Source organism: Pseudomonas sp. K2I15 (genome assembly GCF_002204795.1).
Taxonomy (GTDB): Bacteria; Pseudomonadota; Gammaproteobacteria; order Pseudomonadales; family Pseudomonadaceae; genus Aquipseudomonas.
On record NZ_NIXO01000003.1, the window covers coordinates 1 to 56,637 of the forward strand.

At 58.6% G+C, this 56,637-nt stretch carries 51 protein-coding genes and 4 tRNA genes (1 of these 55 only partly in view); 37 read left to right on the forward strand and 18 right to left on the reverse strand.

The window, feature by feature from the left end:
• The first annotated feature begins 364 nt into the window (after nucleotides 1-364).
• The 7 genes from CEC48_RS03435 (at nucleotide 365) to msrA (ending at nucleotide 5,330) form a co-directional block, all read left to right on the forward strand.
• Complete coding sequence (locus CEC48_RS03435; RefSeq protein ID WP_256579659.1) at nucleotides 365-1,036, forward strand: hypothetical protein; 672 nt, start codon at nucleotides 365-367, stop codon at nucleotides 1,034-1,036.
• Nucleotides 1,033-2,439, forward strand: coding sequence for a PAAR domain-containing protein (locus CEC48_RS03440; protein WP_088422476.1), 1,407 nt, complete (start codon nucleotides 1,033-1,035; stop codon nucleotides 2,437-2,439). The genes CEC48_RS03435 and CEC48_RS03440 overlap by 4 nt, the downstream gene beginning before the upstream one ends.
• Nucleotides 2,440-2,875: 436 nt before the next feature.
• A complete protein-coding gene (locus tag CEC48_RS30850) occupies nucleotides 2,876-3,322 on the forward strand; it encodes a hypothetical protein (protein ID WP_141099644.1) in 447 nt (148 codons plus the stop codon).
• A 109-nt stretch (nucleotides 3,323-3,431) separates the two neighbouring features.
• Complete coding sequence (locus CEC48_RS03450; RefSeq protein ID WP_088422478.1) at nucleotides 3,432-3,932, forward strand: GNAT family N-acetyltransferase; 501 nt, start codon at nucleotides 3,432-3,434, stop codon at nucleotides 3,930-3,932.
• 55 nt (nucleotides 3,933-3,987) lie between these two features.
• Nucleotides 3,988-4,467 (forward strand): hypothetical protein, encoded by a 480-nt coding sequence (locus CEC48_RS03455; protein WP_088422479.1) that lies wholly within the window; start codon nucleotides 3,988-3,990, stop codon nucleotides 4,465-4,467.
• Between the two features lie 12 nt (nucleotides 4,468-4,479).
• Nucleotides 4,480-4,722: a hypothetical protein gene (locus tag CEC48_RS03460; protein WP_088422480.1), complete on the forward strand. Its 243-nt coding sequence runs from the start codon at nucleotides 4,480-4,482 to the stop codon at nucleotides 4,720-4,722.
• Between the two features lie 101 nt (nucleotides 4,723-4,823).
• Nucleotides 4,824-5,330 carry a peptide-methionine (S)-S-oxide reductase MsrA gene (gene msrA / locus CEC48_RS03465; RefSeq protein WP_088422481.1) on the forward strand — a complete coding sequence of 169 codons (507 nt, stop codon included), beginning with the start codon at nucleotides 4,824-4,826 and terminating at the stop codon, nucleotides 5,328-5,330.
• 100 nt (nucleotides 5,331-5,430) lie between these two features.
• Here the strand turns inward: msrA and CEC48_RS03470 are convergent, their stop codons facing one another.
• The 4 genes from CEC48_RS03470 to CEC48_RS03485 form a co-directional block, all read right to left on the reverse strand.
• Nucleotides 5,431-6,774, reverse strand: coding sequence for a cytochrome c (locus CEC48_RS03470; protein WP_088422482.1), 1,344 nt, complete (start codon nucleotides 6,772-6,774; stop codon nucleotides 5,431-5,433).
• Between the two features lie 17 nt (nucleotides 6,775-6,791).
• Nucleotides 6,792-9,044, reverse strand: coding sequence for a molybdopterin cofactor-binding domain-containing protein (locus CEC48_RS03475; RefSeq protein ID WP_088422483.1), 2,253 nt, complete (start codon nucleotides 9,042-9,044; stop codon nucleotides 6,792-6,794).
• On the reverse strand, nucleotides 9,044-9,496 hold the full coding sequence (locus CEC48_RS03480; protein ID WP_088422484.1) for a (2Fe-2S)-binding protein: 453 nt from the start codon (nucleotides 9,494-9,496) through the stop codon (nucleotides 9,044-9,046). Before CEC48_RS03480 ends, CEC48_RS03475 begins: the two co-directional genes overlap by 1 nt.
• 464 nt (nucleotides 9,497-9,960) lie before the next feature.
• A complete protein-coding gene (locus CEC48_RS03485; RefSeq protein ID WP_256579660.1) occupies nucleotides 9,961-12,417 on the reverse strand; it encodes a P-loop NTPase fold protein in 2,457 nt (818 codons plus the stop codon).
• 422 nt (nucleotides 12,418-12,839) lie between these two features.
• Between CEC48_RS03485 and CEC48_RS03490 the strand changes: the two genes are divergently transcribed.
• Nucleotides 12,840-13,634, forward strand: a complete 795-nt coding sequence (locus tag CEC48_RS03490) for a hypothetical protein (RefSeq protein WP_088422485.1) — start codon at nucleotides 12,840-12,842, stop codon at nucleotides 13,632-13,634.
• A gap of 75 nt (nucleotides 13,635-13,709) precedes the next feature.
• On the opposite strand, the gene CEC48_RS03495 is transcribed toward CEC48_RS03490, so the two are convergent.
• Nucleotides 13,710-14,495: an HNH endonuclease gene (locus tag CEC48_RS03495; protein ID WP_088422486.1), complete on the reverse strand. Its 786-nt coding sequence runs from the start codon at nucleotides 14,493-14,495 to the stop codon at nucleotides 13,710-13,712.
• A 267-nt stretch (nucleotides 14,496-14,762) separates the two neighbouring features.
• On the opposite strand from CEC48_RS03495, the gene CEC48_RS03500 reads away from it, so the two are divergent.
• The gene (locus tag CEC48_RS03500; RefSeq protein WP_088422487.1) at nucleotides 14,763-14,996 is read left to right on the forward strand and encodes a hypothetical protein; all 234 of its coding nucleotides are present in this window, start codon (nucleotides 14,763-14,765) and stop codon (nucleotides 14,994-14,996) included.
• 22 nt (nucleotides 14,997-15,018) lie between these two features.
• On the opposite strand, the gene CEC48_RS03505 is transcribed toward CEC48_RS03500, so the two are convergent.
• Together CEC48_RS03505 and CEC48_RS03510 are read right to left on the reverse strand one after the other, a co-directional pair.
• A complete protein-coding gene (locus CEC48_RS03505; protein ID WP_088422488.1) occupies nucleotides 15,019-15,351 on the reverse strand; it encodes a DUF6124 family protein in 333 nt (110 codons plus the stop codon).
• A 327-nt stretch (nucleotides 15,352-15,678) separates the two neighbouring features.
• On the reverse strand, nucleotides 15,679-15,951 hold the full coding sequence (locus CEC48_RS03510; protein WP_088422489.1) for a DUF3630 family protein: 273 nt from the start codon (nucleotides 15,949-15,951) through the stop codon (nucleotides 15,679-15,681).
• A 131-nt stretch (nucleotides 15,952-16,082) separates the two neighbouring features.
• Here CEC48_RS03510 and CEC48_RS03515 point away from each other — a divergent pair, with 131 nt between their 5' ends.
• The 4 genes from CEC48_RS03515 (at nucleotide 16,083) to CEC48_RS03530 (ending at nucleotide 18,846) form a co-directional block, all read left to right on the forward strand.
• Nucleotides 16,083-16,784: a hypothetical protein gene (locus CEC48_RS03515; protein ID WP_088422490.1), complete on the forward strand. Its 702-nt coding sequence runs from the start codon at nucleotides 16,083-16,085 to the stop codon at nucleotides 16,782-16,784.
• Between the two features lie 35 nt (nucleotides 16,785-16,819).
• A complete protein-coding gene (locus tag CEC48_RS03520) occupies nucleotides 16,820-17,212 on the forward strand; it encodes a hypothetical protein (protein ID WP_088422491.1) in 393 nt (130 codons plus the stop codon).
• 124 nt (nucleotides 17,213-17,336) lie between these two features.
• Complete coding sequence (locus CEC48_RS03525; RefSeq protein ID WP_088422633.1) at nucleotides 17,337-17,777, forward strand: TspO/MBR family protein; 441 nt, start codon at nucleotides 17,337-17,339, stop codon at nucleotides 17,775-17,777.
• 175 nt (nucleotides 17,778-17,952) lie between these two features.
• A complete protein-coding gene (locus CEC48_RS03530) occupies nucleotides 17,953-18,846 on the forward strand; it encodes an alpha/beta hydrolase (protein ID WP_088422492.1) in 894 nt (297 codons plus the stop codon).
• Here the strand turns inward: CEC48_RS03530 and CEC48_RS03535 are convergent.
• Nucleotides 18,843-19,319, reverse strand: coding sequence for a hypothetical protein (locus tag CEC48_RS03535; protein WP_141099645.1), 477 nt, complete (start codon nucleotides 19,317-19,319; stop codon nucleotides 18,843-18,845). The genes CEC48_RS03530 and CEC48_RS03535 overlap by 4 nt on opposite strands.
• Nucleotides 19,320-19,491: 172 nt before the next feature.
• Here CEC48_RS03535 and CEC48_RS03540 point away from each other — a divergent pair, with 172 nt between their 5' ends.
• Nucleotides 19,492-19,869 carry a c-type cytochrome gene (locus CEC48_RS03540; RefSeq protein WP_088422634.1) on the forward strand — a complete coding sequence of 126 codons (378 nt, stop codon included), beginning with the start codon at nucleotides 19,492-19,494 and terminating at the stop codon, nucleotides 19,867-19,869.
• A 34-nt stretch (nucleotides 19,870-19,903) separates the two neighbouring features.
• Here CEC48_RS03540 and CEC48_RS03545 read toward each other — a convergent pair whose 3' ends face one another.
• Both CEC48_RS03545 and CEC48_RS03550 read right to left on the reverse strand, forming a co-directional pair.
• On the reverse strand, nucleotides 19,904-20,242 hold the full coding sequence (locus CEC48_RS03545; RefSeq protein ID WP_088422494.1) for a hypothetical protein: 339 nt from the start codon (nucleotides 20,240-20,242) through the stop codon (nucleotides 19,904-19,906).
• A 113-nt stretch (nucleotides 20,243-20,355) separates the two neighbouring features.
• Nucleotides 20,356-21,567, reverse strand: coding sequence for a YeeE/YedE family protein (locus CEC48_RS03550; protein WP_088422495.1), 1,212 nt, complete (start codon nucleotides 21,565-21,567; stop codon nucleotides 20,356-20,358).
• 229 nt (nucleotides 21,568-21,796) lie between these two features.
• Here CEC48_RS03550 and CEC48_RS03555 point away from each other — a divergent pair, with 229 nt between their 5' ends.
• Nucleotides 21,797-22,264, forward strand: coding sequence for a DUF1203 domain-containing protein (locus tag CEC48_RS03555; protein WP_088422496.1), 468 nt, complete (start codon nucleotides 21,797-21,799; stop codon nucleotides 22,262-22,264).
• Nucleotides 22,265-22,336: 72 nt separating this feature from the next.
• Here CEC48_RS03555 and CEC48_RS03560 read toward each other — a convergent pair whose 3' ends face one another.
• The gene (locus tag CEC48_RS03560) at nucleotides 22,337-23,728 is read right to left on the reverse strand and encodes an aldehyde dehydrogenase family protein (RefSeq protein WP_088422497.1); all 1,392 of its coding nucleotides are present in this window, start codon (nucleotides 23,726-23,728) and stop codon (nucleotides 22,337-22,339) included.
• Between the two features lie 104 nt (nucleotides 23,729-23,832).
• Between CEC48_RS03560 and CEC48_RS03565 the strand changes: the two genes are divergently transcribed.
• Nucleotides 23,833-24,705: a LysR family transcriptional regulator gene (locus CEC48_RS03565; protein WP_088422498.1), complete on the forward strand. Its 873-nt coding sequence runs from the start codon at nucleotides 23,833-23,835 to the stop codon at nucleotides 24,703-24,705.
• A gap of 127 nt (nucleotides 24,706-24,832) precedes the next feature.
• Here CEC48_RS03565 and CEC48_RS03570 read toward each other — a convergent pair whose 3' ends face one another.
• Nucleotides 24,833-25,042 carry a hypothetical protein gene (locus CEC48_RS03570; protein ID WP_088422499.1) on the reverse strand — a complete coding sequence of 70 codons (210 nt, stop codon included), beginning with the start codon at nucleotides 25,040-25,042 and terminating at the stop codon, nucleotides 24,833-24,835.
• Between the two features lie 311 nt (nucleotides 25,043-25,353).
• Nucleotides 25,354-26,550, reverse strand: a complete 1,197-nt coding sequence (locus CEC48_RS03575; RefSeq protein WP_088422500.1) for an amino acid aminotransferase — start codon at nucleotides 26,548-26,550, stop codon at nucleotides 25,354-25,356.
• 343 nt (nucleotides 26,551-26,893) lie between these two features.
• Here CEC48_RS03575 and uvrB point away from each other — a divergent pair, with 343 nt between their 5' ends.
• Entirely contained in the window at nucleotides 26,894-28,909 is a 2,016-nt protein-coding gene (gene uvrB, locus CEC48_RS03580) for an excinuclease ABC subunit UvrB (protein ID WP_088422501.1), read from the forward strand.
• Between the two features lie 138 nt (nucleotides 28,910-29,047).
• On the opposite strand, the gene CEC48_RS03585 is transcribed toward uvrB, so the two are convergent.
• Together CEC48_RS03585 and CEC48_RS03590 are read right to left on the reverse strand one after the other, a co-directional pair.
• Nucleotides 29,048-30,538: an MDR family MFS transporter gene (locus CEC48_RS03585; protein ID WP_176438664.1), complete on the reverse strand. Its 1,491-nt coding sequence runs from the start codon at nucleotides 30,536-30,538 to the stop codon at nucleotides 29,048-29,050.
• A 49-nt stretch (nucleotides 30,539-30,587) separates the two neighbouring features.
• Nucleotides 30,588-31,634 carry an HlyD family secretion protein gene (locus CEC48_RS03590; protein WP_088422503.1) on the reverse strand — a complete coding sequence of 349 codons (1,047 nt, stop codon included), beginning with the start codon at nucleotides 31,632-31,634 and terminating at the stop codon, nucleotides 30,588-30,590.
• 196 nt (nucleotides 31,635-31,830) lie between these two features.
• On the opposite strand from CEC48_RS03590, the gene gltX reads away from it, so the two are divergent.
• The 14 genes from gltX to CEC48_RS03655 all read left to right on the forward strand — a co-directional run bounded on the left by gltX (nucleotide 31,831) and on the right by CEC48_RS03655 (nucleotide 44,060).
• Nucleotides 31,831-33,312: a glutamate--tRNA ligase gene (gltX, locus tag CEC48_RS03595; protein ID WP_088422504.1), complete on the forward strand. Its 1,482-nt coding sequence runs from the start codon at nucleotides 31,831-31,833 to the stop codon at nucleotides 33,310-33,312.
• Between the two features lie 147 nt (nucleotides 33,313-33,459).
• Nucleotides 33,460-33,535: transfer RNA gene (locus CEC48_RS03600), tRNA-Ala, on the forward strand.
• Nucleotides 33,536-33,615: 80 nt separating this feature from the next.
• A tRNA-Glu gene (locus CEC48_RS03605) sits at nucleotides 33,616-33,691 on the forward strand.
• 50 nt (nucleotides 33,692-33,741) lie between these two features.
• A tRNA-Ala gene (locus CEC48_RS03610) sits at nucleotides 33,742-33,817 on the forward strand.
• Nucleotides 33,818-33,895: 78 nt separating this feature from the next.
• A tRNA-Glu gene (locus CEC48_RS03615) sits at nucleotides 33,896-33,971 on the forward strand.
• Between the two features lie 183 nt (nucleotides 33,972-34,154).
• The gene (locus CEC48_RS03620; RefSeq protein WP_088422505.1) at nucleotides 34,155-34,694 is read left to right on the forward strand and encodes a TetR/AcrR family transcriptional regulator; all 540 of its coding nucleotides are present in this window, start codon (nucleotides 34,155-34,157) and stop codon (nucleotides 34,692-34,694) included.
• Between the two features lie 28 nt (nucleotides 34,695-34,722).
• Nucleotides 34,723-35,556, forward strand: coding sequence for an alpha/beta hydrolase (locus CEC48_RS03625; RefSeq protein ID WP_088422506.1), 834 nt, complete (start codon nucleotides 34,723-34,725; stop codon nucleotides 35,554-35,556).
• A 50-nt stretch (nucleotides 35,557-35,606) separates the two neighbouring features.
• Nucleotides 35,607-36,056, forward strand: a complete 450-nt coding sequence (locus tag CEC48_RS03630) for a thioesterase family protein (protein ID WP_088422507.1) — start codon at nucleotides 35,607-35,609, stop codon at nucleotides 36,054-36,056.
• A 40-nt stretch (nucleotides 36,057-36,096) separates the two neighbouring features.
• Nucleotides 36,097-37,086: a tRNA-dihydrouridine synthase gene (locus CEC48_RS03635; RefSeq protein ID WP_088422508.1), complete on the forward strand. Its 990-nt coding sequence runs from the start codon at nucleotides 36,097-36,099 to the stop codon at nucleotides 37,084-37,086.
• 549 nt (nucleotides 37,087-37,635) lie between these two features.
• Nucleotides 37,636-38,499: a hypothetical protein gene (locus tag CEC48_RS30855; RefSeq protein ID WP_141099646.1), complete on the forward strand. Its 864-nt coding sequence runs from the start codon at nucleotides 37,636-37,638 to the stop codon at nucleotides 38,497-38,499.
• A gap of 76 nt (nucleotides 38,500-38,575) precedes the next feature.
• Complete coding sequence (locus tag CEC48_RS03640) at nucleotides 38,576-39,532, forward strand: hypothetical protein (RefSeq protein WP_256579662.1); 957 nt, start codon at nucleotides 38,576-38,578, stop codon at nucleotides 39,530-39,532.
• A gap of 39 nt (nucleotides 39,533-39,571) precedes the next feature.
• The gene (locus CEC48_RS03645) at nucleotides 39,572-41,557 is read left to right on the forward strand and encodes a hypothetical protein (RefSeq protein WP_256579664.1); all 1,986 of its coding nucleotides are present in this window, start codon (nucleotides 39,572-39,574) and stop codon (nucleotides 41,555-41,557) included.
• A gap of 122 nt (nucleotides 41,558-41,679) precedes the next feature.
• On the forward strand, nucleotides 41,680-42,375 hold the full coding sequence (locus CEC48_RS03650; protein WP_088422636.1) for a DUF1266 domain-containing protein: 696 nt from the start codon (nucleotides 41,680-41,682) through the stop codon (nucleotides 42,373-42,375).
• A complete protein-coding gene (locus CEC48_RS03655) occupies nucleotides 42,372-44,060 on the forward strand; it encodes a DUF805 domain-containing protein (RefSeq protein WP_176438659.1) in 1,689 nt (562 codons plus the stop codon). Before CEC48_RS03650 ends, CEC48_RS03655 begins: the two co-directional genes overlap by 4 nt.
• Here the strand turns inward: CEC48_RS03655 and CEC48_RS03660 are convergent.
• The 3 genes from CEC48_RS03660 to CEC48_RS03670 all read right to left on the reverse strand — a co-directional run bounded on the left by CEC48_RS03660 (nucleotide 44,057) and on the right by CEC48_RS03670 (nucleotide 50,085).
• The gene (locus CEC48_RS03660) at nucleotides 44,057-45,745 is read right to left on the reverse strand and encodes a molecular chaperone HscC (RefSeq protein WP_088422511.1); all 1,689 of its coding nucleotides are present in this window, start codon (nucleotides 45,743-45,745) and stop codon (nucleotides 44,057-44,059) included. The two genes, CEC48_RS03655 and CEC48_RS03660, sit on opposite strands and share 4 nt — an antisense overlap.
• Nucleotides 45,746-45,825: 80 nt before the next feature.
• Entirely contained in the window at nucleotides 45,826-49,131 is a 3,306-nt protein-coding gene (locus CEC48_RS03665; protein ID WP_088422512.1) for an EAL domain-containing protein, read from the reverse strand.
• 63 nt (nucleotides 49,132-49,194) lie between these two features.
• Entirely contained in the window at nucleotides 49,195-50,085 is an 891-nt protein-coding gene (locus CEC48_RS03670) for a LysR family transcriptional regulator (protein WP_088422513.1), read from the reverse strand.
• A gap of 145 nt (nucleotides 50,086-50,230) precedes the next feature.
• Here CEC48_RS03670 and leuC point away from each other — a divergent pair, with 145 nt between their 5' ends.
• The 6 genes from leuC to CEC48_RS03700 all read left to right on the forward strand — a co-directional run.
• The gene (gene leuC, locus CEC48_RS03675; RefSeq protein WP_088422514.1) at nucleotides 50,231-51,649 is read left to right on the forward strand and encodes a 3-isopropylmalate dehydratase large subunit; all 1,419 of its coding nucleotides are present in this window, start codon (nucleotides 50,231-50,233) and stop codon (nucleotides 51,647-51,649) included.
• A 10-nt stretch (nucleotides 51,650-51,659) separates the two neighbouring features.
• On the forward strand, nucleotides 51,660-52,304 hold the full coding sequence (leuD, locus tag CEC48_RS03680; protein ID WP_088422515.1) for a 3-isopropylmalate dehydratase small subunit: 645 nt from the start codon (nucleotides 51,660-51,662) through the stop codon (nucleotides 52,302-52,304).
• Between the two features lie 143 nt (nucleotides 52,305-52,447).
• Complete coding sequence (locus tag CEC48_RS03685; RefSeq protein ID WP_088422516.1) at nucleotides 52,448-53,212, forward strand: class I SAM-dependent methyltransferase; 765 nt, start codon at nucleotides 52,448-52,450, stop codon at nucleotides 53,210-53,212.
• Between the two features lie 52 nt (nucleotides 53,213-53,264).
• Complete coding sequence (gene leuB, locus CEC48_RS03690) at nucleotides 53,265-54,347, forward strand: 3-isopropylmalate dehydrogenase (protein WP_088422517.1); 1,083 nt, start codon at nucleotides 53,265-53,267, stop codon at nucleotides 54,345-54,347.
• A 65-nt stretch (nucleotides 54,348-54,412) separates the two neighbouring features.
• Nucleotides 54,413-55,525, forward strand: coding sequence for an aspartate-semialdehyde dehydrogenase (gene asd, locus CEC48_RS03695; protein WP_088422518.1), 1,113 nt, complete (start codon nucleotides 54,413-54,415; stop codon nucleotides 55,523-55,525).
• A gap of 248 nt (nucleotides 55,526-55,773) precedes the next feature.
• A protein-coding gene (locus tag CEC48_RS03700) for an aspartate-semialdehyde dehydrogenase (protein ID WP_088422519.1) crosses the window boundary here: on the forward strand, nucleotides 55,774-56,637 show its 5' portion. Its footprint extends 147 nt past the window's final position; only the first 864 of its 1,011 coding nucleotides appear in the window; its start codon is at nucleotides 55,774-55,776; the stop codon falls past the right edge of the window.

The following is a 56,637-nucleotide window of genomic DNA, read 5'->3' on the forward strand; positions in this document are numbered from 1 at the left end:
GTAGCGACTGGATGGGGTTGGGGGAGGCAGGAATTGGGCCAAGTCCTGGGGGCGAACAGCCTCGGCATTCCTGGCCAGGGGTGAAATGATTTGAATCCGGCGCGCGCCTTCTAGACCCCGCCGGCTACATCTGTCACTTCATTAGGCCGAACTGGAAACTGCTGAAACACGGTTAAAAATGTGGGAGCGGGCTTGCTCGCGAAGTCGGTGTGTCAGTCAGCAAATTCTTCACTGATCCACCGCCTTCGCGAGCAAGCCAGCGGCCCCAGCCGGTGCATTGTCGGGTAACTATGCGCGCCCAAGCATTCGACAGGATTGCGTTAGAGAACGGGGCGACTGGTGACTTTCCCACAGGTTTTTCCGGATGGCGCGTCTGACGATTCGTTTTTTGTCGAACCTAGCTGAACGGACAGTTGTCAGGTTTTGGGCAGTCCAGCAGCATCTCTTGCGCGCCATTCAGGCGCAATCCCGACCCTTATGCAGCAACACCCTTGCGGTGTTCCAGCCCGCTTGGGCGCCAGAAAAGGACAGCACAATGGAACAAGCAGCGCCCCGGTTATATACCAATGAAGTGTCCCCAGAATTTCTCCAGACCCTCGACAAGTCGCACTTTACCGAGCAACGGCTTGCCGACTTCCATGAAGACGCCTTGGCGATCGTTAATCAACGACAGGCTTACATCAAAGCTCACCCTCCAGTTGCTATTTACCGCGTGGCAGCCGAGGGCAGCCAAACCCGTAACGGCGGTGTGATTCAACAAGCGACTACTGCCAGGGAGTTCAAGTTGGATAACGGCCAGCAAGTGCGCGCTGCGCAGAAAGGCGATTACGCCGTATATGCCGATGGCAGCAAGGCCCAAATCGTGACGGGTGCAGGGGAAGGCAATAGCCATGTTGCGCTGGTCGGCAGTCGTCTGAGCAACGGCGACGAAATTATCAATACGCCCCAAGGTGGCTGTGTGTTCATCGCCCGTGAAGGCGTGCTGCTGGCCGAGGATTTTCTGCCCGCTATCGAGCGCGTGGAGAAACACCAATGAACGAAGGTTTTTTCATTGGCAAAGGTGACAAAACCACCTGCGGCGGGGAGGTTCTGGATGGTGATCCCAGAGTCAACATAATGGGCCTGCTTCATGCCTGCGCAGGTGATCGGGTTACGTGTGGGGTGGACGGGAAAACGTATCGGATCGTCGGTGGCATTTCGCACATGGAAAGCCATGGCAGGCTGATGGCGGGCACGCTGGACAGCCGCAGTGACTGTCCCTGTAACGCTCGGTTGATTCCCACGGAGTTAACAGCCGGATACCAGAACGAAAGCGCTGCACCGCAAGTGGGCCGGCGAATGGCGGAACCTGCCCATCCAACGCTAACCAGCTCTTCCGTAGCGCCACGTCAATCGGCGTTTTCGGGTAATTCAGTCCCGCCAGTATTCAATAGCGCGGAGCTTCAGGAGCCTGGCTTCTATGTCGCGCCCCAAAGCATGACCCGCCAAGCACTGGAAGCTCTACTTTTCCCCGAGCGCGATTTGGCGGTGCTGAGCAAGTTTTGGGCGCTCAACCCTGACCTGAACGATGTTAAAGCCGGCTCGATGATCGTGCTGAGCGATCCGAAAAACACGTCCTGTACTTATCAGGAAGCGCAGTTGATGGAGGCTGCTCAGCAGGTCAAGGCGTCTTTGGATAGCTTGACGCCGGAAGAGGCGGATTTTCGATTTCGCTACGGTGCTGAAATTGCCAGCTATATCGGGTCCACCTCCACCTGGCTGGGCGTCAGCGCGGTGGTGATGGAAACGCATCTGAGCAATTTACGGGACACGCTCCAGGCCATGGAGCGTCTGCATCAGGAGAGCTATCGTCAGCATGGGCATCTTAAATCGCCGCAATTTTTCGCTGATCGTAAGCGGCTGATGGCCCAGTTGGATGCACATTTGCTTAACTCCACACGTTTGCGGGGCCAAACGAGCTTGGGCGATCATCCCAAGCTCAAAACTGCGCTCGGGATATCCAGCCGAAGCCTGGTGCACCATTGGGATAAGGCAGGTGGGCCGGGGCAGATTCCGGGGTATACCACGCATGTGGCGGCGACGAGTCGGGCGGCGAAGTATATGAAGGCGGGTGGTTATATCGGCATTGGTATTGGTGGGGTGTCTTCGTTGTTGGCGATTCAGGAGGTGTGTAGCGCAGAGTCAGGAGCCGCTTGCGAGAAGATCAAGTTTATTGAAGGTGGGAAGTTTGGATTGTCCACCGCTGGTGGTGGCGTGCTGGGAGGGGTAGCCGGTTCTGTCGGTGGTTCGGTCTGCACTGCACTTGGCTTTGCTACAGGTATTGGTGGTGTTGTCTGCGTTGCGGCCATAGTAGGGACCAGCGCATGGGTGGGTACGAAGTACGGTGGTATGGGGGGCGAATACATGGGGGAGAAGATTTACGAAGCTACACAACCATGACGAGTATCGACAATTGGAGTCCGTGGGTTGCGATATTTGCTACTGGCGGCCCAGGTCTGCTCGCGATTGTAAGTTTGGCTCACAGTCTTTACCTGAGTCACCGTCATCTGGACGCTATAAAGGAGGCCTTGAGAAACAGCCGTTATATTTACCTTTGGGGGCCGAGTTTGGGAAGGCGGGGGTTGATTTGGTCTGTCTACGAGATATCAAAAATCTCCGGGATGGTGGTGTGGCCGAAGGCGTATATCCGCATGGGCGATTTAAACCCTGTAGACCTTGAAAACTTCCCCCCGTACCTGAAGCGTCGGTTGTTCATCAATCTAACGATGATGAGTATTTCCTCAGTCGGGATCTTAGCTGCAGGCCTGTTAGTGCAGTACAGGTAGCGAGAAGAAGGACTAACTCGGGTAATCCGAACAATGGAAAGTTTCAAGAAATGAAGTCTAAAGCAAAAATCTGCAAAAGTTGTAAGGTGGTAAATAGTTCTTCATTAGTTAACGTAAAAAATGGACGCTGCTATACGTGCAGAAAAATAGCTCATGAGAAAATCCCCGATAATAAAATATCATTTTTAGTGCCGGTAACACTTGTCGCTATTTCTTTATATTTCATGATGTTATCAATCAACTCGATTTATTTTCAACACGCTATTATTTCCTATAGGGGGCGGGGGTACAGCGCATCATATGAATTTACAGGCATGGCAATTATCCTTCCTGTATTGTCATTTATAATGACCTTCATGGTTTCTTTAGCATTGGCTTTAGCCTGCTATGATAAGCGTCGTGAAAAAACAACATACATTAATGTAATAGCGGGAAGTCTTCTTTCTTGCTTTGCTTTTCAAATGGCTGCTATTTTTTTTGGCGAGAAAATAAATTAACGATCCTGAAAAAAATATGGAGTCAGACCACGATAGAAAATAGTGGAGCGTGATCGCACCCCAATCCACCTACACTGGCCATCCCAGGACGGTACGCAGAGCGCAACCTATGCCGATCAAACCCAATCAACGCTCCCCGGTGACGTTAGTCCGCGCTCAACAAGGCGACCTGGACGATCTTGTCGCCATCCGAATCGAAGCCATGCGCGAAAGTTTGGAACGTGTCGGGCGATTTGATCCGGTACGGGCGCGCGAGCGGTTTGTTAGCGGTTTTGAAGCCCACAACACCCATCACATCGAGGTGTCTGGAGAGAGGGTTGGCTTTGTAGTAGTCAGGCACCACACCACCGAGCTCGTGCTCGACCACTTCTACGTGAGACCGAGCGCGCAAGGTTCGGGGATCGGCTCTGCTGTGCTCGCTCAGATTTTCAAAGCTGCTGACGCGGTCGCACTCCCTATCAAAGTGGGAGCCCTCAAAGAAAGCGCTTCGAACCGTTTCTACACCCGCCATGGCTTCCAGTTCGTCGAAAGCACTGAGTTCGACAATTATTATGTCCGTCAGCACCTTACGGCGGGCAACACATCTTGCTCGCCAGGTGAAATGATTTGAATCCTGCGCGCTGCTTGTAGAGAATCCCCGCCTTTGGCTCGAAAGGATGCGTGCGATGAAGTTCGAAGGGACTTTCCAATACATAGGCAATCACGGGATCGTTTTCAACGTCTCGCAGATCACCCTCACCGACAGCGAACGCGGACGCCTGAGCGAGCTGCATTTTGGCGAGGCGAAAAGCGCCCACTATGAGGTCAACCGCAAGGTCGTCGAGGTGTACGACAAGATGCTGGCCAAGAACCTGCCGTGTCTGATGATGATCGGCATCTCCAAACCGCTGACCCGGCAACAGGGCGATACCCTCAATGCCCAACGCACCAAGATCGCTAACCTTGCGGCCTCGGCCTTCGCTGGCGCCACCGCTTATGTAGCCTCCCCCTACGTGGGTGTTCCTGTCGGGGCCGGTGTGCGCATGTATGTGAATGAAACCCTGCCCACCTATCATGCAGGCGACGTACTGGTCAGCATCGAGGCACAGGTCAACGGCGGTATCGGCCCGCAACGCAGCGCCTCGACGCTGATCATCAAGACCTGACTGGAGAAGCCCATGTCCGAAATTACCCAGTTGGTCATTGCCCTGGTGCTGTACTTTCTGTTGGATCGGTTTTTAAAGCCGTATCTGCTTCGCAAGTGGCTGGGGGTGTTGCTGGTAGCGGGTGGTGCGGTCGGCTGCGTTGCTGCAAGTCAGATCCACTTATTGGGGGTTGATCTGGGGTTGATGTCGATCTTTGCCGTTGCGCTGGGGGTGGGCTTGTTCCTGAAGCGGCGGCGGTTCGAGCCGATTGACTGACGAGAGGCAGGGTTTTCCGATCATTAGCCCCCCATTCACCTTGGTATTGCTCAACCCGGCCCCATAACTACCCCTGTATCCATCCAGGGGAAGAACACGCCATGACCAACCAAACTGAAACCGCCATCCTCGCCGGCGGCTGCTTCTGGGGCATGCAAGACCTGTTGCGACGCTACCCCGGCGTGCTGCAAACGCGCGTCGGCTACAGCGGCGGCGATGTGCCGAATGCCACCTACCGCAACCACGGCAACCATGCCGAAGCCATCGAGATCGTCTTCGACCCGGCGGTGATCAGCTACCGGCAGATCCTCGAGTTCTTTTTCCAGATCCACGACCCCAGCACGCCCAACCGCCAGGGCAACGACCTTGGCCCCGGCTACCGTTCGGCGATTTACTACCTCAGCGAACAGCAACGCGACGTGGCGCAAGACACCGCCGCGGATGTGGATGCCTCGGGGCTGTGGCCAGGCCGTGTAGTGACTGAAATCGAACCGGCGGGGCCGTTCTGGGAAGCAGAGCCGGAGCATCAGGATTACCTGGAGCGGATTCCCAACGGCTACACCTGCCACTTCATCCGGCCAAACTGGAAGCTGCCGAAACGCGGTTAAAAATGTGGGAGCGGGCTTGCTCGCGAAAGCAGTGTGTCAGTCAGCAAATTTTTTACTGACCCACCGCATTCGCGAGCAAGCCCGCTCCCACACTGTCCCCTCAACGCATCTGCAGAATAATCGGGCTGCTACTCGCCGGGCCCGTGTGCTCACGCAACTTGCCCACCGCCTTCGCATCCACCGCCCCGCCCTGATTGCCCCACGTACCGCGCACAAACGTCAGCACCTCGGCGATTTCCTGGTCCGACAACTGCTCGCGAAACGCCGGCATGCGATAAGCGTCCGCCACATTGGCCGCCACCACGCGCTGTGAGCCATTCAGCGTGATGTTGATCGCCGAGGCACTTTCCTTGATCAGCGCGGAGGTGGCGCCAGCCAGCGGCGGCATCCAGTCCGGTTGCCCTTTGCCTTCCAACCCGTGGCACGAGGCACAGCGGGTCACATAGGTATGGGCGCCCGGCGCATCCAGGCGTTCAGCGGCCGACACCGCCTGATACTGCCAGGCCGCACCATCACGCTGCTCGTCGCCCGGCAGCGACCTCAAGTACCGCGCAATCGCCGCCAGGTCAGCGTCATTCATAAACTGCGTGGAGTTGTTGAACGCCTCGGTCATCGACCCATAAACCACCGCATGTTTATTGCGACCGGTCTTCAGGAATTGCACCACCTCCGGCTCGCTCCAGCGCCCCAGGCCCGTGTTGTGATCGTCCCGCAGGCTCGGCGCGTACCAGCCATCCAGCAAGCCACCGGCCAGATACGGCTTGCCACTTTCATCCAGCGCCTTCTCGTTAAACGCCAAACCCCGAGGCGTGTGGCAACTGCCGCAATGCCCCGGCCCCTGCACGATGTAAGCGCCCCGGTTCCACAGCTCATCCTTCCCGGCCTTCGCGGTATAAGGCTTGCTGTCGGTAAACACGCCATTCCACAGCGCGATCGGCCAACGCATATTCAGCGGCCACGGGATCGAACTCGGCACATTGGCCTGCCGCACCGGCGCCACGCCCTTCATGAAGAACGCATACAGCGCCTTCACATCATCGTCGCTGAGCTTGGCATAAGACGGATACGGCATCGCCGGATACAGGCGACGCCCACCCGGCGCGACGCCGTGGCGAACCGCGCGGTCGAAGTCTGCGAGGCTGTAGCGGCCGATACCGGTTTCCGGGTCTGGCGTGACATTGGTCGCGTGGATCGAGCCCAGCGGCGTGGCCATCTCCAGGCCACCGGAAAAGGGCGCGCCGTTGGGCACGCTGTGGCACGCCACACAGTCGCTGAGCCGGGCGACGTACTCGCCTCGGGCGACCAGCGCCGGCTGCGTGGCGACAGGCTCGGCACCCAGCGACGAAGCAGGCTCGCGGGTGACATACCAGGCCAGCAGGCCTGCCGCGACCAGGCACGGCAGCGCCAGCCAGCCAGCGGTTCTTGCGAATCGACGGTTGTTCATAAGTGCTCAGGCCCCGGTCAGGTAAAGGAGTAGCGGCTTAACGGCATGCTGCGAATGCGCTGCCCCGTCAAGGCCGCCACGGCGTTGGCCACGGCGGGCGCCACGGCGGGCAGCGGTGGTTCACCAATGCCGCCCATTTTTTCCCCGCTCTCGATCACGCGCACATGCACCCGGGCCATCCGCGACGGTGGCAGCACCGGGTACAAATCGTAGTTACGCGCCCGAGGCAAGCCGTCCACATACACCGCTTCCTCCAACAGCACCTGGGACAAACCCAGCGACACCGCCCCATTCACCTGCGCCTCGACAATCGCCGGGTTGACGATGCTGCCCGGGTCGATCGCCTGCCAGATGTCATGCACCTTGACCTGCCCGTTCTCGATCGACACCTCGGCAATCACCGCCGTTTGCGTGCCGAACGGCGACGCCATCGCCACCCCACGCGCGCGTTTGCTGCCGTCTTCGGCAACAAACGGGCCGCGCTTCCAGCCACCCGACAACTCGCCCACCGCGTTCAGCAGCGTGGTCAGCCGCTGGTTATCCCGCAACAGATGCAGGCGCAACTCGAACGGATCTTTGCCGCCCTTGTCAGCGAGTTCATCCAGAAAGGCTTCATAGAAAAAGTCATTCAGCGAATTACCCACCGAACGCCAATAACCCAGCATCACCGGGCCCTTCACATAAATCTGCGCGATGCGCTTGTTGGGGATCGCATACGACTTCCCGGACAACCCCTCCAGCGCCGTAGGGTCGAGCTTCTCGCCCTGTTTGCCTGCCAGAGCCTCGGTCGGCCCCTCCGTGGCACTCACCGCTTCAATCGCCACCGGCCAGCCGTCACCGTCCAGCGCCCCACGGAACTTCACCGCAGCCACGGGCCGCAGCACGTCCCGCAGAAACTCTTCTTCACGGCTCCAGATCAACTTCACCGGGCGCCCGACCGCCTTGGCCAACTCAATGGCCTGCGGGTAAGGGCTGGCCGAGTCATACAGGAAATGCCGCCCGAAAAACCCACCCAACAACGGCGAATGCAGCGTGATCCGCTCCGGGGCCAAACCGGTGCGCTTGGCGATATCGGCCAGGAACATGTCCTGCGCCTGATTGGGCAACCAGATCTCCAGCGAACCGTCAGCATTGAACCGCGCCAGCGCCGAAGGCGGCTCCAGCTGGGCATGGTGCAGATACTGGTTGTGGTAAGTGGCCTCGATCTTGGTCTTGGCATTCGCCAGCGTACCGGCCACATCACCCTCGTTCTCATCATCCCGGGCCGGGCCGGTTTCAGCGGCCAGGCGCTTGAAATGCTCGTCGCTGGAAAAGTCCTTCGGCATCCCGCGCACTTTCGAATCCGCCGTCGGCTCCAGCCAGTCGACCTGAATCGACTCCACCGCACGCTTGGCATGCCACCACCGCTCAGCCACCACCGCCACCGCACCGGGCAGGCGATGCACCGAATGCACCCCCGGCATGGCCTTGACCTGGTCCTCATTGCGCAGGCTGTCCACCGTCATGCCCAACCGGGGCGCATGCTGCACTGCGGCGTGCAGCATGCCGTCCACCTTCATATCAATGCTGTACAGCGCCTTGCCGGTGGACTTGTCATACGCATCCAGACGCTTCACCGGCTTGCCGATCCAACGGAACTGGCTCGGGTCCCGCAGCTTCACACTGGCCACATCCGGCACCGGCAAATCCATCGCCCGCCCGGCCAACTCGCCATACGTGAGGGAGCGCCCGGACGCCGCGTGCACCACCTTGCCCGGCTCCGTCGACAACTCACCCACCGGCACCTTCAGCGCCTGCGCCCCGGCCTCCAGCAACATCGCCCGGGCCAGCGCGCCCAGCCGGCGCATCGTCGGGTAACTCATGCGCACCGACATACTGCCGCCGGTGATACGCATACCGTTCTCCATCACCACAAAGGCTTCGCCGGGCGGGGCGCACTCAACCAGGAACGTGGCCGGGTCGGCGTCCAACTCTTCGCCGACAATCTGCGCCATCGCCGTGAACGTGCCCTGGCCGCCTTCGATAAAGGGGCTGAGCAGGCGAATCGTGTTGTCCGGGCGAATTTCCAGAAAGGCCGGCACCTGCGTACCGCGCTCGCCAGCGGCAGCCGCAGTGGCCGCCTGCACCCGACCAGAACCCAGCGGCAGACCAAAGCCGATCACCAACGCACCCACGGCCGTACTGGCCAGGAAACGACGGCGGGACAGGTTCACGGGATCGGTCAAGCCCGCGACCAAGGGCAGGGCAGTAAGATCAATGCGAACGTTCATCAGGCCTCTCCCTTCGCAAGGTCATGCATCGCCGCATGAATGGCGTTATAGGTGCCACAGCGGCACAGATTGACCATCGCCGCGTCGATCTGCGCATCGCTCGGCTTGGGCGTGTGCTTGAGCAACGCCGTGGCCGCCATCACCTGGCCGGACTGGCAGTAACCGCATTGGGCGACCTGGAATTCGACCCAGGTGGCGACGACCCGTTTGCCGACATCATCCGACTCGATGGCCTCGATGGTGGTGATCTCCCGACCTACCACACCGGAGACGGGCGTGACGCACGAGCGCACCACGTTGCCGTCCACCAGCACCGAACACGCACCGCATTGCGCCAGGCCGCAGCCGTATTTGGTACCGGTCATGCCCAGGTTGTCGCGGATGACCCAGAGCAGGGGCGTGTCGGGTTCGGCGTCGACTTGGTGGGTCTGCTGGTTAATTCGTAATTCCATGGCTCACCCGCTGATCATCGGTTGGTGTTGCAATTTTTTTAGTATTTTTGGGCGGTGAAGTGGGGCTTCGCCGCTGGGCATCGTTGGCCCGTAGGGTTCGCGCGCGCGTGGTTTGAGTAGTGTAGCGGGCGCTTGGATTGACTCTAGACCGTAGGTCAGGGGGGCGCTATGCGGGGGGCGAAAGGTCGGAGGATTAGGCAAGTATTCGACAGGAATGCGTTAGGGGAGGGGGAGCGGTTGGTGGTTTTCGTTGGTTACTTTCCAGGCGCATGGTTTTTTACGAGACGAAGGGGATAGCGGATTTTGTCGGATAGCTATCTTTCACTAGCGGCTGGTTTAGAGCCAAAGCTGCCCTTCGCGAAAGACAGCAATCGGCCAAAAGCGGTCTGCAGCGATCATAAACGTTGCAAAGGTCAGGGCAAGCCGAGTGCGGCATCCGCAACCCCGCCCCTGACCATGGACGTTTACTTCCCATAAAGCCGCTGGGCAGAGTGAAGTGCTTTAGAAGCGTCCGCGTAGAAAGCTGCTTGCATCTCGTCCAAAGGATTTCCCAACCAAACTGGATTCAAGCCCCGTTTTCTTGCTTCATCCAACAGGGGCGAATACTGCTCAGTCATCAGATGGTAAAAAAGCATTGCACGTTCGACCCTCATTTCCATCCGGACGACAATTTCGCGTTCGTCCCTAATCCTTTGAGTCAGGTCTCGGAGTTTGTCCCATACCTCTTTGTCAGAGATAAAAGTATCCATCAGAATGTTTTCGACAAAAGTCAGGTCAGCGATTAACGCTCGCACGACATGGCCACCCAGCCGGCTCGCATAATAACCGCTGTTTAGGTCGGCTTTGCCATGCGATTTAGTGTGTATAAATCTTAGCTCGGTCAGGTCGGTCAGGACTTTCAGAGTATCGTCTTCCGAGAATCCGATAGATCGAATGTTGTCACGAATATCCGGCCCATCAATGTGCCCCCCTTCAGCATTGCTCTGTTTAACCAGTGCTGAAAGGATAAACATCCTAAGCAATCCGCCATTGGATTTGCCTAGCCGTGAGTCAAAAGGATTGCCAATTACGGAGAATTCTTCGCTGTATACAGACTGGTTGCCCAGCAGGATAGAGCGGAACGCCTCCTGTTTCGGCAGCACATATGTGTTTTTATTTTTATGGCTTTGAAGAGCCTTTGCTGGATCCGTATATCCTTTTGCTAGGAATTCCCTGGTCATCCGAAGGGCTAGGCGCACATCGTGGTTGGCAAGAACGTCAATACGCTCGCCAATTTCAGTTCCCAGCACTGAAGATTTGACGATATCAATGAAGACCGACAAGTCCTCGACTTTGAAATTCACGCCCCCGTGGGTAGTAAAGCTCCCGCTTTTTCCAGTCAGCATTTGGCCGGTCATGAAAAAGCGACGACTTAATACTGCTGGTATTTCAGGCGGCTCAATATGCAAAGGGTCAAAATCAAAAGCATCAAAGGTCGAAGATCCCCTATGCGCTACGTAGGTAGATTCGCGCATGGAGATAATAAGGTTGAGGGACAATCGTCCTGCGATGGCCATGGCATCGGAAAAAATTCTTGACTGCGTACTGTCATCTTCGAACTGGTCGACGTTGTCAATCACCAGGAAGATTGGCGCATGCTTCGCGCCATGCTCAATCATCTTGTCCACGTAGGGCTGTTTGGCGCTGTAATCGTTGAGAATCAGCTCCGTTATTTTTTTATCGAACTCAGTTTGGTTTTGAGCGATAAGAAACATAGGCCCTGATTGGAGCGCTTCAATCTCTTCGCGATAGGCGGGTCTGATGGCGCGCTGAAAATCCTTGAAATATGTGTCATTACTCAGATAGGTGAACAGATGCGCGTAAATGAATTCCAGCGGATTCTCACTGCGCGAAAAATTTCGGAAATCGATATCAATCCAGTGTGGGTAGGGCGCCGCCTGATTTTTTTCAAAGTATGCTGCGGAAGCAACCTTGCGCGTGTATTGGAGAAAGGTTGTTTTGCCTGTGCCCACTGTACCCAAAATCAAAATCGCCAACGGCCGTCGCGACGCAGAAGCGGAGCTTATCGAGTCTGCCAGAGAGGAGGAATCCTTCTTTCGCATCGGCTTTTTGGGCTGAGTCGAGAAGAGGGGCTCTCTGCGCTGCAAGTGCATCCTGATACGGCTATCGAATTTTTGCCGGTCGGCATTTTTCACATAGCACTTTTCGAGGAGTGAGCTCTCAGCACCTACGATTGAGTCTGAGAATGCGCTAATGACCTCGTTTTCAATCAACGGATAAATGGGGTTATGTCGTTTTACGGTTGAGCCTTTGAAGAACTTGTTGAGGCGCCGTTCTTCAAACTGGTCAGTAGTTCGACCTATAAGCTCGATGGCGAGATTGCCTTCAACCACAGCCGTTCGTGATAGCAGGTCTACGAAATGCTCCAATTCTTCCCCAAGGATTCGACTCAGTGAGTCGAATACGATTGCATAAGAATCTGAGAAAGAAACGGCATCTGTACGGACTGCCGGGAAAATGATCCATTGCGCACCATTGGTGACAACGGCGAAAGGAATAGACTTTTTCCTACAGTAGTCCCGAGCTTGGACGATTGCTGCGCCGGTATCTCCTTCCATGATGCGGCCCGTGAGCTTGACTCGCTTCTGGGTGGGCACAACGTCGAAGCTGCGCCCGATACGCTTAGCTTCTATGAGCAACGCCACATCTGCGGTTCGAATGATGTAGTCGGCATACGTCGTACCGCCATCTTCGGAGACCCTCTCCTCGTAAGAGATGTCGGTGTCGTCCCACTCCAACACGTCTTCCACGATTCTATCGATCAGCTTTTTGCGTGTTTCCGCTTCGTTGGCGTTGTGCAGTACCAACTTTGCATGTGTGGTCAACAATTCGCTGGCAATGCTTTCGATCCCGTTCACCATCCCACTCTCCTTTACTGCCGATCCGTCGACGGCTGAGTAGCCTCATCACAGTTCTTGCGGGAGCATCGCCATCACACTAATGACGAGTCATCCTAGTCCTCACTTGCTTTGCGGTAAAGGCGGCGTGTGTTGGTTCGCCTCTAGTTCTCAAGACAAAGAAATGACTGCTTCGGGTCGGTTCCGGTCTTTCGCGACCGTCTACAATCGACCCATAGCGATCGTTCGCGGTAGATCGCATGGAACTAAAGAGCCTAGGGCGAGACGAGCGGTAACCACAGGTGAGGCGGCAGTGGTAGCGCTGCAAACGCCGGAGCAACCGGCGTGCGTATTCGGCACGAATGCGTGCTTTTTGATGTAGAGTTTGGTATTGCTTCGGCATTTGCCATGCGATCACGGCAATTTGTAATTTAGAGGATAGTTGGATGGCTTCGGAACAGTTGGCTCAATTTATGAGTTTTGTGAGTGGTGGTGCAATACTTTTGCTCGCACAGTATTACTTAACTAGCTACTCAAGAGAGAAAGGGAGAAATCTAGCCACCAAGGAAGACATTGAAGCAATTACCGAGAAGATCGAATCAGTCAAAGGTGAACATGCCAAGCAGTTTGAGAATTACAAACTTACAATATGGCAAGAGCAACAAGCGCACCTTTGGGCACGTGAAGAATCAAAATTAAAAATTGAAACATTCAAAAAATCTGTAACAGACGTAGCGAAGGTTATAAATTTAGTTAAAAAATATCAAATGCTGATTTCTGAGCGGGAGTTAGCGCTTGCTGCGGCCGGCATCACGAAAGATGAAGAAAATAGGGTCGAGCACGAAATGTATTGGGATAAGCACCAAGAGTATATGGAACAAGCACACTCAGCTTACGCAGACTTCCGAGAAGTTACGGCTGAAATGAGCGGACTTTTTGCGCTATTTTCGATTTACTTTAACTTTGAACTTACAAACTCATTAACCACAATTGTGCGTCTCGCCTACAGCGAGGTGGAAATGAAAATGAGTCGCGCAAAGTTTTCCGAACTTTTAAAAAATGAATACGCAAAGTCTTCCAGCCTGGAAACGGCACGTGAGGCCGTCGGTGTTTGTTATGATGGAATTTGTGCGCAGTCGTCGTTACCCACCGAATCTCAGCGTTTTTTTGATCTATTGAAAATGTATGTCAATTCAGAGTCCGGCGGTGCCCCTGCACGCGAGGAAACTAGCAACAGTTAAAGGTGTGCGGCTTAGCATCTTGGCGCCATAAGGTCGACGCCAAAATGTATAGACTTATGATTTTTAGGCAAATTACTACCAAAATACTGGCATAGAATTTGACGTAACCACTGTTATTCCACTTTTTTCACCATTGCACTTTCCGCAAAGTATTTGCAAATTGGTAGGGTCATTCACCCCTTTAAGTGCGATAGGAACGATATGGTCAATAGCCAGTTTTCCATAGGTATGAAACAAAGATGTTAAATCCGCCTTACAAATTGCACATAGACCTTTTTCTCTACAAAATAACGCCCGTTCTAGCCATTTCGGCCAGTACTTGCATCGAGGCGTTCGCTCTTCCAGGCTATCAGCTATCCTGAGATTAAAAGCCTTCATTGCTTCACGATCAGCAAAAAGCAATGTAAATACCTCTGTCACCAATAGAGAAGAGAGGCCGTTCATAGCGATATCTTCTAAATAAGCACTAAGGTACTGAAATTTCACCTTATCCATAAGATCATTTGTGACTGCTACCGTTTCTCCCGTCTCATCGTCGCGATATTGTTCCGCTACATATTCCTCTAATGTCATATAGTGAATGCCATGCGAATCCAGCATGGCAAATACAGGAGTTACATCTTCATACTCCCATCCACCGCTGCCAAAATAAAAACTCAGGTCTTCACGAATTACATAATCAATGTAATCGTGTAAAATGGTTCTCTGTTGAGGTTTCGCAGCTTGCACTTCCAAATCATTGGCAACATCTAACGGATCAACCGGAAAGTCATTTTCAAAAATTGCTTTTCGCACCTTGTCAGCATATGCGTACGACTCAGAAAAATTAAAAGCATGACAAACTGTTAAATATCCACTCATGTACTTACCATTTTGTAGTAGATGCTTATTTTGCACGTACAATAGTTTCTTATTTGCAGTATGTCTACACTATCAATCTGAATCGCCCCGGGTTTCTTAGATAGCGAGCGGCTGCTTTTGGCCGAAACCAGCCCTTTAATTCCCATACCGGTCTACCATGCCACCCCCGGCAGTGGTTCCACGCGCTACCGACCTCAATCTCAGGGTATCGCCCATGACCTCGTTCACCCGCTCCACCCCATCCCGCACCCCATCCGAGGCATCCCAATGAGCATCGACCAAATCAGCCTCCCAAAAGGCGTAGGCCCTCAGGCTATCAAACTGCTCGACGCCATCACTGGTGCTGATACAAAAGAAGACCTCAACCGCGCAGGCGGCAAGGCGGAAGGTTTTGTATTGGGGCTTGAAAGTGCCAAGGCCATCAAAAGCCAAATCGCCGAGTCGTTGTATGTGGCATACGACGACGCGGCGAGTTATCGGTTGGGTGAGTTGAAGGGCTAGTCCCGCAGGACCGCGTTCGGCTTTATGCCCGAGGTGTTTCGCGATCCATCAGTTTGCCGATCAGCAGCACGCTCAATTCGCTCAGTTGGTGAATGGCCAATGCCACGTCGCGGTCTTTGCCGGTCAGTTCGTCGGACAGGTCGAGCAGCAGGGCGCTGACGGAGGAAACGGTTTCGTAGCTGTTGGTGATCAGGATTTCGTTGCTGACGCCGGAGGTGACGCTGAAAAGGGCGGTCGTCTCTGGGACGGTATCGGTGTCGGTGGCGGGATTCAGGTAGTGATCAAGCGCGCGCTGGGCGGCCTGTTGGAGTTTTAGATCCGGTTTTTTCGGAGGATTCGGGGTTACTTTGAACATTCACGCAATTCCTGACTTGGGGCTGACCCCCTTTCGCTACTAAACGAAAAGGGTGGCAGCTGCACGCAGGTTAGTAGACCGGGGAATTACGCAAAGCCGGCGCGCCCGAAGGCGCCCTACGCACAGCCACCATCAAGCACAGACAGGAACGTCTGACAGATGAAGCTCATGCACTAAGCGCAATTCAACTAAGGGCTACTAAACCCGATCACTGAGTTTTCAGCGACCGAGCAACCTTAGAGATGACCACCCAGGTGCACAAGCCGGCGGATTCTGACGCAAGCGTAGGCAATGGAGCAAGGTGCTGCGGTCAATGCAACGGCTCCTTTACCTCACAAAAGGAACCACCAGCCGATACGCCCTCAACCCCAAATCACTCAAACCCTCCAGGCTCTCTCCCTGGCCAGGCATGAGCAGGCTGATCCCCAAATAATGCTCCAGGTGCAGGGTGAGGGTCTGGCCTTCAACGAGCAAATCCCAATAGCGCTGATCAAGCCCGTCAGCCTTTACGGCCCATTCACCGTTCAAACCGTGCTCCAGCGTTTCGGCGATGGCCGCGAACAATTGCCAGTCGGACGTTTCCGAAATCTGTATTTCCATAAGGGATCATCGAGAGGGTGAAAGGGCGTGTTTCGCCGTGAGATGCTTGTCGTAGAATGTGACAGAACCTGCGCAGCTTTCAAAGGAATGAACCCCTCGCAAGCCACGCCCCGCCGCAAGGAAGCCTGTTTATGAATATTCACCGCTGGATGCCTCTGTTCCTGGGCTGCCTGTTGCCGCAACTGTGCATGGCCAACACCCCGCACATCGACCCCCACGCAGAGAGCCTCTATCAGCAGGCGGTGCCGTATCTACAACAAGCAGACGCCAAGCTGGAAGCGGTGCCTGCTAACTTTCCCACCGCCAGCGCAGACGAGAAAAAGCGTTCCCAAGTGCTGGTGGAGGAAGCGGGCGAGTTGCTCAAGCCGGCGATCAAGCTGCTTGAACAAGCTGCCGCGCTGGACCACCCGGTGGCCCAGCATCGCCTCGCGATGATCTACGTGATGTTCTACCCGGTCGACCAGATCAAGGAAAAGGCCTGCCCGTTGCTCCAAAGCAGCTTCCTACAAGGCTTTGCACCACCAGCACTGCAGCTTTCCTCCTTTTGCTATGAATTTACGGACACGCCTGAATTCCAGAAAACGCTGAAGGCCATTGCCACCAGCGCGCCCGCGTATGAGCAGTATTTCCCGCAGCCCGCGGTGAAGCTTGAGTGCAGGGCCGAGATGCCCCAGGGCATGGCGTTGCAGTGGGGCAGCAGTCGGGATTTTCAGGCTGAAATGTACCGGCTGCTGGGGGACAGTAACCGTGCGCAGCGTACGGAGTATTACCAGCAGGCGATCGCGATCAATGATTGCTACAAGGCGAAAAAGCGCTTGGGGTTAAGCCAGTAACCGGGTGGGTATGAATAACGGTTAAGGAGAAAGGCATGGCGGGTGGCGAGATTGGGTGTGGTTCGTTTCAGGGCAGCGACAAGTCGGGGTCGGCCTTTGAGGCGGTGTTGGACGCGCTTCCGTTGCAGGCACGGGACTGGGTCGAGGCGGCCAGGCAGCAACTCGATTCGGCTGACTTTGTGCTGTTGGAGGTTGATCATGCGCAGGGCCTGCTTCCCTTTTTGAAGGACTACCAAACACGCTTGATCGCCGAGATCGGGCACGATGATTGGGAGCGGGCCGCGCGGGATGAAGCGGCGTCGCTTGATGATGTGGCTGCCAAGTGGGGAGCGGGCAAGGGCTGGCGACTTTATTGCGTGCGGGATCTGGTCCGTGCTTGTGAGCAGTCGGCGGTGGAGCAGCAGCCTGTTTATATCGCGTTCAGCTAGCGCATCTGTGCCGGAGCACGGAGGAAAGAAAAATACACTTTTTGCTTCGCAGGCCGTCCAACCCTGAAACCGCCGTCATGGCTTTCATCTCCAGGCAGCTGCTCTCAGCTAAGGATCGATTATGGTGACGTTGTTTATTTTTCTTCTGGCCTGCGGTGCTGCTGCGAGCACCGGCATCCTTTTCCAACCGGGCGCCTGGTACGAGTCCCTCGTCAAACCCAGTTTCACCCCTCCCAACTGGCTGTTCCCGGTCGCCTGGTCGATCATCTACCTGCTGCTGGCTTGGGCTGGCTATCGCTTGACGCTGATCCCTGGCAGCGAAATCGTGCTGGCTTTGTGGGCCGCGCAGATCGCGCTCAATACGCTATGGACGCCCGTATTTTTCGGCGCCCACCGGATTTTCGCCGGGATGGTGATCCTCACGCTGCTGTGGCTGGTGGTCGCGGCCATGGTGCTGCTGACTGTGCGGCTGGACCTGATCACCGGGCTCATTCTGTTCCCCTACCTGGTGTGGCTAAGCATTGCGGCTGCGTTGAATTTCTCCATCCTGCGCAATAACCGCTGAGCCTGGCGACGTAGGGAGAGGGCGGAAACATCATTGCCATGATGCCCACGCACACTGGCCAAGGTGAACACGCTTAGTGCTGATTTCAGAAGGGTGCCATCTCTTTTAGAGATAGAGGAAATATAGGTTGGGAACTCATACGCTGTGGCCTGCTGAAGAACATGAACTGGCGCAAATGCAGCGCTTCAACCAAAGGCTCGCCTGGTTGCCGCGCTTTCGCATCCGCAACCGCGTGACGCCCCGGGTGATCCAGGCACTGTTGCGCTCCAGCCAGATGGTGGTGGGGAATAAGTTGCTCAAGCATGGCCTTCAGGCAGAAAGCCTGCGGGTGGGGTCGGTGCCGCTGCGCATCATCCGCCCGAAGGGCAAGGTCAAGGGCGTGGTGCTGGACATTCATGGCGGCGGCTGGGTGATCGGCAATGCGCAGATGAATGACGACCTCAACGTGGCCATGGTGAACGCGTGCGACGTGGCGGTGGTGTCGGTGGATTACCGGCTGGCGGTTAACACGCCGGTTGAAGGGATTCTGGAAGACTGCCTGGCGGCGGCGCGCTGGTTGCTGGAGGATTGTGAGGAGTTTGCCGGCCTGCCGGTGATCGTCGTGGGTGAGTCTGCCGGTGGGCATCTGGCGGCGGCGACGTTGCTGGCGCTGAAGCAATCGCCCGAGTTGCTGGCGCGGGTGAGCGGGGCGGTGCTGTATTACGGCGTTTACGATTTGACCGGCACCCCAAGCGTGCGCGCGGCGGGGCCGGAAACGCTGTTGCTGGATGGGCCCGGGATGGTTGAGGCGCTACGCTTGCTGACGCCGGGGTTGAGCGATGAGCAGCGTCGGCAGCCGTCGTTGTCACCGCTGTATGGCGACCTTGCGGGGCTGCCGCCAGCGCTGATGTTTGTGGGGGAGTTGGACCCGTTGCTGGACGACACGCTGCACATGGCTGAGCGGTGGGCGGGGTCTGAGGTGTTTCTGTTACCGCAGGCGGCCCATGGGTTTATTCATTTCCCTACGGCGATGTCCAGTCGCGTGCTGGCTTACAGCCGCGAGTGGATAACGGCTCGTGTCGAGGTTTAGAGGGGGGACACCGAGGGGCAAACCTTTGCCTGGTTGCTTTTAACAGGCTCATGACTTACTTCGCCTGTGGTTCCATGCTTGACGATCTTGTAAATCGCGACAGTGCACAGCTCTGAGGTTGCCTCATAGTCGGCGCCGGCTTCCGGCACAAAGTAAACGCTGTAGAAGCACTGATGCCTTCTGTCAGCACCTGAGTACACCACCGTCAGTGGCGTGTCCGGTTGCACATACACTTCGGCGCTGTTTTTTACACCCTCGCCACCCGCAATTCCCAGGCGTTTGTCATTGTGGGTTTGATCATTCAACGGGCCAGTGCCCCTTGAGTTAACCATGCCAGTACCCGGTAAATCCCAGTTGATGCAAGTGCTGCCAGGTACTAACCGGACCATCTGGTCAGTGATCACCCGGAGTCTGCTGGTGGTCGGGTTTTGCGGCTCGTGATACGCCGTGGTGAAGGATTTGAGGGCGTCCATGGTAGAGCACCCGCAAAACAGTGGCAGTGCTAAAAGGGCCAGGAATTTAACGGCTTTCAATCGACTCGCTCCATGCTGAGTGTTCGTTGGTCTCTCTGGGATCCTTGCAAGCAAGAGCGTCCCGAAGGAAAATCATCCGGTTTATATAACAAGGTCACATGGAACAGTGAACATAAAAATAGTAGTCATCGCTTCGCTGGGGCTGTTATCGCTCCTTCAACCATCACTGTCCGTTGCGGAAAATGTGAATGGGAAAAACATCTACTTGCAGAGATGTGGCATGTGTCATGGGGCCGATATCAAAGGCACGGGGCCATTGGCGAATAAAAGCGATCCGCCTACGCCTGACCTTACAACGCCCGCTTTCAAGAAACGCCTGAATGAGTATCCGGGCGTTATTGTGTCGTCCGTCATTCTTCGTCCAAATGGCGACCTGATTCCAAGAACGTTGCGGGAGAACGGTGTGAAGTTGTCGCCGTTCACCTGGAAAGTTCAGGACTTCCGCGACTTGAATCAGTACATGAGTGGTGTGATTTCAAAAAGTCGATGATGTTGCTCGTTCCCACGCGGAGTGAACGAGCAAATCACCACAGCAACGCTTCAACTTCTTCGTATCTCGAAGCCACTCTGAGGAAAGCTTCCCCCCAGCCGCTGCTAAGGCTGACTTCTTGCAGCGGCCCAGTTGGCGCAAACAGCACACTCACACTCATCTTTTCGGGTAACGCACCTGCGTTGAGCATGTTGATCATGCCGAATAACTCTCCTTTTGCATGGGCTTCGTCGTCCCACCTCGACCAACAGAAGTCATTGTCTGGAAGCGAAATCAGCTCAATAGCGGCTTCCAGCACAAGGATGAGGCCGTCAACCGGGAAGTTATGATCTACCCCTTCATGAATCAGTTTCCGCGCACGTTCCAATTCCATTGGGCGGTTTCCTTCTAGTTGGATGGACGCGGGAGCGACGCGATCATCTGGTCAAAGGCGCTCAACGCATAGCGCCTCGGCGGCATTCCCACGCGGAGCGTGGGAACGATCAGTCAGCAACCACTCAACGCCACCTGCGGACGCTCACCTGCAAAGAAGAACGGCCGCAAACGCACGCCCACGCTGTTGCCGATAAACGCCGCCACCAACCACACCCAGCCATGCAGGCTGCCCGAGGCAATCCCACTGAAGTACGCGCCGATATTGCAGCCGTACGCCAGGCGCGAGCCGTAACCCAACAGCAACCCACCGATCACCGCGGCGAACAGCGAGCGCGCCGGAATCTTCAGGCTTGGGGCAAAACGTCCTGCGAGGCCCGCCGCCAACAGCGCACCAAGGATGATGCCAATGTCCATCACGCTGGTGATGTCTTCCCACACCGGCGCTGCCAGGGCTTTGGCATTGCCCGGCATTTGCCAGAACACCCAGCTGCCCACGTCCACGCCCAGCCCGCTGGCGACCTTGGCACCCCACAGGGCGAACGCCGAAGTAATGCCCCACGGCCGCCCGGCCAGTGCCAGGGTGGCGTAGTTGAGCAGGGCCAGGCCAATCGCGCCCCACACCAATGGCCACGGCCCGCGCAGGAAGCGGCGCAGGCCCTGGTGTTCGCTGGTGACGCCGGCTTCGAGTTGCCCGTGACGGCCTTTTTCGAGGCGCACGGTGACTGCCGCGATGATCGCGAACACCGCCAGGCTCAACAGCAACGCCGGCACGACGCCGAAGCTTTTGACGATGGAAACCGCCGGGAACGAAGGAAGGGCAAACCACCAGTCGACGTGGTGAGTCGCGATCAACGAACCGCAGATAAAGAAGAACAAGGTCACCAGCATGCGCGCGTTACCACCGCCCACCGTGAACAGGGTGCCGGACGCGCAGCCGCCGCCCAATTGCATGCCGATGCCGAAGATGAATGCACCGAACACCACCGAAACCCCGGCCGGTGCCACCAGCCCGACCACGGGCTGGCCGAACAACGTGCCTGCCCCCAGCGCGGGGAAGAACAGCACCACGGCAATCGCCAGCATCACCATCTGCGCACGCAAACCCGCGCCACGCCGATCGGTGATAAATACCCGCCAGGCCGAGGTAAAGCCGAAAGCCGCGTGGTACAGCGTCAAGCCCAGCGCCGCGCCGACCACCAGCAACAGCACCTGGCGACCGCCGACGCTGTTTTGCAGGAAGGCGGCGCCCAGCAGCAGGATGACAAATGCCAGGAGTGGCGCGACCGGCTTGCGCGTAGGGGTTGTCGAGAGGGAAAGGCTCATCGGGAATCTCGTTTCGTGTGCTGTGGGTTAGAGGCGAGGGGCCGAGTATAAACCTCGCGCTCACCCACGGGGCCTTGAAAAGCGACGCCAGCTTCAACCATTTTTATCTACCGTGGCTGGTTTGGAGGGCGCGTGGGCCCGTCCTGCGATTGAATTTCGTCGCAAGAATCGGATAGCGAAGAGTGCCCGGTTTCTCTCTTATGGAAGCTCCTATCAAGAGGTGTTCATCATGGATTTTCGCATCACGGGTCTTTCACCCGACTCATTCCGTACGCTGTTTGGATTGTCCGACGAGGCGCTGGCATCACGTGGGGTAAAACGTTATCTCGTCGACAGTAAGCCGGGATTTCCTGATCGGATAGAGATGAAAGACGCCGAGCTGGGGCAAAGCATGCTGTTACTGAACCACGTCTGTCAGCCGGCCAGCACGCCTTACCGCGCCTCACACGCGATTTTCATACGAGAGGGCGCCGTGCACACTTACGATGCCGTTAACCAGGTGCCTGAGGTGATGCGAATCAGGCTACTGTCGCTTCGGGCTTATTCCGAGGATGGGATGATGCTTGATGCCGATGTGGCTGAAGGGCAGGCGATAGAGCCTTTGATCAGCCGGATGTTGGCCAATCCGCAGGTGAGTTACATTCACGTTCACAACGCGAAGCGGGGTTGTTACTCGGGCCGGATAGATCGGGCCTGAGGATGTGTCAGGTACACCTCCAGCGGCATGCCACGTCGTCGGTAATGACGACGCGGCGTGCCATGGCCTGGCTTACTTACGGTTCAGCCACACCGTCTGCGCATTGCAGAATTCCCGCACACCGAAGTGCGACAACTCCCGCCCAAACCCACTCTTTTTCACACCACCAAACGACACCCGAGGGTCGGACACGCTGTAGGCGTTGATGAAGATGCCGCCGGTTTCCAGTTGGTTGGCGATGTGGCGTGCCTTCTCCGGGTCGGTGGTGAACACGCTGGCAGTCAGGCCGAACTCACTGTCGTTGGCCAGGGCCACGGCATGGTCCGCATCGCGGGCGGTGATGATGGAGGCGACTGGCCCGAACAGTTCCTGTTTGAACGAGGTCATCTGGTCGGTGACGTTGGCCAGCACGGTGGGTGCGTAGTAGTTGCCTGCGCCTTCGACTTTATTGCCGCCCAGCAGCAAGGTGGCGCCTTCGGCCAGGGTGGCTTGCACCTGGCCGTCGAGTTCGTCTCGCAGGTCGAAGCGGGCCATTGGGCCTATGTAGGTCTCGGTGGCGGTCGGGTCGCCCATCACCAGGTTGCGGCTGGCTTCGAGGAATTTGGCGGTGAAGGCTTCCACCACGCCTTCCTCGATGATCAGGCGCTTGGCGGCGGCGCACACCTGGCCGGAGTTCTGGAAGCGGCCGATCAGGGCGGCTTGCACGGCTTCGTCGAGGTTGGCGTCGTTGAGCACGATGAACGGGTCGGAGCCGCCCAGTTCCAGTACACATTTCTTCAGCGCGGCACCGGCCTGGGAGCCGATGGCCATGCCGGCGCGTACGCTGCCGGTGAGGGTCACGGCGGCGATGCGCGGGTCGGCGATGGCTTTGGACACGCCGTCGGGGGTGACGTTGATCACTTCGAACAGGCCGTCGGCGAAGCCTGCGCGCTGGAAGGCTTGTTTCATCAGGTATGCGCTGCCCATCACGTTAGGCGCGTGTTTGAGCACGTAGGTGTTGCCGCTGAGCATGGTCGGCACGGCACCGCGCAGTACTTGCCACACCGGGAAGTTCCACGGCATCACGGCGAGGATCGGGCCCAGCGGGCGGTATTCGATTTGCGCGGTGCCGTTGTCCACCAAGGTGGCTTCCGGGGCGAGCATGGCCGGGCCGTGGGCGGCGTACCATTCGGCGAGTTGCGCACATTTTTCGATTTCGCCACGGGCCTGGGCGATGGGTTTGCCCATTTCCTGGGTGATCATCTGGGCCATTTCTTCAGCCTGGTCGCGCAGGGTGCTGGCCAGGGCCAGCAGCAATTCGGCGCGCTGGGCAACCGGGGTGTTGCGCCCGTTGCGGAAGGCAGTGATGGAGCGGGTGAGGGCGGCATCCAGCTGCGCCTCGGTTTCGTACGGGTAGCTGGCGACCGTTTCACCGTTGGCGGGGTTGATCGACAAGGCGTGGGTCTGGGAAGAAATGGGGTTCATGGCACCGTCCTGCGCAGTGAATGGGATGGAGGCCAGCGTACGGGGCTGTATCTTTTTCGGAAACTGAATAATATTAAGCAATACATTCACGTTTGGAGAATGACTTGGATCTGGTCCAGCTGGAAATTTTCAAAGCCGTTGCCGAGCAAGGCAGCATCAGCGCCGCTGCGCAGTTGATCCATCGGGTGCCATCGAACCTGACCACGCGGATCAAGCAGTTGGAGCAGGACCTGGGCGTGGATTTGTTTATTCGCGAGAAGAGCCGGCTGAGGTTGTCGCCGGCGGGGTGGAATTTTCTCGGTTATGCGCGGCGCATTCTCGACCTGGTGCAGGAAGCCCGGGCGACGGTGGCGGGGGAGGAGCCGCAGGGCGCGTTTGCCCTGGGTTCGCTGGAGAGTACGGCGGCGGTGCGTATTCCCGCGGTGCTGGCGGCGTACAACCAGAAGCACGCCAAGGTGGAGCTGGACCTGACGACCGGGCCTTCAGGGGCGATGATCGAGGGTGTGTTGTCGGGGCGGCTGGCGGCGGCGTTTGTCGATGGCCCGGTGTTGCATGCGACGCTGGAAGGCGTGGCAGTCTTTGAGGAGGAGATGGTGGTGATTGCGCCGCTGCACCATGCGCCGATCACCCGGGGGCAGGATGTGAGCGGGGAGAGCATCTATACCTTTCGCTCGAACTGTTCGTACCGGCATCACTTCGAGCGTTGGTTTTCACAGGATGGCGCGGTGCCGGGGAAGATCTTCGAGATGGAGTCGTATCACGGAATGCTCGCTTGCATCAGCGCGGGTGCGGGGTTGGCGCTGATGCCGCGCAGCATGCTGGAGAGCATGCCGGGGTTTACGGCCGTGAGTGTGTGGCCGTTGACCGATAGCTTTCGAATTTTGAATACCTGGCTGATCTGGCGCCGGGGCACGGTGTCGCAGAGCTTGAACAGCTTTGTGCGGTTGCTGGAAGAGCGCGGCCTGAAGGCGCACTAGGTGTTGTGTGGGAGCTGTCGAGCTTTAGCGAGGCTGCGATGATGTCGGCACAGTCGACATTGATGGTGCCTGACCCACCGCTATCGCGGCCTCGCTAAAGCTCGACGGCTCCCACATTTGGTCTTTGTCAGCCGCCAAATTGCAGGGTGCCCATGGCCAGTTTGGCCATCAGGGCGCCGGCGCCGAGTTGCACCAGCCACAGCGCCAAACCGCCGAGGAACACGCCGAGGGCCACTTGCAGCACCAGGCTTTTCTGGCGCTTGATGGGGGGTGGGCGCGGGGTGAAGTGGTCCAGGTCGTCGCGGTCGGCACGCAGGTGCAGGTCGTCGTTTTTCATAGGGTACTCATGGGGAAGGGACTGTCTTGGTGTCAGTCTAGGGGTAGCGGACTGAAAGCAGCGAATTTTTAGGGGCCGTGCACTCATCTATTGAAGCAATCCACTTACCCTGTGGCGAGGGGGCTTGTCCCCCGTTGGGCTGCGCAGCGGCCCTAATTCAGGCACCGCACTTATTCAGAAAGTTCACGGTGGCAGGTTTTGGGGCCGCTGCGCAGCCCAGCGGGAGCAAGCTCCCTCGCCACATTGAGCGCGGTCCTCAGAATGAAAAAGGGGAAGCCACTGGCTTCCCCTTTTTTTGCATCACAACAGGCTTACAGCACCTGAACGATGGCTTTGGTCACCGCATCAATGTTCGCCTGGTTCAACGCCGCCACACAGATGCGGCCCGTGTCCAGGGCGTAGATACCAAACTCGCTGCGCAGGCGCGTCACTTGTTCAACGCTCAGGCCGGAGTAGGAGAACATCCCACGCTGGCGACCGACGAAGCTGAAGTCGTGGCCGGGAGCCGCCTTGGCCAGTTCAGCCACCATCTGCTCACGCATGCCGCGAATGCGCAGGCGCATTTCCGCCAGTTCCGCTTCCCACTGGGCACGCAGCTCAGGGTTGTTCAGCACCGCCGCCACAATCGCCGCGCCGTGGGTCGGCGGGTTGGAGTAGTTGGTGCGGATCACACGCTTGACCTGGGACAGGATGCGCGCGCTTTCTTCTTTGGAGTCGGTGACGATGGACAGGGCGCCCACGCGCTCGCCGTACAGCGAGAACGATTTGGAGAACGAGCTGGACACAAAGAAGGTCAGGCCCGATTCAGCGAACAGGCGCACCGCAGCGGCGTCTTCGTCGATGCCGTCGCCAAAGCCCTGGTAGGCCATGTCGAGGAACGGTACGAGGTTTTTCGCCTTGACCACGTCCAGCACTTGTTGCCAGTCGGCCGGGCTCAGGTCGACGCCGGTCGGGTTGTGGCAGCAGGCGTGCAGCACCACGATGGACTGTGGCGGCAGGGCGTTGAGGTCTTCCAGCAGGCCGGCGCGGTTTACGTCGTGGGTGGCGGCGTCGTAGTAGCGATAGGTCTGTACCGGGAAACCGGCTTTTTCAAACAGCGCCTGGTGGTTTTCCCAGCTCGGGTCGCTGATGGCGACGACGGCGTTGGGCAGCAGTTGCTTGAGGAAGTCTGCGCCGATTTTCAGGGCGCCGGTGCCGCCAACAGCCTGGGCGGTGATGACGCGGCCGGAGCTGATCAGTGGCGACTGCGCACCAAACAGCAGCTTCTGCACGGCCTGGTCGTAGGCCACAATACCGTCGATTGGCAAGTAGCCACGGGCGGCGTGTTGCGCCACTCGAATGGCTTCCGCTTCGGCAACGGCACGCAAGAGTGGAATCTTCCCCTCCTCGTTGCAGTAAACGCCCACGCCAAGGTTGACCTTGGTGGTTCGGGTATCGGCGTTGAATGCTTCGTTGAGGCCCAGGATTGGATCGCGTGGTGCCATTTCGACAGCGGAGAACAGGCTCATTTTTGCGGCAGCTCTATAGAGAGTGGAGGGACGTGTCGCGCTCCAGCCGAATGCACTAGAGCGGTGCACAAACGGGGAGCTAGTATAGAGGCCATCACTGCTCACGGCGACAGCCGAAACGGCTTTTCGGCCAAGTTTTTCGGTTTATTTACCGACCGTTAGTCTTATTGCAACATTGACGGCCCAGGGCATGTAGGACGATTGCCTTGAAACCCGTCACATTCGCCTCCACTTCTACAGCTATCATGGTTTTTTCCTGCAACCTGCGCCGAACAGTCGCGGGTCGCGGTCTTTTTCGTCCCCGCTGCTTTTTCCGGCCCCGGGGTGACTCAAGAGGTACGTTATGTCGGATTTCCAGCTAGTCACCCGCTTCGAGCCCGCCGGCGATCAACCGGAAGCCATCCGCCTGATGGTCGAGGGCATCGAGGCCGGCCTGGCGCACCAGACCTTGCTCGGGGTGACCGGCTCCGGCAAGACCTTCAGCATCGCCAACGTGATCGCCCAGGTGAACCGCCCGACCTTGGTGCTGGCGCCGAACAAGACCCTGGCCGCGCAGTTGTATGGCGAGTTCAAGGCGTTCTTCCCGAACAACGCGGTTGAGTACTTCGTTTCCTACTACGACTACTACCAGCCGGAAGCCTACGTACCATCGTCCGACACCTTTATCGAGAAAGACGCCTCGATCAACGACCACATCGAGCAGATGCGCCTGTCGGCGACCAAGGCGCTGTTGGAGCGCAAGGACGCGATCATCGTCACCACGGTGTCGTGCATCTACGGTTTGGGCAGCCCCGAAACCTATTTGAAGATGGTGCTGCACGTCGACCGCGGCGACAAACTCGACCAGCGCGAACTGCTGCGTCGCCTGACGAGCCTGCAATACACCCGCAACGACATGGACTTCGCCCGGGCGACCTTCCGCGTGCGCGGCGATGTGATCGACATTTACCCGGCGGAATCCGACCTGGAAGCGATCCGCATCGAGTTGTTCGACGATGAAGTCGAGAGCCTGTCGGCCTTCGACCCATTGACCGGCGAGGTGATCCGCAAGCTGCCACGCTTCACCTTCTACCCGAAAAGCCACTACGTAACCCCGCGTGAAACCCTGATGGGCGCCATCGAGGGCATCAAGGGCGAATTGGTGGAGCGCCTGGAATACCTGCGCGCCAACAACAAGCTGGTGGAAGCCCAGCGTCTGGAACAGCGCACCCGTTTCGACCTGGAGATGATCCTGGAGCTGGGCTACTGCAACGGCATCGAAAACTACTCGCGCTACCTCTCGGGCCGCGAGTCCGGGCAGGCGCCGCCCACCCTGTTTGACTACCTGCCGGACGACGCCTTGCTGGTGATCGACGAATCCCACGTCAGCGTGCCGCAGGTGGGTGCGATGTACAAAGGCGACCGCTCGCGTAAAGAGACGTTGGTGGAATACGGCTTCCGCCTGCCGTCAGCGCTGGATAACCGGCCGATGCGCTTTGACGAGTTCGAAGGCATCAGCCCGCAGACGATTTTTGTCTCGGCCACGCCGGGTAACTACGAGGCCGAACATGCCGGGCGTGTGGTTGAACAACTGGTGCGCCCGACCGGCCTGGTAGACCCGCAAATCGAAATCCGCCCGGCGCTGACCCAGGTCGACGACCTGCTGTCGGAGATCGGCAAACGCGTAGCGCTGGAAGAGCGGGTGCTGGTCACCACGCTGACCAAGCGCATGTCCGAAGACTTGACCGATTACCTGGCCGACCATGGCGTGCGCGTGCGTTATCTGCACTCGGACATCGACACCGTGGAGCGCGTGGAAATCATTCGTGACCTGCGCTTGGGCGCCTTTGATGTGCTGGTGGGGATCAACCTGCTGCGTGAAGGTTTGGATATGCCGGAAGTGTCGCTGGTGGCGATTCTGGATGCGGACAAGGAAGGCTTCCTGCGTTCCGAGCGCTCGTTGATCCAGACGATTGGCCGGGCAGCGCGGAACCTCAATGGCCGGGCGATTCTGTATGCGGACCGGATTACCGGCTCTATGGAGCGCGCGATTGGCGAGACTGAGCGTCGTCGCGACAAGCAGATTGCCTACAACCTGGAACATGGCATCACGCCCAAGGGCGTGTTCAAGGACGTGGCCGATATCATGGAAGGCGCTACCGTACCGGGCTCGCGCAGCAAGAAGCGCAAGGGCATGGCCAAGGCTGCCGAGGAGAACGCCAAGTACGAAGCGGAACTGCGTTCGCCGAGCGAGATCACCAAGCGTATTCGTCAGTTGGAAGAGAAGATGTACCAGTTGGCGCGGGACCTGGAGTTTGAAGCGGCGGCGCAGATGCGCGATGAGATTGGCAAGTTGCGCGAGCGTCTGTTGGCTGTCTGATGCGCAGCGATGCAGCTTCTGTGGCGAGGGGGCTTGTTGTGGCGAGGGAGCTTGCTCCCGCTGGAGTGCGAAGCGCTCCCAGGATTTTGGGGCCGCTTCGCAGCCCAGCGGGAGCAAGCTCCCTCGCCACAGGTTATTTCAGTGGGCTTCCCCAGCCTTGAGCCCCGCCGGCAACGCCTTGGTCAACAAAATCGCCACCATGCTGATCCCCAGCGCCAACCCCACAAAGTGAAACGCATCGTTGTAGGCCATGATCTGCGCCTGCTGATGCGCTATCTCGCTCAACTTGCCCAACGCCGCCGTCTCACTCCCAAACTTCTCGGTCAACGTCGCCATCCGCTCCGCCACCTGCGGATTGGTCGGCACAATCGCCTCGCGTAAGTAATCAAAATACGTCTTGGTGCGCGCATCCAGCAGCGTCGCCAGCAACGCAATCCCGATCGCCCCGCCGAGGTTGCGCAGGATATTGAACAAGCTCGACGCCGACCCCGCGTCCTTCGGCATGATGTACGCGGTGGCAATCAACGAAATCGTGACCATGATCAATGGCTGCCCCAGTGCGCGGATGATCTGGATCCGGTTGAACTGGTCGCCGGCAAAGTCCGGGTTCAGCACCCCCGACGAAAAACTCGCCAACCCAAACAGCCCGAACCCCAGCGTGCACAGCCATTTGGGCGACACGTATTTCATCAGCTTGGGCACCAGCGGAATCAGAAACAGCTGCGGCACGCCCATCCACATGATCACTTCGCCGATTTGCAGGGCGTTGTAGTTCTGGATCTGCGCCAGGTAAAGCGGCAGCAGATAAATCGAGCCATACAACCCCACGCCCATCCCCAGGCTCGAAATACTCGACAGCCCGAAATTGCGATTGCCGAGGATGCGCAGGTTGATCAGCGGGTTGGGCTTGGACATCTGCACGATCACAAAGGTGATCAGGCTCAGCAGGGCGACGGTGCCCAGGCTGACGATCAGGCTCGATTCCAGCCAGTCCTTGCGATGGCCTTCCTCCAGGAACACCTGCAAACACCCAAGGCCCACGGCCATGGTGACGATGCCGAGATAATCGGTGCTTTTGAGCAGGTCCCAGTTGGACTCCTTTTTCTCCAGCCCGTACAGCAGCCCGGCGATCATGATCAGGCCCGGCGGGATGTTGATGTAGAAGATGTATTCCCAGCCCCAGTTCTCGGTCAACCAGCCGCCAATGGTGGGGCCAATGGACGGGGCGAAGGTGGCGGTCATGGCGAACATGGCCATGCCTTTGGCGCGGTGGTGTTCGGGCAGCTTGATCAGCGTGAGGGTGAATGCCAGCGGGATCAGCGCACCGCCGGTAAAGCCCTGCAAGGCGCGGAACACGATCATGCTTTCCAGGCTCCAGGCCATGGAGCACATCAACGAGGCGATCAGGAACCCGCCGGACACCCACACCGCCAACCGGCGCGCCGACAACAGCTGCACCAGCCAGGCAGTGAGGGGGATCATGATGATTTCGGCGACAAGGTAGGAGGTGGAAATCCACGAGCCCTCTTCCAGGGTGGCCGACAGTGCGCCCTGGATGTCCTTGAGGGAGGAGTTGGTGATCTGGATGTCGAGCACCGCCATAAAGGCGCCGAGCATCACGCTCATCACCGCAATCCAGTCGCGCCGGCTCGGTTCGCCGACTGGGGCCAGCAGTTGATCACCGGCCATCTTGCGGGTCTTTGATGTTCACTTTGACCGTCACCGACATGCCCGGGCGGATTTTGCCCTTCAGCGGGTTGTCGGCGGCGAAGGTCAGTTTTACCGGAATCCGTTGTACGACTTTGGTGAAGTTACCCGTGGCATTGTCCGGCGGCAGCAGGCTGAACTGCGCGCCGGAGGCCCCGAACAGATTGGCGACGCGGCCTTCGATCGGCGTATCGCCGTAGGCGTCAAACGTCAGCTCGGCCTTTTGCCCGGGCTGCATATGGCCGATCTGGGTTTCCTTGAAGTTGGCCTGCACCCAGATGTCCTGGTCCGGGACGATCGACAGCAGGTAGGCGCCGGCCTGCACGTATTGGCCGTTGCGCGCGGCACGCTGGCCGATCAGGCCGCTGATGGGCGCGTGGATTTCGCTGCGGGTCAGGTTCAGTTCGGCCTGGGCCAGGTCGGTCTTGGCGTTGGCGATCATCGCGTCGAGGCGCTTGATTTCGGCGTTCAGGGCGTTGACCTGCTGGCGCTGGCCCTGCAGGTCGGCCTGGGCCATGGTCACCTGGGAGCGGGCGATATGGTTGTCGGCGTCCAGGGTGGTCACCCGTTCTTCGGAGACGTAGCCGGGTTTGCGCAGGGTTTGCGCGCGGTTCAGGTCGATCTGCGAGCGGCCGAGGGTGGCCTGGCTGGAGGAGACCTTGGCTGCACCGGCGGCGATCAGGCTGGCTTGCTGGGTCAGTTTGCTCTGGGCCTGCACGCGCTCGGCTTCGCGCATGGCCAGGGCGGCGTTGGCGCGGTCGACGGCGAGGTGGAAGTCGTCGCCTTCGAGCTTGACCAGCAACTGGCCTTTTTCCACGTGTTCATTGTCACCGACCATGACCTCGACGATTCGCGCGCCAAGCTGGCTGGAGACGCGGGTGATCTCGCCCTGCACGTAGGCGTTGTCGGTGCTTTCATAAAAGCGGCCCTTGAAGAACCACTGGGCGAAAAAGCCCGCGGCAATCAAGACCACGATAAACAGGAAGATAAACAGGCGGCGTTTGAGCGGGGCAGGCATGGCGATAATGTCGGCAACAAAAGGTAATGGAATATAGCCAGCGAATGATCTGGCAAATAGCCATGGCGAGTCTTGAGACCGGAGCTTGTCTCATATGCCCTTTGTTCGCCTCCCCACGCTGGAGCCCAAGGGCTTGGGGCTGTTACCATTCGCCCCTTGTTTCATTTTCAGTTTTATCGCCAATTCGAGACCCGCCATGACCACCGTCCGCACGCGCATCGCGCCATCGCCTACTGGGGATCCCCACGTAGGTACTGCTTACATCGCCTTGTTCAACTACTGCTTTGCCAAGCAGCACGGCGGTGAATTCATCCTGCGGATCGAAGACACCGATCAACTGCGTTCCACCCGTGAGTCGGAACAGCAGATTTTCGATGCCCTGCGCTGGTTGGGCATCACCTGGGCTGAAGGCCCGGATGTCGGCGGCCCGCACGGCCCGTATCGCCAGAGCGAGCGCAGCGACATCTACAAAAAGTACACCCAGCAGTTGGTTGACATGGGCCACGCCTTCCCGTGCTTCTGCACGGCCGAAGAGCTGGACCAGATGCGCGCCGAGCAAATGGCCCGTGGTGAAACCCCGCGCTATGACGGCCGCGCGCTGCTGCTGTCGAAAGAAGAAGTGGCCCAGCGCCTGGCCGCCGGGGAGCCGCACGTTATCCGCATGAAGGTGCCAAGCGAAGGCGTGTGCGTGGTGCCGGACATGCTGCGCGGCGACGTCGAGATCCCGTGGGACCGCATGGACATGCAAGTGCTGATGAAGACCGACGGCCTGCCGACGTACTTCCTGGCCAACGTGGTGGACGACCACCTGATGGGCATCACCCACGTGCTGCGTGGCGAAGAGTGGCTGCCATCGGCGCCGAAGCTGATCCTGCTCTACGAATACTTCGGCTGGGAACAGCCGCAGTTGTGCTACATGCCGCTGCTGCGTAACCCGGACAAGAGCAAGCTGTCCAAGCGCAAGAACCCGACCTCGGTGACCTTCTACGAGCGCATGGGCTTCATGCCGGAAGCGATGCTCAACTACCTGGGCCGCATGGGCTGGTCGATGCCGGACGAGCGCGAGAAGTTCTCGCTGCAGGAAATGGTCGATAACTTCGACCTGTCCCGCGTGTCCCTCGGCGGGCCGATTTTCGACGTCGAGAAGCTGTCGTGGCTCAACGGCCAGTGGCTGCGTGACCTGCCGGTGGAAGAGTTCGCCAGCCGCGTGCAGCAGTGGGCGTTGAACCCCGAGTACATGATGAAGATCGCGCCGCTGGTGCAGGGCAGGGTGGAGACGTTCAGCCAGGTCGCACCGTTGGCGAGTTTCTTCTTTGCCGGTGGCGTGAACCCCGACGTGAAGCTGTTTGAGTCGAAAAAGCTCTCGGGTGACCAGGTTCGCCAGTTGATGCAGCTGATTTTGTGGAAGCTCGAAAGCCTGCGCCAGTGGGAGAAGGATGCAATCACCGCGACCATCCAGGCGGTGGTTGAATCCCTGGAATTGAAACTGCGCGATGCCATGCCGCTCATGTTTGCCGCGATCACCGGGCAGGCCAGTTCGGTGTCGGTACTCGACGCGATGGAAATCCTCGGCCCGGACCTGACCCGTTTCCGCCTGCGCCAAGCCCTTGATTTGCTTGGTGGTGTGTCGAAGAAAGAAAACAAGGAATGGGAAAAGCTGCTGGGCGCTATCGCTTAAGCCCGCTGTTGTAACGGCCAAACCCCGGTTTTCCGGGGTTTAGTCGGTAAGTGATTGTTATCTCGGCAAAAAATTTTGAAATTTGTTAAAAATAAATTTGACACGTTTCCAATACGCCATTAAGATTCGCCCCGTCCTCACCGACGAGGGGCTATAGCTCAGCTGGGAGAGCGCTTGCATGGCATGCAAGAGGTCAACGGTTCGATCCCGTTTAGCTCCACCAATTTACAGGTTCAAGGTCTGGCCACACCGTCTTTGAATCGATCAGGTCTCAGCTCTGATCACGTTGTATAGAAGGTTTGTGTCCCCTTCGTCTAGTGGCCTAGGACACCGCCCTTTCACGGCGGTAACAGGGGTTCGAGTCCCCTAGGGGACGCCAGTTTCAACAAGCAGCTCGCAAGGTCTGCTGCGCCGCGAGGCGAAAAATCCGGGGCTATAGCTCAGCTGGGAGAGCGCTTGCATGGCATGCAAGAGGTCAACGGTTCGATCCCGTTTAGCTCCACCAATTTACAGGTTCAAGGTCTGGCCACACCGTCCTTGAATCGATCAGGTCTCAGCTCTGATCAGTGTATAGAAGGTTTGTGTCCCCTTCGTCTAGTGGCCTAGGACACCGCCCTTTCACGGCGGTAACAGGGGTTCGAGTCCCCTAGGGGACGCCACGATTACCCGCTCTGCGGGATTTTTAAGGGTCATTCAATTATTGAATGGCCCTTTTGTTTGTCTGGCGTTTGGCCAATCCTCCTTCCTTTTCCCAAAATGTTCTTCTGACCAATGGTCATGCCGGTGGCTTGCGAAATATTATTATGGTAATAATATTCGAAGCATGAGATTCGGAGGCAACGATGAACGATAAAAAAGCGCAAACCCGCGAACGTATTCTGCAAGCTGCCGGCGCCGCCCTGGTGCAGCGCGGCCCGGCCGAGCCGAGTGTGGGCGAAGTGATGGGCGCGGCGGGGCTGACCGTCGGTGGTTTCTACGCGCACTTTGAAAGTAAAGATGCACTGATGCTGGAGGCCTTCACCGAGTTGCTGGCCCGGCGTCGCGCAGCCGTTGATGACATGGACTCATCGCTGACCGGTGAAGAGCGTCGCGCGCTGGTCGCAGCGTTCTACCTGTCGCGTAAACACCGTGACTCCACCACCCAGGCGTGCCCGATTCCGTCCACGGTGGGCGAGATGAGCCGCTTGCCGGATGAGTTCCGCCAGGCCTTGAACGAACACTGCGAGCTGATGGCTGCGCAACTGGCCGCCAGCCCTGAAGACACCGACAAGGCCCTGGCCGACATGGCGCTGATGATCGGCGGCTTGTCGCTGGCCCGCGCCTTGGGCCCGGGTGAGTTGTCGGACCGTGTGTTGCGTGCGGCCAAGTCCGCAGTGCGTTAAGAACGGCTTCTGGCCTGGGGAATAAGCGATGGGCACGTTGAAATGGATTCGTGGCGTCAATGGCACCTTGGGCCGGCTGGCGCCGCGTACTGTTGCCAGCAAGATGCGTCGGGCGTTCATGACGCCTCGCGATTTGCCGCCCCGTGACTGGGAGCTGCCGCTGCTGGCGCAATCGGAGCGCATCACCTTGCGTTTCGGCCTGTCGGCGCTGAAGTGGGGCCAAGGGCCTGCGGTGCTGTTGATGCACGGTTGGGAAGGACGGCCAACGCAGTTCGCCAGCTTGATCACGGCGCTGGTGGAGGCGGGTTATTCGGTGGTTGCCCTGGACGGTCCGGCCCACGGGCGTTCGCCGGGGCGCGAAGCCCATGTGCTGCTGTTCGCTCGCGCCATGCTGGAGGCGGCGGCCGAACTGCCACCATTGCATGCGGTGGTCGGCCACTCCATGGGCGGCGCCAGCGCGATGTTGGCGGTGCAGTTGGGGTTGCGCACCGAGGCATTGGTCAGCATCGCCGCACCCTCGCGGTTTCTCGACGTACTGCGCGGCTTCGCCGGCATGGTCGGTTTGCCGGCACGAGCGCGTTCGGCGTTTATCCAGGAGGTCGAGTTGACGATGGGCATGCCGCTCAAGCACCTCGACGTGGCCCACTATCAAATGAATATCCCGGGCCTGATCGTGCATGCCGAGGACGACACCTTCGTCTCGGTCAAAGCCTGTCAGGTCATCCATGACGCCTGGTTCGACAGCCGCCTGCTGCGCCTGGAGCAGGGCGGGCACCAGAAGGTGCTGGCAGACCCGCGCGTGATCGAAGCCGTACTGGCGCTGCTGGCCGGCCGCCACGTAGCGGAGCGCCAAACCGCCTGAACCATGGGTTACACTGCTCGCCGCCGACATTAATCGACCGGGAGCAGCGCATGGGCTGGGATTTGGCAACGCCGTTTATCATCGATCTTCAGGTCGGTACCGAAGACATCGACGGGCTGGGGCACGCCAACAACGCCGTGTACGTGTCCTGGCTGGAACGCTGCGCCTGGCGTCACTCCCAGCGCCTGGGGCTGGACCTCACCGAGTACCGCAGGCTCGATCGCGCCATGGCCGTGGTGCGCCACGAGATCGATTACCTCGCGGCAGGCTACGAAGGCGACGAGCTGCAGTTGGCGACCTGGATCGTCGACTGGGACCAGCGCCTTAAAATGACCCGACGCTTCCAACTGGTACGCCCGCGTGACGGCGCCACCTTGCTGCGGGCGCAAACCACTTTTGTCTGCATTGAGCTGTCCAGCGGCAAGCCCAAGCGCATGCCGTCGGAATTTCTCGAGGGTTATGGCCCGGCGCTGCAAGGCGAGTTACCCGCCGGCGTCTGAAACCCGTAAACTGCGCCACGTTTTTCGTTGAGTGTTTTCCATGCAAATTGCTTTGGCGCCCATGGAGGGGTTGGTCGACAACATCCTGCGGGACGTGCTGACCCAGGTCGGCGGTATTGATTGGTGCGTGACCGAGTTCATCCGGGTCAACGACCGCCTGCTGACGCCTGCCTACTTCCACAAACTCGCCCCCGAGTTGCTGCACGGTGCCAAAACCGCTGCCGGCGTGCCGCTGCGCGTGCAATTGCTGGGTTCAGACCCGGTGTGCCTGGCGGAAAACGCGGCTCTTGCCTGTGAGCTGGGTTCGCAGGTGATTGACCTCAACTTCGGTTGCCCGGCCAAGACCGTCAACAAGTCTCGTGGCGGTGCGGTGCTGCTCAAGGAGCCGGAGCTGCTCAACCAGATCGTCGAACACGTGCGGCGTGCAGTGCCGGCGCATATTCCGGTCACTGCCAAGATGCGCCTGGGCTTCGATAGCCCGGACGGCGCCCTGGTGTGCGCCACGGCCCTGGCCGAAGGCGGCGCGGCGCATATCGTGGTGCACGCCCGCACCAAAACCGACGGCTACAAGCCGCCGGCGCATTGGGAGTGGATCCCGCGAGTGCAGGAGGTGGTCAAGGTGCCGGTGTTCGCCAACGGCGATATCTGGAGCGTTGAAGACTGGCGACGCTGCCGCGAGATCAGCGGCGTCGAAGACATCATGCTCGGTCGCGGCCTGGTGGCCCGTCCGGATCTTGCCCGGCAGATTGCCGCTGCGCGTGCTGGCGAAGAGGTAGAGGAGATGACCTGGGCGCAGATGCAGCCGATGCTCCAGGAGTTCTGGCGGCAGTCGGTGGAGCAGTTGACTGAGCGCCAGGCGCCGGGTCGTTTGAAGCAGTGGTTGGCGATGCTCACTCGCAACTATCCCGAGGCGGTGGAATTGTTCACCCTGATGCGTAGGGAGACAGACCTGGAGCAGGTCGGACGTTTGTTGGGTATGCCCGATCCGTCGGCGCAAGCGAGCCTTGAAAAATCCGGATCATATATATAGACGTTTCATCCCGTTATTGAAGGGCGCCAAGGGCGCCCTTTTTTATGTCCGAAAAGTGGTGCGTGCGATGGAACGCGGCAGTTTTTGGTTGGCTAGTTATATGTCTAAAATTTTTACGATGCAGTGTGGTGTCTTGGTATGTGTAAGTAAGTTGGTTAATTGCATTTATTTAATACCGGATTTATAGCGATTTGGTTGCGCAGTACGCCGTGGGTTACTTGCGCGTGCGCCAACTAACATAAGTGCGGACTATTAACGCCTGGCAGTGATTTCACCACGTTTCGCAGAACGCTGTCTGTTGCCTTATGTGTCTAGGGTGTTCTCGCTTGAGGCGAGGTGGAATACCACTTTCTCTTGAAAGTCCATAGGAGAATGTCTCGTTTTTCCTAATGGTTTCCTTGTATGAGGGCCGATTATCGGAACTCAATGGCCTCGCGCCCCACGAAAGTAGGGAGTGTGAGGCAGTCATGATTGTTTCCAACTCTAAATGACGACAATCGCACCCAGGGCACGCCAAAGGCTTGTGGGTCGCTGAATAAGGATAACTGTATGTCTAACGTATCGATTAATAACACTGTCCCTATGAGCAATGACTATCGTCCGCTGGAGCGGGAAGCACCGGTGCTGAACAAGACACGTGATACACCGTTGTCGCCCAGTGTTGCTCATACAGTCTTGCGTGATAACGGCGTCGTGCTAAAAGATGGAAATGTTACGCTGAACAAGGACGCCGTGGAGCGGTTATTACAGCTATTTGAATATGTCTTCAAAGCGATACGAAGCCTGTTAACAACCCAAGGCACAATGCCTAAGGTGACACCCGATCCCGCTCCGTTGCCTAAAGCCGGGCAAGACGCCGGCACGCAGTCGAAGGTAACGCCAGAGGCCAACCCTCAAGCAAAACCGATCCCAACTCCAGCACCCGTTGTGGGTACAGATACCACAGTGAAGCCGAAAGTGACCCTTGAGACCACATCGCCGAAAGTAATCCCAGGTGTTGTGCCTGGAGTAAAGCCGGAAAGGGCGCCGGAGAACAGGCACACGCCGGAAGTGAATGTGACGGTTCAGGTTAACTGCCACTGTCCTCATCCAGAAGCCGAAGTTGCACCGCGCCCCCCGGTTAAACCTCAGGCTGATGGCAATATTCTGGTCGGTCCCAAGCCACCCTTAGACGCAGAAGCCAAGCCGGTAGTGGTTCCGCGGCCAGCGGTAAAGTCTGAAACAGACACAAAAGCCCCACACGTTCCCAAGCCAGCAACGCCTCAGGTAATACCCGATAAACCAACGCCAGCGCCAGATTTGACATCCCCGGGACCGGCTGACGACCGTTTGGTTGATAGCGCCAATAAGCGTAACCGCCCCCGCCCCGACACCCATTGGAATACTGATGCTGGTCGCCGCACACGGGCGTAAGTTAGAAACGTTTTTTACAGCGTCTTAATAATTGCAACGGCTCCCCGGCGACTAAAAGTCTGGGGAGCACTTGATAGTGGGTGAATATATGTCTTATCTATCGATTAATAATGCAGTTGCGGTAAGGGATGAGTATCGTCAAGTAGCGTCGAATCCTGCGCAGGCGGTGAGCAACGCCCCTGCAACAGTTAGTGTTGGCGCACATCATCATGTGTCACGCACTGATGAGGGGCGAAGTGGTTACCGTGATACGGCAGACAGTTCGCTGTTACTCACGAAGTTGCTTGATATGTTTACGCAGTTTTTTACCCAACTGCAAAGCCTGCTGTCGGACACGCGCAGTAAAGTAACGCCCGATGTAGCGCCGACGCCCCAGCCCCGCGTGATGCCCAAGCCCGAACTACCACTCCCGCAATCCAGGGTAAGTCATCTTCCTGACTTATCCACCAAGCGTAACGGGGCTAAACCAGATGATATCTGGGGCGGCTTTCGCCAAGGGCCTGATGGTAATTGCGTGACCATTTCGGCGATCAAGGCGGCAATGGCGAAATTCGGTCAAAGCCCCACTGATATTTTCAAATCGGTTGAAACCGTCGGGGACGGTTATCAAGTCGTGATGCGCGATGGATACAAGCTGAACTTGAAGAAATCGGAGTTAACCCACGCCATACGCGGTTCAAAGTTTGTCTTGATGCGCGATCCGGGGATGCTCAAGGACGCACACTTTCTATTCGCCGTCAGTGCCAAGCGGGCGCAACTTGAAAACAATGATGGACGTGCGTCGCGAAGCTTTGATGCAGCCGTACGAAGCCTTAATGATGGTGAAGATGAAAGGGGGGCTGGGGAAGGGTTCTTGCGATTGGGCTTAAAGAGCCACATGAAGAAAGTCCCGGTCAGTGCATTTAGTGATAAGTCGCTGATTGGCATGGTCAACCGGAGCGCCCATTCGGTGGCGATCATTGATGGCTGTGAAGAACTATATGGAAGAAAAAGCGGTAGGCCGCGTTTCGGTGATGCCATCGCATTGGTCTGATCTCCGTTGACTGCTTGCAATTTATTTTGGAAACCTGCAATGAATATCTCTACATCTGCTTTTTCTATTGGTGATTTTGTCGCGCTTAGGGTGCACGATTTTTCTGGCTTGGTGCCGATGGCTACACCGTTAGTTGGCGGTGGGGCGGGCGAGGATGTGCTCGCCCAGATTTTAAATGGATTTAATGCGAGTGAGCGAAAGTTTGCCGAGTACTTTGATACCAGCACCCATGCCGCCGTTATTAAAATGCTGATGATGAAGTTCGGCCAGGCGCCAACGAATATGTTCAGGGCAGTAAATCGCGTCGGTGAAGGTTACGATGTCATCATGAAAGACGGTTATGCGCTGCATCTCTCTGACCGCGAGTTACAGCGCACAGGTGCTGCGTCGAGGTTTACCGGTCATGACGGTGAAATGATAAAAGACGCAAACTTCGCGCTGGCGGTGTTTGTGAAACGCAAGCAACTTTCCAGTGCAGACGGCGGCGTTACCCCAAGTTTTGATGCCGTACTGAGCCATTCCCTGGAGGGGGAAACGACATTCAATATGTTGAAGGGCATGGGCATGGCGGCTTTTATGCACAGGGTGTCCTTGGAGGATGCCAAGCTCGCGGCGTTTGCTGTGATGGAGACTAATAGTTTCGGAAGTGCCTTGGTGCACAATGAGGTTGCGCATGGTTTTGGTCGCAAGCTACGCGTTGATCGCTCGCACCTGTATGTATTGTCCGATCCGGACAAACCCGATGTTAAACCTCGTCCGGTAGTTGATTCTGCTGCCGGCAGGTCCATCCAAAGAAACGCCCAGAAGCCGACCGTTGTTTTAACGGGGTTTGATGCGGTTGAGAGAAAGTTTGGCGAGTTTTTTGACCTCAGCAGTCATGCCTCGGTTATCAAAATGATGATGATGCGTTTTGGCCAAAGCCCAGCGGATATGTTTGAAAAACTGGTCGCGGCGGGGGACGGGTATGACATTACGATGAGGGATGGTTTTGAACTGCATCTTTCAGCGCAGGAGCTAACGCAGACGACTGAGGCATCCCGCTTTGCTGGCAGTGAAAAGGGCATCATGCAGGACGCTAACTTCATGTTGGCGGCGTATGCAAAGCGCAAGCAAATCATGAGTACCGACCCCGCGATTAACAGACGATTTGATAGCGCCCTGGCAAAGACCCTCAACGGAGATTCCGTTTACAACGTGTTGAAGGGCATGGGCATGATCGGCTTCCTGCGGATTGTTCCACCCAGCAAGATTCAGGAAAAGGGGGCTGTTTCGGTAGTGGATGGTTATCACGGGTCAGGTGCATTTGTGCTGGATGGGGTAAAGCACCGCCATGGGAACAAAGAGGCAGTAGGCCGAGTGTGGGGCTACATGCTTGCCCAGGGCATACCTGCCGAGTCGACCATTGACTCAGCGGGCAAAACGGCAAAGATCTCTGACGTGCCAATAGGTGTGCAGCCTGCCAACATCTGGTCCGGGTTTTATCAAGGGTTCGAGGGTAATTGCGTGACGGTGTCTGCGATCAAGGCGGCAATGATGAAGTATGGCCAAAACCCACTAGGCATCTATAAAAGCATCACTGAGACGACTGAAGGTTACTCCGTGACCATGCGTGATTCCTGCACCGTACGCTTGACCCATGCGGAGCTTGAGCAAGCCAAAAAAAGTGCGCGATTCGCAGGCGACGACAAAGGCATGTTAAGGGACGCGATTTTTTTGTATGCGGTCAGCGCGAAGCGCGCGCAGATGGAAAATCATGAGTTTCGTGCCGCAGAGGGTTTTGAGACCGCCATGGAAACGCTTAATGACGGTGAGAGCCCCGGCGATGCGCTCCGTCGTCTGGGGCTATTTGCCTTCACGCGTGGGAGTAGCGTTCAGGAGCTGGCCGAAGGGGTGACAGGCACCCTGGCGAACTTTCAGCACTCTGTGGTCGTGGTCGGTGGGGTTTTTGATGATTACGGGTTTAAACGCCAACTGAAGACCTCTGAATGGATGCGCAATGACGGCCAGGCCTTAAAGCTGGTGTAGGTTCAAAGGTGCAGAGTTTGAAGAAAGAGAGAAGTCCGATGGTGGTGGGCTGCAGATGCCCTGCAATCTGCGCCCGCGCAGTTGGCCTCGTCTACTCTCATCGATTCCGGAAGCTCTTTCTCATGGATGAAATTCAACAGCATTGGCTGTACGCCCTGTCTGCTCCCATGGTTTCAATCAACCCTGGCGCCGGTTATCTCGAGTCGGGCTTCTATGCCGATCCTTCCCCTATTGATCTCGATTGCAGTTGGGGAATCAACGACCGCGACCAGTTGCTCGGCATGCTGTGCATGGCGGACAAGGGCCATGCAGTTCACCTCAACGAGGCCTACCATCAATGGGCGCGCTGTTTGCCGAGTGAGTGGAGCAACCTCCAGCAGAGCTTGGGGACACGCGAGTTCGCATTGTACGAATTTGCCAGCCGGACTTTTGGAGCCTGCGGAGTAGGTGGCATACGCGCCTGGGACCTGGGGCGAATGGGTTTTCTGTTGCGTTGTGGTTTGCGCAACCAGTGGGTCGACTTGTCGGAAAGCCTCTGGCTGCAGAGCCGGCTGGCGTCGCGAGCGCGGCACTATTACGGCAATTGGGACACTTACCTGAATGGGTTCCTGGCGGGATATAGCTTCTGGAAGTGTGAGCGATTACCCGCAGAGCAACTCCATCGCGAACTGGCCCTTCAAACTGCCTGTGAAAGTACCCAGGTTATTGTCCGGACCCTGGCCGGAGCCGCAGCATCATTGCTTGAACCATTACCCTGGGACCTGCCCCTTGACGCACTGCCGCGTCCCGACAGCCTGGGGGTATTCGAATGGTCATGACTTGCTGGAAGACCCTGGGGATAGAGCCCACCCAGGATATTGATCTGATTCGGGCCGCCTACCGTGCCCGATTGCCCAAGCATCACCCGGAAAGCAATCCTTGCGGCTTCCAGGCCTTGCGCAGCGGCTACGAGGCGGCCCTGGAAGCTGCTCGCGCGGAGCCGGCGGATCGCGTTCTGCTGGTGGATACGCCGCCAGATGCCGGTACTCAACTATTGTCGGATTTCGAGGACTTACTCGAAGATCCAGCCCGGCGCTTCAACGTGCACGCCTGGCAAGTCTTTATCCGGCAACTGGATAGCCTGCCGCTGGACAGGCTCGAAGACCTCGGTTGGGGATTACTCAATGAACTGATGCAATCGGGGCCGTTATCGTCGCGATGCGCGCTGTTGCTCGTGCAACGTTTGGGGTGGTCGGATCAGTTGCTCAATGTGGATTTCGACAGCGCTCGCCGGATCGACGAGTTTCTGCACGACCTCAAGCGCCCCGACCCTTTTGACGTCGGGTTGATGGGGGAGTGGTCGCCTCCCGCACAAATGGAGACCCTCTGGTACATAAACAGCCTGGACCAGCTCTATCAACACCGGCCTTTACACGAGTATGTGCACTTTGCCAGTCAAGCTACCTGCGTAGCGCTCCCGGCAGATCCTGCGTTGATGCGCCGCATGCTGGTGCAACACACGCTCGCCGGGATGGCGGGCAAAGGCCTGCGTGAAGCGTGTGTCGAGTTGCATCATCAGGCGCCCGAAGATCTTGACGCGTTGTTCCTGTTGACGCGTCAGAACACGCTGTTGGGGCTGGAAGAACATGCGCTGCAAGGTTGGCTCAAGCTCTGGCATGAGCATCGGCACCCGAAAGCCGCTGATTACTTGCTGGAGCTTTGCGAGCGGCATCATCCGCAGCGGTTGCCGTTGTTGATTCAAGCATTTGATCGTAGAGAAGAGGCTCGGGAGCTGGATATCCGCCCGGACCCGGAGACGCCAGCGATGCACCCGGAAACGCTGGCGCGTTGGTTCAATGCGCTGAGGGCGGATTTGGATGGTTTTGCCGGCGCCTACGCCCAGTGGCAGGTCGGCGGTGATACGCGGCCCCTTCAGGCGTTCTTCAACGATGACGAGCAGGATGCTGATCTGCACCGTCTTTATCGTCATGCGTGGGCATTGCGTGAAGGTGCTTATGAGGATTTGCAGCAGGTGCTTGATGAACCGCCATCCGGTGATGTTCTGGAGGAGCTGATTCTTGAAGGGTTTCGGTATCGGGCAGGGCAGAAGATACGCGCGCAATCTGCGCCGCCAGCGGCAGAAGGCTCGCCCGCTTGCCGTATGCCTGAGCCGGTTTCGCCTTGGGCATTCTGGCGATTGGGCACGCGTCTGGGGCGCGCCGCCTTTTTCGGGCAGAGCCTGGGGCTTACGGTGTTTGGCCTTCTTTCGGCATTGATGATGAGCGTGACACCTGGCGCTGCATTGACGTTGCTGGCGCTTACCCTGCTGTTGCTGGCAGGCGCCAGCGTGCGGCGCCTACACGACATGGGGCGTGGCACTCCCACACTGTTGCTGGGCGTTGCGTTGGCGTTTGTGTTGCCGGTTATCCCGCTGGCGTTGTTTGTCTGGCCGGGTGACCGCTTGCCAAACCGCTACGGCCTCCCTCCAGGTGCACAGCCTCACCTGGATGAGGCCAGTGGTTAAAGCTGCAGTTGGTCCAGTGCCCCGTTCAGTTGCTGCTGGCAGGCGGTGATCTCGGTGGGGCGCTGGCTGGCGAGTACTTGATTGAAGGTGTCCAGCCAGTCGCTGATCTGTGCTCGATCATCCCCCAGGCTTTTTGCCCAGGCGCGTTCAAGGCGTGCGATAAGCGTGCGGTTGGGCAGCGTGTCTCGGGGATGGATTTTCAAGGCGTTGAGGCGCTGGTGGCTGGCTTTTCGAGCCTCCTCGCCCAGCCCGGTCGGTGTGTGGTCGATGCTGTGACTGTGGCGTTCGCCGTTATGCTGCAATGTCACGTCGACTTCCAGCAGCCCGTTGATGTCGTAGCTGAAACGGATGTCCAGCGCCTGGATCTCACCGGTTTGCGGCAGCGGGACTTCAAACGCATCGATAAAAATATTGTCCTGCACCCACGGTCGTTCTCCCTGGTAGATGTCGACCCGTATGAGTGCCTGCTGCGCGTGGGAACTGTAGAAACGCTGCACTCGCGAGACAGGAATCACCGTGTTGCGCTCAATGATCGGCGAGAACGCGCCGCTGTCATCTTCCCCGCGCAGGCATGAAACGCCCAGTGTATAGGGGCAGACATCCGTCAGGATCAGTTCCTCGATGGCGTGGTCTCGTGCCTTGCACGCCGCCTGCGCCGCTGCACCCAAGGCGACGAGCGTGTCGGGGTCAAGATGGCGGTAGGGGAGGCGGCCAAACAATGTGGCAACCATCTGTTGCACCGCTGGCATACGCGTCGCGCCGCCCACCAGTACCAGGTTGTCGAGGTCTTGAGGGCGTAACCGGCTGTCGCGCAATGCTTGTTCAATCGGTGTGCGCAACCGGTTTAGTAAAGGCGCCCATATTTTCAGTGCGCCAGGCTCATCCAGTTGCCACTCACGGGTGATGCCTGCGTGGTTCCAGGCCAGGGTTTGTGCCCCGCTGGACAGTTTGCATTTGAGCCCTTCAAGGCTGTCGCGCAGATTGGCCTGCGCCTGTACGTCGAGCGTTGCCGGCAGTAATTGCCAGTCCCTGAGGCACGCCTTGAGCAGGGCTTCGGTGAAGTCTTCCCCTCCCAGGAAGTTGTCGCCGGTAGAGGCGTGCACTTCGATCAGTGGCAGCGCGTACTCCAGCACGGTTACATCAAAGGTCCCGCCGCCCAGGTCGAAAATGAGTGTGCGTTCGAACTTTTGCTCGTGCAGCCCATACGCCATGGCCGCTGCGGTGGGTTCGTTAATCAGGCGTGTCACCGAAAGCCCCGCCAGCTCAGCGGCAAACAAGGTGCGTTTACGTTGTTCATCGCTGAAATAGGCCGGAACCGAAATGACCGCTTCATGCACGGGGTGCCCAAGCCATGCCTCGGCATCCGCCTTGAGTGCGCCAAGTACCAGCGCCGATAACTCTTCGGGGCTGAACGATTGGTCGCCCAGCTCAAAGCGTTTATCGCTGCCCATAAAGCGTTTGAAGGCAGCAACACTTCGTTGCGGGTGAGTCGCCAGGCGAGCCCGGGCGGCCTTGCCGACCAGAATCCTGCCGTCCTCGTCGAGGCTGATGACTGAGGGCGTCAGCACATCGCCGAGCGCGTTCGGGATTAGCCGGGTTTTGCCCTCGTGCCAGAGGGCGATAACGCTATGGGTCGTACCCAGGTCTATCCCCAGCAGCGCTGGGGCGTTCGTTGCATCCTGCATGGTAGGTGAGTCCGAAAATGGAAAGCACCTGAACCTACAGGCTCAAAAAGCAGCTGCCCATCAGGAAAATCCGGTGCAACTTATTCCGATGAAGTGGCCTGAGGGATCTGCTTCAGGACCTGCCTGAACCCCTCCACCGGCAACGGCCGACTGTGCAAATACCCCTGATACAAATGACACCCAAGCCCCTGCAAAAACGCCAGTTGCTCAGGGGTTTCCACACCCTCGGCAATCACCTCCAGGTTCAAGCTGCGCGCCATGGCCACGATCGCCCGGATGATTTCCGCGTCGTTCGGGTCATGGGTCGCATCGCGAACAAACGACTGGTCGATCTTCAGCGCATCCACCGGTAGGCGCTTGAGGTAGGTCAGTGATGAATAGCCTGTGCCGAAATCATCCATGGCAAAACTCACGCCGAGCTTTTTCAGGCGGCGCATTTTGCTGATGGTGTCGTCCAGGTTTTGAATCACGATGCCTTCGGTGATTTCCAGCTTTAGCAGGCTAAAGGGCAGGTGGTGCGTGCGCAGGCTGCGCTCCACCCGTTCGACAAAGTCGTTCTGGCGAAACTGCCGGGGGCTGATGTTCACGCACAGGCTGAAATTCAGCGGGTCCACCAGGCCCTCGCTGATCAATTGCGCGAAGGTCCCGCAAGCTTCGTCGAGGATCCAGGTGCCCACCTCCAGAATCAGCCCGCTGTCTTCCAGCACCTTGATAAATTCGGTCGGCGATTGCGCGCCCAACTGCGGGTGTTGCCAGCGCACCAGGGCTTCGGCGCCGACAATCCGATTGCCCCGGGCATCCACTTGCGGCTGGTAGTGCACGCTGAATTCACCGCGGGACAAGGCCAGGCGCAGGTCGGTCTCCATGCGCAGCCGCTCGCTGGCGGTCTTCTGCATGCTGTTGTGGAACATCTGGATGGTGTTGCGGCCCGAATCCTTGGCTCGATACAGGGCGATATCGGCACGCTTGAGCAAATCCGCCGGGGTTGAGCCGTGATCAGGTATCAGCGCCACGCCGATGCTCGGGGTGACTTGCAAGCGGTGGCCGTCCAGGAACATCGGCTCTGACAACAGTTCGCGCAGGGTATCGGCCAGTTCCTGAACCTGGGTGCTGACTTGCTGGCGCGAACCTTCCAGCCCGCTGAGCAGCACCACAAATTCATCGCCTCCCAGGCGCGCCACGGTGTCTTCCATGCGCACGCTGGCTTCGAGGCGCGCGGTGACGATTTTCAGCACGGTGTCGCCCACCGGGTGGCCGAGGGAATCGTTGATGTGCTTGAAGTGGTCCAGGTCGAGGAACAGCAGGGCGCCCCGCAGGTTATGGCGCTTGAGCAGGGCGATCTGCTGGCTCAGGCGGTCCATCAATAGGGCACGGTTGGGCAGGTTGGTGAGCGGGTCGTGATAGGCCAGGTGACGAATCTGCGCCTGGGCATTTTTCAGCAGGCTGACGTCCCGGGCGGTCAGCAGCAGGCACGGGGTTTCATTGAGGGTGATGGGCTCCACCGACACTTCAACCGCCAGCACGTCGCCGCGCTTGTTGTGCCAGAGCATTTCCAGGTGATGAATCCGGCCCTTGATCTGCAACTCGGCCAGCAACGCGGCACGCTGGTTTTCATCGGCCCAGATGCCGATCTGGTAGAGCGTCAGGCCTATCGCCTCTTCGGCGCGGTAGCCGGTCAGGCGGCAAAAACCGTCATTCACTTCCACGTAGCGCCCGGTATCGCGCTCGGTGATTGACACTGCGTCGGGGCTGGAATGAAAGGCCTTGGCGAACTTCTCTTCGCTGGCCTTGAGCGCCGCTTCCGAGCGTTGCTGCTGGGTGATGTCCCGCAGGGTGGTGACGATGCAGGGTTGGTCGCCGACCTTGATCAGGCGGCTGGAAATCACGCACGTCAGCGTCTGGCCGTTTTTGTGGTGGACGATGATTGCCACATTGCTCAGGGCTTGCTCGCGAATCACTTGCTCGATGCGTTGCAGGCGCTGGGTGGAATCGTCCCACAGGCCGATGTGTTCGGCGTTGTTGTTGATCACCTCGGCGGCGGTCCAGCCGAAGGTCAGGGTGAAGGCCGGGTTGATCTCGATGAACTGGCCGGTTTCCAGGCGCGTCACGCAAATCGGGTCGGGGCTGGCGAGGAACAGGCTGGCGAACTTTTCTTCCGAGGCGGTCAGGCGTTGTTCGCGCTCGACCTGGTCGGTGATGTCGAGCAACGTGCCGGCCATGCGCAGTGGCACGCCCAGCTCGTCGCGATACAGGCGGGCGCGGCTTTCCAGGTAGCGCGAACTGCCGTCCTCCAGTTGCACGCGATAGGTCAGTTGGTAATTGCCCGCCGGGCCTTCGCGCAGGGTGCGGTAGGCGTTGCGCATGTTCTCGCGCTCTTCATTGGGCATGCCTTCAAAAAACGCCTCGAAGGATTCGTGAAACGGCTGGGATTCCAGGCCATGCAATTGGGCGGCGCGGGCCGAGCCGTAGAGCATGCCGCTGGGAATGTGCCAGTCCCAGGTGCCCAGTTGGGCCGAGTCGAGGGCGAGGTCCAGGCGCTCCTGGCTGTCCTTGAGGGCTTGCTCGGCATTTTTGCGTTCAGTGGTGTCGACGAAGGTGCTGATCAGGTAAGCCTCGCCCTCCAGCTCGACTTTTTGCGCGCTGAGTGTGCCGTCATGGACCTGGCCGTTGCTGGCGCGAAACTGCACCTCCATGCTGATCGGCTTGCCCGTGCGCTGGGTGGCCTTGACCAGCAGCGCCCGTTGCTCGGGGTTGACCCACAGGCCGAGGTCGAGGGTACTGCGGCCGATGGCGTCGGCCAGCGGCCAGCCGAACAGGCTTTCAAAATACTGGTTGGCTTCGCTGATCAGGCCGTCGGCCTGGCGGGTCAGCAGGACCATGTTGGGGCACAGGTGAAACAGGGTGGCGAAGCGTTTTTCCGAATGGCTGAGGGCGTGTTCGCGCTCGCGCTGCTGGGTGATCTCGCGGATCACCCCGATCATGCGGCGCCGCCCGGCCTTGTCCGGCAGCAGGCTGCCGTTGATTTCCAGCCAGTGCAGGCTGCCGTCCGGCCACTGGATGCGGTGATGCATGGCCTGGGCGAACGGTTCGCCCGCCAGCACCGCGTGAAACGCCCGCACCACTTTGGCCCGGTCGTCGGTGGGCAGCAGGTCGAGGTATTCCAGGTCCTTGGGCAGCGGTTGGCGCGGGTCGAAGCCGAACAATGCCTGGGTGCCCCGGGACCAGCTTATGCGGCCGGTGTCGATTTCCCAGCTCCAGGCGCCCAGCCGGGCAGCGTTGAGCGCCGCCAGCAGTTGCGGCGCGCTGTCCCAGCTTTGCTCCGCCTCCTGTGGGTCCAGGGCGTAGATGCGGGGCAGAGGTGGCACGGTATCGACGGGGTTGCGCATTATCAAAGGGCCTTGGCTCAATGGGCGTTCGGCGCGGGTTCACGGTCTATGGGCCACGGCGATTCAAGCCTGATTCCCTGGCAGATCGACCTGTGCATCCAGTAGGCTCATGAAAGCCCGCGCAGCGTTCGACAGCGTCCTTTCGGTGTGCACGATATAGCCTAGCTGGCGACTGAGCTGTATGCCCGGCAAAGCGATGCGTGCCACTTGATCATCGAGCATGGTGCGCGGCAACACGCTCCAGGCAAGACCAATGGAGACCATCATCTTGATGGTTTCCAGGTAGTTGGTGCTCATGGCGATGTTCGGCGTCAGGCCCTGGGCCTCGAACAGCCGCTGCACGATATGGTGGGTAAAGGTGTTGCCGCCGGGAAACACCGCCGGGTGCCGGGCGATGTCCGCCAGGCTGACGTTGCCGTTGCTGATCAGGCTGTGTTCCGGCGCCACCACGAAATCCAGCGGGTCGTCCCACACCGAGGTGGCCCGCACCAGCGTATGGGGCTCGGGCGCCAGGGTAATCACGGCCACTTCGGCGCGCCCATGGAGGATTTCTTCGTAGGCCACTTCCGAATCGAGAAACTGAATATCCAGCGCGACGTTCGGGTATTCCCGGGTAAACGTGCGCAATACCGGTGGCAGGCGGTGCAGGCCGATGTGATGGCTGGTGGCCAGAGTGAGGCGCCCGCTGACCTCGCCGGTCAGGTTGGTCAGGGCGCGGCGGGTGTCGTCCAGCACATTGAGAATCTGATAAGCACGCGGTAATAACGCGCGCCCGGCTTCGGTGAGGCCGACTTCGCGCCCCAGCCGGTCGAACAAGCGCACCTTTAATTGCTGCTCCAAACCGGCGATGCGCTTGCTGATGGCCGGTTGGGTCAGGTGCAGGCGTTCACCGGCACCGGAGAAGCTGCCTGTCTCGGCGATGGCGATAAAAGCGTTGAGGTTGGCCAGATCCATTGTGCTATTCCAGTTGGTAATCCAAAGCATAAAAAATATGAATTTGAGTTATTTAATGTAGCGCCATACCATCAGCCTCACAAGCCAAAGGGTTATTGAATCGTTCAAGGCCCGGGGCATAGAAACACCTGATGAGGACCGCGTGATGGCCGGCAAAACGCTTTACGACAAGCTTTGGGATTCCCATGAAGTGAAACGGCGCGATGATGGGTCGTCGCTGATCTACATCGACCGTCACATCATCCATGAAGTGACCTCGCCCCAAGCGTTCGAAGGCCTGCGACTGGCCGGGCGCAAGCCTTGGCGCGTCGACTCGATCATCGCCACCCCGGACCACAACGTGCCGACCACGCCTGAGCGTAAAGGCGGGATCGACGCCATCGTCGACACCGTGTCGCGCCTTCAGGTGCAGACTCTCGATGATTACTGCGACGAATATGGCATCACCGAATTCAAGATGAATGACGTGCGTCAAGGGATCGTCCACGTGATCGGCCCGGAGCAGGGCGCCACTTTGCCCGGCATGACCGTGGTCTGCGGCGACTCCCACACCTCCACCCACGGTGCCTTCGGCGCCCTGGCCCACGGTATTGGTACGTCCGAGGTGGAGCACGTATTCGCCACCCAATGCCTCGTCGCCAAGAAAATGAAGAACATGCTGGTGTCGGTGGAAGGTCAATTGCCTTTCGGCGTCACCGCCAAAGACATCGTGCTGGCCGTGATCGGCAAGATCGGCACCGCCGGCGGTAACGGCCATGCCATCGAATTCGCCGGCAGCGCGATTCGCGACCTGTCCATCGAAGGCCGCATGACCATCTGCAACATGTCCATCGAAGCCGGTGCCCGTGTGGGCATGGTGGCGGCGGACGAAAAGACCATTGCCTACGTCAAGGGTCGCCCGTTCGCACCCAGCGGTGCCGATTGGGACGCGGCTGTCGAAGCCTGGAAAGATCTGGTTTCCGATGCCGACGCGGTGTTCGACACCGTGGTTGAACTCGACGCTACCCAGATCAAGCCGCAAGTCAGCTGGGGCACTTCGCCGGAAATGGTCTTGGCCGTTGATCAGAACGTGCCGGACCCGGCCAAGGAAACCGACCTGGTCAAGCGCGGCTCCATCGAGCGTGCCTTGAAGTACATGGGCTTGAAAGCCAACCAGGCGATCACCGACATCCAGTTGGACCGCGTATTCATCGGTTCCTGCACCAACTCGCGGATCGAAGACTTGCGCGCTGCGGCTGTCATCGCCAAGGGCCGCAAGGTTGCCTCAACCATCAAGCAAGCGATTGTGGTGCCAGGTTCGGGTTTGGTTAAAGCCCAGGCTGAAGCCGAAGGCCTGGACAAGATCTTCCTCGAAGCCGGTTTTGAATGGCGCGAGCCGGGCTGCTCGATGTGCCTGGCGATGAACCCGGACCGTTTGGAGTCGGGCGAGCATTGCGCGTCCACCTCCAACCGTAACTTCGAAGGGCGTCAGGGCGCCGGTGGTCGTACTCACCTCGTTAGCCCGGCCATGGCCGCCGCCGCTGCCGTCAACGGTCGTTTCATCGACGTTCGCGAATTGATCTGAGGAATACCCGATGAGAGCTTTTACCCAACACACCGGTTTAGTCGCGCCGTTGGACCGTGCCAACGTGGACACCGACCAGATCATTCCGAAGCAGTTCTTGAAGTCGATCAAACGCACCGGTTTTGGCCCGAACCTGTTCGATGAGTGGCGCTACCTGGACGTGGGCTACGCCTACCAGGACAACTCCAAGCGCCCGTTGAACAAGGATTTCGTACTCAACGCCGAGCGTTACCAGGGCGCCAGTGTCTTGCTGGCCCGGGAAAACTTCGGTTGCGGCTCCAGCCGTGAACACGCGCCGTGGGCCCTGGAAGAATATGGCTTTCGCAGCATCATCGCGCCGAGCTACGCCGACATCTTCTTCAACAACAGCTTCAAGAACGGCTTGCTGCCGATCATCTTGAGCGATGCCGAAGTGGATGAGTTGTTCCAGCAAGTGGAAGCCGATGTGGGCTACCAGTTGACCGTCGACCTGGCCGCGCAAACCGTGACCCGTCCGGACGGCAAGGTGTATCACTTTGAAGTGGACGCCTTCCGCAAGCACTGCCTGATCAACGGCCTGGACGACATCGGCCTGACCTTGCAGGACGGCGATGCGATTGCAGCGTTTGAAACCAAACACCGGGCCAGCCAGCCGTGGTTGTTTCGCGACGCTTGATTCTATGTAGACCGGACCGGCCCCTTCGCGAGCAAGCCCGCTCCCACATTTGATTGCATTTCAACTGAAGGAACTCGGTCGAATGTGGGAGCGGGCTTGCTCGCGAAAAGGCCAGCAGCAACACAATAACCAAGGACATCATCATGACCAGCACCGCCCACACCCAAGTCGTGCAAAAACAATTCGGCGAACAGGCCTCGGCCTACCTGAGCAGCGCAGTTCACGCTCAAGGCACCGAATTCGCGCTGCTGCAGGCCGAACTGGCCGGGCAGGGCGCAGCACGACTGCTGGACCTGGGTTGCGGCGCCGGCCATGTGAGCTTCAACGTTGCACCGCTGGTTAAAGAAGTGGTGGCCTACGACCTGTCCCAGCAAATGCTCGACGTGGTCGCCGCGGCTGCTGTGGATCGTGGCCTGGACAACATCCGCACCGTGCACGGCGCCGCTGAGCGCCTGCCGTTTGCCGACGGTGAGTTCGACTTCGTGTTCAGCCGCTACTCGGCCCACCACTGGAGCGACCTCGGCCTGGCCCTGCGTGAAGTGCGCCGGGTGCTGAAGCCTGGCGGCGTGGCGGCGTTTGTTGACGTCTTGTCACCGGGCAGCCCGCTGTTGGACACTTACCTGCAAACCGTCGAAGTGCTGCGCGACACCAGCCACGTGCGCGATTACTCCGCCGGTGAGTGGATGCGCCAGCTCAGCGAAGCCGGTTTGCAGGTGCGCAACAGCAGCCGTCAGCGCCTGCGCCTGGAGTACACCTCGTGGGTTGAGCGCATGCGCACGCCAGAGGTATTGCGCGCTGCGATCCTGGCGCTGCAAAAGGCGATGGGCCAGGAAGTGCGCGATTATTTCGAGATTCAAGCCGACGGCACCTTTAGCACCGACGTGCTGGTGGTGTGGGCCGAACGCTAATAATTTTTCCCGACCTGCCCACGGGCGGGTCGCTTGATGAAATGAGGAACGCATGAGCAAGCAGATTCTGATTCTCCCTGGCGACGGCATTGGTCCGGAAATCATGGCCGAAGCGGTCAAGGTCCTGGAAGTGGCCAACACCAAGTACAGCCTGGGCTTCGAATTGAGCCACGACGTGATCGGCGGCGCGGCTATCGACAAGCACGGCGTGCCCCTGGCCGACGAAACCCTGGACCGTGCCCGTGCAGCCGACGCCGTGCTGCTGGGCGCCGTGGGTGGCCCGAAATGGGACAAGATTGAACGTAACATCCGCCCTGAGCGCGGCCTGCTGAAGATCCGTGCGCAACTGGGCCTGTTCGGCAACCTGCGCCCGGCGATCCTGTACCCGCAACTGGCTGACGCTTCGAGCCTCAAGCCTGAAATCGTCGCCGGTCTGGACATCCTGATCGTGCGCGAACTGACCGGCGGTATCTACTTCGGCTCGCCACGGGGCGTGCGTGAGTTGGAAAATGGTGAGCGTCAGGCCTACGACACCCTGCCGTACAGCGAGAGCGAAATCCGCCGTATTGCCCGTGTCGGTTTCGACATGGCCCGTGTGCGTGGCAAGAAGGTCTGCTCGGTGGACAAGGCCAACGTATTGGCTTCCAGCCAGCTGTGGCGCGAAATCGTCGAAGAAGTCGCCAAGGACTACCCGGACGTTGAACTGAGCCACATGTACGTCGACAACGCCGCCATGCAGCTGGTGCGTGCACCCAAGCAGTTCGACGTGATCGTCACCGACAACCTGTTCGGCGACATCCTGTCCGACCAGGCCTCGATGCTCACCGGCTCCATCGGCATGCTGCCGTCGGCGTCCCTGGATGCCAACAACAAGGGCATGTACGAGCCGTGCCACGGTTCGGCGCCAGACATCGCAGGGCAGGGCATTGCTAACCCGTTGGCGACCATTTTGTCGGTGTCGATGATGCTGCGTTACAGCTTCAACCTGACCGACGCCGCGGATGCCATCGAGAAGGCTGTGAGCCTGGTGCTGGACCAAGGCCTGCGCACCGGCGACATCTGGTCGCAGGGTTGCACCAAGGTGGGTACGCAAGAAATGGGCGACGCAGTAGTCGCCGCGCTGCGGAATCTGTAATCTCTCGGGCCCGCTGGCAGATTGTTGCTGCAAGGCGGCCCACTTTTGAACAAGGTGTAGTTGCGATGAAACGTGTAGGTCTGATCGGTTGGCGCGGTATGGTCGGTTCCGTGCTCATGCAGCGGATGCTGGAAGAGCAGGATTTCGATCTTATTGAGCCGGTGTTTTTCACCACTTCCAATGTGGGTGGTCAAGGGCCGTCTGTGGGCAAGGACATTGCTCCGCTCAAGGACGCCTACAACATTGAAGAACTGAAGACCCTCGACGTCATTCTGACCTGCCAGGGCGGCGACTACACCAGCGAAGTCTTCCCCAAGCTGCGTGAAGCCGGCTGGCAGGGTTACTGGATCGACGCCGCTTCCAGCCTGCGCATGCAGGATGACGCGGTGATCGTCCTGGACCCGGTGAACCGCAAGGTGATCGACCAGCAACTGGACGCGGGCACCAAGAACTACATCGGTGGCAACTGCACCGTCAGCCTGATGCTGATGGGCCTGGGCGGCTTGTTCGAAGCCGGCCTGGTAGAGTGGATGAGCGCCATGACCTATCAGGCGGCCTCCGGTGCCGGCGCGCAGAACATGCGTGAACTGATCAAGCAAATGGGTGCGACCCACGCTGCGGTGGCCGATCAACTGGCCGACCCGGCCAGCGCGATCCTCGACATCGACCGCCGTGTGGCCGAAGCCATGCGCAGCGATGCCTACCCGACCGAGAACTTCGGTGTGCCATTGGCCGGTAGCCTGATCCCCTGGATCGACAAGGAACTGCCTAACGGCCAGAGCCGTGAAGAGTGGAAGGCCCAGGCCGAGACCAACAAGATCCTCGGTCGCTTCAAGAGCCCGATCCCGGTGGATGGTATCTGCGTGCGCATCGGCGCCATGCGTTGCCACAGCCAGGCGCTGACCATCAAGCTGAACAAAGACGTGCCGATCGCCGATATCGAAGGGCTGATCAGCCAGCACAACCCTTGGGTCAAGCTGGTGCCGAACAACCGCGATATCAGCATCCAGGAACTGAGCCCGAACAAAGTGACCGGTACCCTGAATGTGCCGGTTGGCCGTCTGCGCAAGCTGAACATGGGTACTCAGTACCTGGGCGCGTTCACTGTCGGCGACCAATTGCTGTGGGGCGCGGCTGAGCCGTTGCGTCGCATGCTGCGGATCTTGCTGGAACTTTAATCGCTGCTTGTAATAAAAAACCCGTGCTCTGGTGACAGGCGCGGGTTTTTTATTGCCCTTTGGGGCCTCTTCGCGAGCAAGCCCGCTCCCACAGTTGATCGCATTTCAACTGAAGGAACTCGGTCGAATGTGGGAGCGGGCTTGCTCGCGAAGAGGCGATCAGCCAAACCACAAGGCCCAGCCTAATTGCCTCACCCCCGGCCACCCGGTAAAGTGCCGCTCCCCCCGCAATGCCCGAGGCAGCCCCCATGACCCAGACCTTTGATATTGCCGTGATCGGCGCCACCGGCACCGTTGGCGAAACCCTGGTGCAGATCCTCGAAGAGCAGGACTTCCCGGTGGGCAACCTGCACCTGCTGGCCAGCAGCGAGTCGGCCGGGCATTCGGTGCCGTTTCGTGGCAAAAACGTGCGGGTGCGGGAAGTCGACGAATTTGATTTCAGCAAAGTCCAGCTGGTGTTCTTCGCTGCCGGCCCTGCGGTCACCTTGAGTTTCGCGCCGCGCGCCACTGCCGCCGGCTGCACGCTGATTGACCTCTCCGGCGCCTTGCCGGCCGATCAGGCGCCGCAAGTGGTTCCGGAAGCCAACGCCCAAGTACTGGATGGCCTGAAAAAACCGTATCAGGTCAGCAGCCCAAGCCCATCAGCCACCGCTCTGGCTGTGGTATTGGCGCCACTGCGCGGCTTGCTGGATATCCAGCGCGTCAACGTCACCGCCAACCTCGCTGTTTCCGCCCAGGGCCGTGAGGCCGTCAGCGAGCTGGCCCGGCAGACCGCCGAGTTGCTGAACGTGCGCCCGCTGGAGCCGAAGTTCTTCGACCGGCAGATGGCTTTTAACCTGCTGGCCCAGGTCGGCAAGCCTGACGCCCAGGGCCACACCGCCCTGGAAAAGCGCCTGGTGCACGAATTGCGCGCCGTGCTGGAAATGCCTTTGCTAAAGATTTCCGTCACTTGCGTTCAAGCCCCGGTGTTTTTTGGCGATAGCCTGACTGTGTCCCTGCAACTGGGTGCAGCGGTCGATCTCGCCGCCGTCAACCGTGCACTGGACGCCGCGACGGGTGTCGAGCTGGTGGAAGAGGGCGATTACCCTACTGCTGTTGGCGATGCGGTCGGT

Bases quoted from the DNA above. Each gene is read 5' to 3' on its own strand.
- CEC48_RS03520 (WP_088422491.1), top strand. From the start codon at position 16,820: ATGGCGGGTGGCGAGATTGGGTGTGGTTCGTTTCAGGGCAGCGACAAG.
- CEC48_RS03630 (WP_088422507.1), top strand. From the start codon at position 35,607: ATGGGCTGGGATTTGGCAACGCCGTTTATCATCGATCTTCAGGTCGGT.
- CEC48_RS03505 (WP_088422488.1), bottom strand. From the start codon at position 15,351: ATGTTCAAAGTAACCCCGAATCCTCCGAAAAAACCGGATCTAAAACTC.
- CEC48_RS30850 (WP_141099644.1), top strand. From the start codon at position 2,876: ATGAAGTCTAAAGCAAAAATCTGCAAAAGTTGTAAGGTGGTAAATAGT.
- CEC48_RS03475 (WP_088422483.1), bottom strand. From the start codon at position 9,044: ATGAACGTTCGCATTGATCTTACTGCCCTGCCCTTGGTCGCGGGCTTG.
- CEC48_RS03535 (WP_141099645.1), bottom strand. From the start codon at position 19,319: ATGGACGCCCTCAAATCCTTCACCACGGCGTATCACGAGCCGCAAAAC.
- gltX (WP_088422504.1), top strand. From the start codon at position 31,831: ATGACCACCGTCCGCACGCGCATCGCGCCATCGCCTACTGGGGATCCC.
- CEC48_RS03490 (WP_088422485.1), top strand. From the start codon at position 12,840: ATGGCTTCGGAACAGTTGGCTCAATTTATGAGTTTTGTGAGTGGTGGT.
- CEC48_RS03620 (WP_088422505.1), top strand. From the start codon at position 34,155: ATGAACGATAAAAAAGCGCAAACCCGCGAACGTATTCTGCAAGCTGCC.
- CEC48_RS03435 (WP_256579659.1), top strand. From the start codon at position 365: ATGGCGCGTCTGACGATTCGTTTTTTGTCGAACCTAGCTGAACGGACA.
- CEC48_RS03660 (WP_088422511.1), bottom strand. From the start codon at position 45,745: ATGCAGGATGCAACGAACGCCCCAGCGCTGCTGGGGATAGACCTGGGT.
- CEC48_RS03480 (WP_088422484.1), bottom strand. From the start codon at position 9,496: ATGGAATTACGAATTAACCAGCAGACCCACCAAGTCGACGCCGAACCC.
- leuC (WP_088422514.1), top strand. From the start codon at position 50,231: ATGGCCGGCAAAACGCTTTACGACAAGCTTTGGGATTCCCATGAAGTG.
- CEC48_RS03485 (WP_256579660.1), bottom strand. From the start codon at position 12,417: ATGGTGAACGGGATCGAAAGCATTGCCAGCGAATTGTTGACCACACAT.
- CEC48_RS03530 (WP_088422492.1), top strand. From the start codon at position 17,953: ATGCAGCGCTTCAACCAAAGGCTCGCCTGGTTGCCGCGCTTTCGCATC.
- CEC48_RS03515 (WP_088422490.1), top strand. From the start codon at position 16,083: ATGAATATTCACCGCTGGATGCCTCTGTTCCTGGGCTGCCTGTTGCCG.
- CEC48_RS03590 (WP_088422503.1), bottom strand. From the start codon at position 31,634: ATGCCTGCCCCGCTCAAACGCCGCCTGTTTATCTTCCTGTTTATCGTG.
- CEC48_RS03545 (WP_088422494.1), bottom strand. From the start codon at position 20,242: ATGGAATTGGAACGTGCGCGGAAACTGATTCATGAAGGGGTAGATCAT.
- CEC48_RS03645 (WP_256579664.1), top strand. From the start codon at position 39,572: ATGAATATCTCTACATCTGCTTTTTCTATTGGTGATTTTGTCGCGCTT.
- CEC48_RS03500 (WP_088422487.1), top strand. From the start codon at position 14,763: ATGAGCATCGACCAAATCAGCCTCCCAAAAGGCGTAGGCCCTCAGGCT.
- CEC48_RS30855 (WP_141099646.1), top strand. From the start codon at position 37,636: ATGTCTAACGTATCGATTAATAACACTGTCCCTATGAGCAATGACTAT.
- CEC48_RS03495 (WP_088422486.1), bottom strand. From the start codon at position 14,495: ATGAGTGGATATTTAACAGTTTGTCATGCTTTTAATTTTTCTGAGTCG.
- CEC48_RS03510 (WP_088422489.1), bottom strand. From the start codon at position 15,951: ATGGAAATACAGATTTCGGAAACGTCCGACTGGCAATTGTTCGCGGCC.
- CEC48_RS03550 (WP_088422495.1), bottom strand. From the start codon at position 21,567: ATGAGCCTTTCCCTCTCGACAACCCCTACGCGCAAGCCGGTCGCGCCA.
- leuD (WP_088422515.1), top strand. From the start codon at position 51,660: ATGAGAGCTTTTACCCAACACACCGGTTTAGTCGCGCCGTTGGACCGT.
- CEC48_RS03440 (WP_088422476.1), top strand. From the start codon at position 1,033: ATGAACGAAGGTTTTTTCATTGGCAAAGGTGACAAAACCACCTGCGGC.
- CEC48_RS03455 (WP_088422479.1), top strand. From the start codon at position 3,988: ATGAAGTTCGAAGGGACTTTCCAATACATAGGCAATCACGGGATCGTT.
- leuB (WP_088422517.1), top strand. From the start codon at position 53,265: ATGAGCAAGCAGATTCTGATTCTCCCTGGCGACGGCATTGGTCCGGAA.
- CEC48_RS03635 (WP_088422508.1), top strand. From the start codon at position 36,097: ATGCAAATTGCTTTGGCGCCCATGGAGGGGTTGGTCGACAACATCCTG.
- CEC48_RS03685 (WP_088422516.1), top strand. From the start codon at position 52,448: ATGACCAGCACCGCCCACACCCAAGTCGTGCAAAAACAATTCGGCGAA.
- CEC48_RS03560 (WP_088422497.1), bottom strand. From the start codon at position 23,728: ATGAACCCCATTTCTTCCCAGACCCACGCCTTGTCGATCAACCCCGCC.
- CEC48_RS03650 (WP_088422636.1), top strand. From the start codon at position 41,680: ATGGATGAAATTCAACAGCATTGGCTGTACGCCCTGTCTGCTCCCATG.
- CEC48_RS03655 (WP_176438659.1), top strand. From the start codon at position 42,372: ATGACTTGCTGGAAGACCCTGGGGATAGAGCCCACCCAGGATATTGAT.
- CEC48_RS03665 (WP_088422512.1), bottom strand. From the start codon at position 49,131: ATGCGCAACCCCGTCGATACCGTGCCACCTCTGCCCCGCATCTACGCC.
- CEC48_RS03450 (WP_088422478.1), top strand. From the start codon at position 3,432: ATGCCGATCAAACCCAATCAACGCTCCCCGGTGACGTTAGTCCGCGCT.
- msrA (WP_088422481.1), top strand. From the start codon at position 4,824: ATGACCAACCAAACTGAAACCGCCATCCTCGCCGGCGGCTGCTTCTGG.
- asd (WP_088422518.1), top strand. From the start codon at position 54,413: ATGAAACGTGTAGGTCTGATCGGTTGGCGCGGTATGGTCGGTTCCGTG.
- CEC48_RS03575 (WP_088422500.1), bottom strand. From the start codon at position 26,550: ATGAGCCTGTTCTCCGCTGTCGAAATGGCACCACGCGATCCAATCCTG.
- uvrB (WP_088422501.1), top strand. From the start codon at position 26,894: ATGTCGGATTTCCAGCTAGTCACCCGCTTCGAGCCCGCCGGCGATCAA.
- CEC48_RS03570 (WP_088422499.1), bottom strand. From the start codon at position 25,042: ATGAAAAACGACGACCTGCACCTGCGTGCCGACCGCGACGACCTGGAC.
- CEC48_RS03460 (WP_088422480.1), top strand. From the start codon at position 4,480: ATGTCCGAAATTACCCAGTTGGTCATTGCCCTGGTGCTGTACTTTCTG.
- CEC48_RS03625 (WP_088422506.1), top strand. From the start codon at position 34,723: ATGGGCACGTTGAAATGGATTCGTGGCGTCAATGGCACCTTGGGCCGG.
- CEC48_RS03555 (WP_088422496.1), top strand. From the start codon at position 21,797: ATGGATTTTCGCATCACGGGTCTTTCACCCGACTCATTCCGTACGCTG.
- CEC48_RS03470 (WP_088422482.1), bottom strand. From the start codon at position 6,774: ATGAACAACCGTCGATTCGCAAGAACCGCTGGCTGGCTGGCGCTGCCG.
- CEC48_RS03670 (WP_088422513.1), bottom strand. From the start codon at position 50,085: ATGGATCTGGCCAACCTCAACGCTTTTATCGCCATCGCCGAGACAGGC.